Annotated in this window: 67 protein-coding genes; 22 read left to right on the top strand and 45 right to left on the bottom strand. The window is 52.8% G+C overall.

The features are described 5' to 3' along the window. Nucleotides 1-105 precede the first annotated feature (105 nt). Nucleotides 106-1,314 carry an ATP-binding protein gene (locus tag FTO68_RS03525; RefSeq protein ID WP_255331993.1) on the bottom strand — a complete coding sequence of 403 codons (1,209 nt, stop codon included), beginning with the start codon at nucleotides 1,312-1,314 and terminating at the stop codon, nucleotides 106-108. A 133-nt stretch (nucleotides 1,315-1,447) separates the two neighbouring features. Here FTO68_RS03525 and FTO68_RS03520 point away from each other — a divergent pair, with 133 nt between their 5' ends. Then, nucleotides 1,448-2,041, top strand: a complete 594-nt coding sequence (locus FTO68_RS03520) for a DUF2115 domain-containing protein (protein WP_255331992.1) — start codon at nucleotides 1,448-1,450, stop codon at nucleotides 2,039-2,041. Here the strand turns inward: FTO68_RS03520 and FTO68_RS03515 are convergent. Genes FTO68_RS03515 through trmY form a run of 7 tightly spaced genes read right to left on the bottom strand, consistent with a single transcriptional unit; the run spans nucleotide 2,036 to nucleotide 6,435 of the window. Further along, nucleotides 2,036-2,605, bottom strand: a complete 570-nt coding sequence (locus FTO68_RS03515; protein ID WP_255331991.1) for a HemK2/MTQ2 family protein methyltransferase — start codon at nucleotides 2,603-2,605, stop codon at nucleotides 2,036-2,038. The two genes, FTO68_RS03520 and FTO68_RS03515, sit on opposite strands and share 6 nt — an antisense overlap. Before the next feature lie 13 nt (nucleotides 2,606-2,618). After that, nucleotides 2,619-3,392 carry a 16S rRNA (adenine(1518)-N(6)/adenine(1519)-N(6))-dimethyltransferase RsmA gene (gene rsmA / locus FTO68_RS03510; RefSeq protein ID WP_255331990.1) on the bottom strand — a complete coding sequence of 258 codons (774 nt, stop codon included), beginning with the start codon at nucleotides 3,390-3,392 and terminating at the stop codon, nucleotides 2,619-2,621. After that, a complete protein-coding gene (locus FTO68_RS03505) occupies nucleotides 3,389-3,949 on the bottom strand; it encodes a DUF655 domain-containing protein (RefSeq protein WP_255331989.1) in 561 nt (186 codons plus the stop codon). Before FTO68_RS03505 ends, rsmA begins: the two co-directional genes overlap by 4 nt. Before the next feature lie 11 nt (nucleotides 3,950-3,960). Beyond that, nucleotides 3,961-4,311 (bottom strand): RNA polymerase Rpb4 family protein, encoded by a 351-nt coding sequence (locus tag FTO68_RS03500; RefSeq protein WP_255331988.1) that lies wholly within the window; start codon nucleotides 4,309-4,311, stop codon nucleotides 3,961-3,963. 23 nt (nucleotides 4,312-4,334) lie between these two features. Continuing rightward, nucleotides 4,335-4,628 carry a 50S ribosomal protein L21e gene (locus tag FTO68_RS03495; protein ID WP_255331987.1) on the bottom strand — a complete coding sequence of 98 codons (294 nt, stop codon included), beginning with the start codon at nucleotides 4,626-4,628 and terminating at the stop codon, nucleotides 4,335-4,337. Nucleotides 4,629-4,630: 2 nt separating this feature from the next. After that, nucleotides 4,631-5,875 carry a tRNA pseudouridine(54/55) synthase Pus10 gene (locus FTO68_RS03490; protein WP_255331986.1) on the bottom strand — a complete coding sequence of 415 codons (1,245 nt, stop codon included), beginning with the start codon at nucleotides 5,873-5,875 and terminating at the stop codon, nucleotides 4,631-4,633. Next, nucleotides 5,872-6,435 carry a tRNA (pseudouridine(54)-N(1))-methyltransferase TrmY gene (gene trmY / locus FTO68_RS03485; RefSeq protein WP_255331985.1) on the bottom strand — a complete coding sequence of 188 codons (564 nt, stop codon included), beginning with the start codon at nucleotides 6,433-6,435 and terminating at the stop codon, nucleotides 5,872-5,874. The genes FTO68_RS03490 and trmY overlap by 4 nt, the downstream gene beginning before the upstream one ends. Before the next feature lie 140 nt (nucleotides 6,436-6,575). Between trmY and FTO68_RS03480 the strand changes: the two genes are divergently transcribed. Next, nucleotides 6,576-6,887 carry a type II toxin-antitoxin system PemK/MazF family toxin gene (locus FTO68_RS03480; RefSeq protein ID WP_255331984.1) on the top strand — a complete coding sequence of 104 codons (312 nt, stop codon included), beginning with the start codon at nucleotides 6,576-6,578 and terminating at the stop codon, nucleotides 6,885-6,887. A gap of 21 nt (nucleotides 6,888-6,908) precedes the next feature. On the opposite strand, the gene FTO68_RS03475 is transcribed toward FTO68_RS03480, so the two are convergent. The 15 genes from FTO68_RS03475 to FTO68_RS03405 all read right to left on the bottom strand — a co-directional run bounded on the left by FTO68_RS03475 (nucleotide 6,909) and on the right by FTO68_RS03405 (nucleotide 15,965). After that, nucleotides 6,909-8,237: a signal recognition particle protein Srp54 gene (locus FTO68_RS03475; RefSeq protein ID WP_255331983.1), complete on the bottom strand. Its 1,329-nt coding sequence runs from the start codon at nucleotides 8,235-8,237 to the stop codon at nucleotides 6,909-6,911. Continuing rightward, complete coding sequence (gene ftsY, locus FTO68_RS03470) at nucleotides 8,237-9,337, bottom strand: signal recognition particle-docking protein FtsY (protein ID WP_255331982.1); 1,101 nt, start codon at nucleotides 9,335-9,337, stop codon at nucleotides 8,237-8,239. The genes FTO68_RS03475 and ftsY overlap by 1 nt, the downstream gene beginning before the upstream one ends. A gap of 9 nt (nucleotides 9,338-9,346) precedes the next feature. Next, entirely contained in the window at nucleotides 9,347-9,802 is a 456-nt protein-coding gene (gene pfdA / locus FTO68_RS03465) for a prefoldin subunit alpha (RefSeq protein WP_255331981.1), read from the bottom strand. Further along, a complete protein-coding gene (gene rpl18a / locus FTO68_RS03460; protein WP_255331980.1) occupies nucleotides 9,792-9,983 on the bottom strand; it encodes a 50S ribosomal protein L18Ae in 192 nt (63 codons plus the stop codon). The genes pfdA and rpl18a overlap by 11 nt, the downstream gene beginning before the upstream one ends. Nucleotides 9,984-9,988: 5 nt before the next feature. Then, the gene (locus tag FTO68_RS03455) at nucleotides 9,989-10,651 is read right to left on the bottom strand and encodes a translation initiation factor IF-6 (protein ID WP_255331979.1); all 663 of its coding nucleotides are present in this window, start codon (nucleotides 10,649-10,651) and stop codon (nucleotides 9,989-9,991) included. A gap of 1 nt (nucleotide 10,652) precedes the next feature. Beyond that, a complete protein-coding gene (locus FTO68_RS03450; protein ID WP_255331978.1) occupies nucleotides 10,653-10,916 on the bottom strand; it encodes a 50S ribosomal protein L31e in 264 nt (87 codons plus the stop codon). A gap of 3 nt (nucleotides 10,917-10,919) precedes the next feature. Next, entirely contained in the window at nucleotides 10,920-11,072 is a 153-nt protein-coding gene (locus tag FTO68_RS03445; RefSeq protein WP_255331977.1) for a 50S ribosomal protein L39e, read from the bottom strand. Continuing rightward, nucleotides 11,069-11,683 carry a DUF7411 family protein gene (locus FTO68_RS03440; protein ID WP_368659867.1) on the bottom strand — a complete coding sequence of 205 codons (615 nt, stop codon included), beginning with the start codon at nucleotides 11,681-11,683 and terminating at the stop codon, nucleotides 11,069-11,071. Before FTO68_RS03440 ends, FTO68_RS03445 begins: the two co-directional genes overlap by 4 nt. Further along, nucleotides 11,680-12,015, bottom strand: coding sequence for a DNA-binding protein (locus FTO68_RS03435; RefSeq protein WP_255331976.1), 336 nt, complete (start codon nucleotides 12,013-12,015; stop codon nucleotides 11,680-11,682). Before FTO68_RS03435 ends, FTO68_RS03440 begins: the two co-directional genes overlap by 4 nt. 12 nt (nucleotides 12,016-12,027) lie before the next feature. Continuing rightward, entirely contained in the window at nucleotides 12,028-12,477 is a 450-nt protein-coding gene (locus tag FTO68_RS03430) for a 30S ribosomal protein S19e (protein WP_255331975.1), read from the bottom strand. A 98-nt stretch (nucleotides 12,478-12,575) separates the two neighbouring features. Then, nucleotides 12,576-12,818 carry a YhbY family RNA-binding protein gene (locus FTO68_RS03425; RefSeq protein WP_255331974.1) on the bottom strand — a complete coding sequence of 81 codons (243 nt, stop codon included), beginning with the start codon at nucleotides 12,816-12,818 and terminating at the stop codon, nucleotides 12,576-12,578. Next, nucleotides 12,808-13,128, bottom strand: a complete 321-nt coding sequence (locus tag FTO68_RS03420) for a ribonuclease P protein component 4 (protein ID WP_255331973.1) — start codon at nucleotides 13,126-13,128, stop codon at nucleotides 12,808-12,810. The genes FTO68_RS03425 and FTO68_RS03420 overlap by 11 nt, the downstream gene beginning before the upstream one ends. A 1-nt stretch (nucleotide 13,129) precedes the next feature. Continuing rightward, nucleotides 13,130-13,768: a phosphoribosylglycinamide formyltransferase gene (gene purN, locus FTO68_RS03415; RefSeq protein WP_255331972.1), complete on the bottom strand. Its 639-nt coding sequence runs from the start codon at nucleotides 13,766-13,768 to the stop codon at nucleotides 13,130-13,132. Nucleotides 13,769-13,803: 35 nt separating this feature from the next. Beyond that, nucleotides 13,804-15,069: a hemolysin family protein gene (locus FTO68_RS03410; protein ID WP_255331971.1), complete on the bottom strand. Its 1,266-nt coding sequence runs from the start codon at nucleotides 15,067-15,069 to the stop codon at nucleotides 13,804-13,806. 62 nt (nucleotides 15,070-15,131) lie between these two features. Beyond that, nucleotides 15,132-15,965: a sugar phosphate isomerase/epimerase family protein gene (locus FTO68_RS03405; RefSeq protein WP_255331970.1), complete on the bottom strand. Its 834-nt coding sequence runs from the start codon at nucleotides 15,963-15,965 to the stop codon at nucleotides 15,132-15,134. Nucleotides 15,966-16,026: 61 nt separating this feature from the next. Here FTO68_RS03405 and xseA point away from each other — a divergent pair, with 61 nt between their 5' ends. Both xseA and xseB read left to right on the top strand, forming a co-directional pair. Further along, on the top strand, nucleotides 16,027-17,271 hold the full coding sequence (gene xseA / locus FTO68_RS03400; protein WP_255331969.1) for an exodeoxyribonuclease VII large subunit: 1,245 nt from the start codon (nucleotides 16,027-16,029) through the stop codon (nucleotides 17,269-17,271). Further along, nucleotides 17,255-17,437, top strand: coding sequence for an exodeoxyribonuclease VII small subunit (xseB, locus tag FTO68_RS03395; protein WP_255331967.1), 183 nt, complete (start codon nucleotides 17,255-17,257; stop codon nucleotides 17,435-17,437). The genes xseA and xseB overlap by 17 nt, the downstream gene beginning before the upstream one ends. Before the next feature lie 5 nt (nucleotides 17,438-17,442). Here xseB and FTO68_RS03390 read toward each other — a convergent pair whose 3' ends face one another. Then, on the bottom strand, nucleotides 17,443-17,871 hold the full coding sequence (locus tag FTO68_RS03390) for a DUF371 domain-containing protein (protein WP_255331965.1): 429 nt from the start codon (nucleotides 17,869-17,871) through the stop codon (nucleotides 17,443-17,445). Nucleotides 17,872-17,904: 33 nt separating this feature from the next. On the opposite strand from FTO68_RS03390, the gene FTO68_RS03385 reads away from it, so the two are divergent. After that, the gene (locus FTO68_RS03385) at nucleotides 17,905-18,477 is read left to right on the top strand and encodes an HVO_0476 family zinc finger protein (RefSeq protein ID WP_255331964.1); all 573 of its coding nucleotides are present in this window, start codon (nucleotides 17,905-17,907) and stop codon (nucleotides 18,475-18,477) included. Here FTO68_RS03385 and FTO68_RS03380 read toward each other — a convergent pair. Next, complete coding sequence (locus FTO68_RS03380) at nucleotides 18,472-18,732, bottom strand: thioredoxin family protein (RefSeq protein WP_255331963.1); 261 nt, start codon at nucleotides 18,730-18,732, stop codon at nucleotides 18,472-18,474. The two genes, FTO68_RS03385 and FTO68_RS03380, sit on opposite strands and share 6 nt — an antisense overlap. Before the next feature lie 41 nt (nucleotides 18,733-18,773). Further along, complete coding sequence (locus FTO68_RS03375) at nucleotides 18,774-19,472, bottom strand: hypothetical protein (RefSeq protein ID WP_255331962.1); 699 nt, start codon at nucleotides 19,470-19,472, stop codon at nucleotides 18,774-18,776. A gap of 290 nt (nucleotides 19,473-19,762) precedes the next feature. Here FTO68_RS03375 and FTO68_RS03370 point away from each other — a divergent pair, with 290 nt between their 5' ends. The 3 genes from FTO68_RS03370 to FTO68_RS03360 all read left to right on the top strand — a co-directional run bounded on the left by FTO68_RS03370 (nucleotide 19,763) and on the right by FTO68_RS03360 (nucleotide 22,835). Next, nucleotides 19,763-20,983, top strand: a complete 1,221-nt coding sequence (locus FTO68_RS03370; RefSeq protein WP_255331961.1) for a quaternary amine ABC transporter ATP-binding protein — start codon at nucleotides 19,763-19,765, stop codon at nucleotides 20,981-20,983. Between the two features lie 7 nt (nucleotides 20,984-20,990). Beyond that, entirely contained in the window at nucleotides 20,991-21,836 is an 846-nt protein-coding gene (locus FTO68_RS03365; protein WP_255332045.1) for an ABC transporter permease, read from the top strand. A gap of 129 nt (nucleotides 21,837-21,965) precedes the next feature. Further along, entirely contained in the window at nucleotides 21,966-22,835 is an 870-nt protein-coding gene (locus tag FTO68_RS03360; RefSeq protein ID WP_255331960.1) for a glycine betaine ABC transporter substrate-binding protein, read from the top strand. A 66-nt stretch (nucleotides 22,836-22,901) separates the two neighbouring features. On the opposite strand, the gene FTO68_RS03355 is transcribed toward FTO68_RS03360, so the two are convergent. From FTO68_RS03355 to FTO68_RS03325, 7 genes are all read right to left on the bottom strand, one after another. After that, nucleotides 22,902-24,020 (bottom strand): nitrogenase component 1, encoded by a 1,119-nt coding sequence (locus tag FTO68_RS03355; RefSeq protein WP_255331959.1) that lies wholly within the window; start codon nucleotides 24,018-24,020, stop codon nucleotides 22,902-22,904. Then, entirely contained in the window at nucleotides 24,013-25,056 is a 1,044-nt protein-coding gene (locus tag FTO68_RS03350; protein WP_255331958.1) for a nitrogenase component 1, read from the bottom strand. The genes FTO68_RS03355 and FTO68_RS03350 overlap by 8 nt, the downstream gene beginning before the upstream one ends. Next, nucleotides 25,022-25,837 (bottom strand): Ni-sirohydrochlorin a,c-diamide reductive cyclase ATP-dependent reductase subunit, encoded by an 816-nt coding sequence (cfbC, locus tag FTO68_RS03345; protein WP_255331957.1) that lies wholly within the window; start codon nucleotides 25,835-25,837, stop codon nucleotides 25,022-25,024. The genes FTO68_RS03350 and cfbC overlap by 35 nt, the downstream gene beginning before the upstream one ends. 66 nt (nucleotides 25,838-25,903) lie before the next feature. Next, complete coding sequence (locus FTO68_RS03340; protein WP_255331956.1) at nucleotides 25,904-27,367, bottom strand: TrkH family potassium uptake protein; 1,464 nt, start codon at nucleotides 27,365-27,367, stop codon at nucleotides 25,904-25,906. Nucleotides 27,368-27,411: 44 nt separating this feature from the next. Then, entirely contained in the window at nucleotides 27,412-28,371 is a 960-nt protein-coding gene (locus FTO68_RS03335; RefSeq protein ID WP_255331955.1) for a phosphoribulokinase, read from the bottom strand. Nucleotides 28,372-28,447: 76 nt separating this feature from the next. Further along, a complete protein-coding gene (fen, locus tag FTO68_RS03330) occupies nucleotides 28,448-29,461 on the bottom strand; it encodes a flap endonuclease-1 (protein ID WP_255331954.1) in 1,014 nt (337 codons plus the stop codon). An 8-nt stretch (nucleotides 29,462-29,469) separates the two neighbouring features. After that, nucleotides 29,470-29,784 carry a hypothetical protein gene (locus FTO68_RS03325; RefSeq protein ID WP_255331953.1) on the bottom strand — a complete coding sequence of 105 codons (315 nt, stop codon included), beginning with the start codon at nucleotides 29,782-29,784 and terminating at the stop codon, nucleotides 29,470-29,472. A 55-nt stretch (nucleotides 29,785-29,839) separates the two neighbouring features. Here FTO68_RS03325 and FTO68_RS03320 point away from each other — a divergent pair, with 55 nt between their 5' ends. Next, nucleotides 29,840-30,742, top strand: coding sequence for a presenilin family intramembrane aspartyl protease PSH (locus tag FTO68_RS03320; protein WP_255331952.1), 903 nt, complete (start codon nucleotides 29,840-29,842; stop codon nucleotides 30,740-30,742). Here the strand turns inward: FTO68_RS03320 and FTO68_RS03315 are convergent. Beyond that, complete coding sequence (locus tag FTO68_RS03315) at nucleotides 30,678-31,703, bottom strand: NOG1 family protein (RefSeq protein WP_255331951.1); 1,026 nt, start codon at nucleotides 31,701-31,703, stop codon at nucleotides 30,678-30,680. The genes FTO68_RS03320 and FTO68_RS03315 overlap by 65 nt on opposite strands. 1 nt (nucleotide 31,704) lies before the next feature. On the opposite strand from FTO68_RS03315, the gene FTO68_RS03310 reads away from it, so the two are divergent. Together FTO68_RS03310 and FTO68_RS03305 are read left to right on the top strand one after the other, a co-directional pair. Beyond that, entirely contained in the window at nucleotides 31,705-32,583 is an 879-nt protein-coding gene (locus tag FTO68_RS03310; protein ID WP_255331950.1) for a CBS domain-containing protein, read from the top strand. 57 nt (nucleotides 32,584-32,640) lie between these two features. Then, the gene (locus tag FTO68_RS03305) at nucleotides 32,641-32,889 is read left to right on the top strand and encodes a PRC-barrel domain-containing protein (RefSeq protein ID WP_255331949.1); all 249 of its coding nucleotides are present in this window, start codon (nucleotides 32,641-32,643) and stop codon (nucleotides 32,887-32,889) included. Nucleotides 32,890-32,894: 5 nt separating this feature from the next. Here FTO68_RS03305 and FTO68_RS03300 read toward each other — a convergent pair whose 3' ends face one another. Genes FTO68_RS03300 through FTO68_RS03280 form a run of 5 tightly spaced genes read right to left on the bottom strand, consistent with a single transcriptional unit; the run spans nucleotide 32,895 to nucleotide 38,362 of the window. Next, nucleotides 32,895-33,587 (bottom strand): phosphoglycolate phosphatase, encoded by a 693-nt coding sequence (locus tag FTO68_RS03300; protein ID WP_255331948.1) that lies wholly within the window; start codon nucleotides 33,585-33,587, stop codon nucleotides 32,895-32,897. Then, complete coding sequence (gene radA, locus FTO68_RS03295) at nucleotides 33,581-34,555, bottom strand: DNA repair and recombination protein RadA (RefSeq protein ID WP_255331947.1); 975 nt, start codon at nucleotides 34,553-34,555, stop codon at nucleotides 33,581-33,583. The genes FTO68_RS03300 and radA overlap by 7 nt, the downstream gene beginning before the upstream one ends. A 54-nt stretch (nucleotides 34,556-34,609) precedes the next feature. After that, entirely contained in the window at nucleotides 34,610-35,953 is a 1,344-nt protein-coding gene (locus tag FTO68_RS03290) for an OB-fold nucleic acid binding domain-containing protein (RefSeq protein WP_255331946.1), read from the bottom strand. After that, on the bottom strand, nucleotides 35,916-37,211 hold the full coding sequence (lysA, locus tag FTO68_RS03285) for a diaminopimelate decarboxylase (protein WP_255332044.1): 1,296 nt from the start codon (nucleotides 37,209-37,211) through the stop codon (nucleotides 35,916-35,918). The genes FTO68_RS03290 and lysA overlap by 38 nt, the downstream gene beginning before the upstream one ends. Before the next feature lie 5 nt (nucleotides 37,212-37,216). Then, nucleotides 37,217-38,362 (bottom strand): LL-diaminopimelate aminotransferase, encoded by a 1,146-nt coding sequence (locus FTO68_RS03280; RefSeq protein WP_255331945.1) that lies wholly within the window; start codon nucleotides 38,360-38,362, stop codon nucleotides 37,217-37,219. A gap of 113 nt (nucleotides 38,363-38,475) precedes the next feature. Between FTO68_RS03280 and nifS the strand changes: the two genes are divergently transcribed. From nifS to FTO68_RS03250, 6 genes are read left to right on the top strand one after another with little or no spacing between them, the layout of a single operon-like run. After that, a complete protein-coding gene (gene nifS, locus FTO68_RS03275) occupies nucleotides 38,476-39,654 on the top strand; it encodes a cysteine desulfurase NifS (RefSeq protein ID WP_255331944.1) in 1,179 nt (392 codons plus the stop codon). Between the two features lie 6 nt (nucleotides 39,655-39,660). Then, nucleotides 39,661-40,086 carry a Fe-S cluster assembly scaffold protein NifU gene (gene nifU, locus FTO68_RS03270; RefSeq protein ID WP_255331943.1) on the top strand — a complete coding sequence of 142 codons (426 nt, stop codon included), beginning with the start codon at nucleotides 39,661-39,663 and terminating at the stop codon, nucleotides 40,084-40,086. Nucleotides 40,087-40,125: 39 nt separating this feature from the next. Further along, entirely contained in the window at nucleotides 40,126-40,455 is a 330-nt protein-coding gene (cutA, locus tag FTO68_RS03265; protein ID WP_255331942.1) for a divalent-cation tolerance protein CutA, read from the top strand. Next, nucleotides 40,452-41,195, top strand: coding sequence for a formate dehydrogenase accessory sulfurtransferase FdhD (fdhD, locus tag FTO68_RS03260; protein WP_255331941.1), 744 nt, complete (start codon nucleotides 40,452-40,454; stop codon nucleotides 41,193-41,195). The genes cutA and fdhD overlap by 4 nt, the downstream gene beginning before the upstream one ends. Then, complete coding sequence (locus FTO68_RS03255; protein ID WP_255331940.1) at nucleotides 41,196-42,830, top strand: 2-oxoacid:acceptor oxidoreductase subunit alpha; 1,635 nt, start codon at nucleotides 41,196-41,198, stop codon at nucleotides 42,828-42,830. Then, a complete protein-coding gene (locus tag FTO68_RS03250) occupies nucleotides 42,827-43,666 on the top strand; it encodes a thiamine pyrophosphate-dependent enzyme (RefSeq protein ID WP_255331939.1) in 840 nt (279 codons plus the stop codon). Before FTO68_RS03255 ends, FTO68_RS03250 begins: the two co-directional genes overlap by 4 nt. A gap of 61 nt (nucleotides 43,667-43,727) precedes the next feature. On the opposite strand, the gene FTO68_RS03245 is transcribed toward FTO68_RS03250, so the two are convergent. The 3 genes from FTO68_RS03245 to FTO68_RS03235 form a co-directional block, all read right to left on the bottom strand. Further along, complete coding sequence (locus FTO68_RS03245; RefSeq protein WP_255332043.1) at nucleotides 43,728-43,949, bottom strand: type II toxin-antitoxin system HicB family antitoxin; 222 nt, start codon at nucleotides 43,947-43,949, stop codon at nucleotides 43,728-43,730. A 1,276-nt stretch (nucleotides 43,950-45,225) separates the two neighbouring features. Further along, the gene (locus tag FTO68_RS03240) at nucleotides 45,226-46,251 is read right to left on the bottom strand and encodes a DUF3089 domain-containing protein (RefSeq protein WP_255331938.1); all 1,026 of its coding nucleotides are present in this window, start codon (nucleotides 46,249-46,251) and stop codon (nucleotides 45,226-45,228) included. A 5-nt stretch (nucleotides 46,252-46,256) separates the two neighbouring features. Next, nucleotides 46,257-47,294 carry a DUF3089 domain-containing protein gene (locus tag FTO68_RS03235; RefSeq protein WP_255331937.1) on the bottom strand — a complete coding sequence of 346 codons (1,038 nt, stop codon included), beginning with the start codon at nucleotides 47,292-47,294 and terminating at the stop codon, nucleotides 46,257-46,259. A 130-nt stretch (nucleotides 47,295-47,424) separates the two neighbouring features. Between FTO68_RS03235 and FTO68_RS03230 the strand changes: the two genes are divergently transcribed. Continuing rightward, entirely contained in the window at nucleotides 47,425-48,636 is a 1,212-nt protein-coding gene (locus tag FTO68_RS03230; RefSeq protein WP_255331936.1) for a HEAT repeat domain-containing protein, read from the top strand. Between the two features lie 172 nt (nucleotides 48,637-48,808). Then, a complete protein-coding gene (locus FTO68_RS03225; protein WP_255331935.1) occupies nucleotides 48,809-49,414 on the top strand; it encodes a manganese efflux pump MntP in 606 nt (201 codons plus the stop codon). 78 nt (nucleotides 49,415-49,492) lie between these two features. Here the strand turns inward: FTO68_RS03225 and FTO68_RS03220 are convergent, their stop codons facing one another. Next, a complete protein-coding gene (locus FTO68_RS03220; protein ID WP_255331934.1) occupies nucleotides 49,493-49,723 on the bottom strand; it encodes a hypothetical protein in 231 nt (76 codons plus the stop codon). A 6-nt stretch (nucleotides 49,724-49,729) separates the two neighbouring features. Then, nucleotides 49,730-50,344, bottom strand: a complete 615-nt coding sequence (locus FTO68_RS03215) for a DOMON domain-containing protein (RefSeq protein WP_255331933.1) — start codon at nucleotides 50,342-50,344, stop codon at nucleotides 49,730-49,732. 60 nt (nucleotides 50,345-50,404) lie between these two features. On the opposite strand from FTO68_RS03215, the gene FTO68_RS03210 reads away from it, so the two are divergent. Beyond that, nucleotides 50,405-50,899 (top strand): TspO/MBR family protein, encoded by a 495-nt coding sequence (locus FTO68_RS03210; RefSeq protein ID WP_255331932.1) that lies wholly within the window; start codon nucleotides 50,405-50,407, stop codon nucleotides 50,897-50,899. A 217-nt stretch (nucleotides 50,900-51,116) separates the two neighbouring features. On the opposite strand, the gene FTO68_RS03205 is transcribed toward FTO68_RS03210, so the two are convergent. Continuing rightward, a complete protein-coding gene (locus tag FTO68_RS03205; RefSeq protein WP_255331931.1) occupies nucleotides 51,117-51,443 on the bottom strand; it encodes a hypothetical protein in 327 nt (108 codons plus the stop codon). Between the two features lie 201 nt (nucleotides 51,444-51,644). Between FTO68_RS03205 and FTO68_RS03200 the strand changes: the two genes are divergently transcribed. Both FTO68_RS03200 and FTO68_RS03195 read left to right on the top strand, forming a co-directional pair. Further along, nucleotides 51,645-52,880, top strand: a complete 1,236-nt coding sequence (locus FTO68_RS03200) for an AAA family ATPase (RefSeq protein ID WP_255331930.1) — start codon at nucleotides 51,645-51,647, stop codon at nucleotides 52,878-52,880. Between the two features lie 56 nt (nucleotides 52,881-52,936). After that, nucleotides 52,937-53,455 (top strand): hypothetical protein, encoded by a 519-nt coding sequence (locus tag FTO68_RS03195; RefSeq protein ID WP_255331929.1) that lies wholly within the window; start codon nucleotides 52,937-52,939, stop codon nucleotides 53,453-53,455. Nucleotides 53,456-53,849: the final 394 nt, after the last annotated feature.

Genomic DNA, 53,849 nt, shown 5'->3' with positions numbered 1-53,849 from the left:
GGAGGAAGGAATTTGCCCACTGAAGAGGGGACTTTTATATGAAGTGCTGGGGAGAGGGGAATCTTCTTTCTGAACAGTTTCTGAAGATTCCCTTCACACAGCCATCTACTCAAGGAATCTGAAGAGAGGATGCAGATCGGAATAGCTGATCAGACGCCCATATGATCGCTGCTGCGCCTGATCCCCCCCATAGACCACAAATGATTGTTCAGGCGTATTTCCCGAGAGAGTATTCCAGTAGGCAATCTCCTTGAAATAATCGGCGCTTGCTGTTCTTCCGGATTTGATCTCGACAGGGATGGGCGTCTGCCCGGCATATTCGATGATACAGTCGATCTCATGCCCAAGCTTATCCCGCCAATAGTAAAGACTGGAATCCCTGCCCCGGTTCAGCCTGAATTTCAACAATTCCGTAATGATCAGAGTCTCAAAGAGACCGCCTTTCAACGGATGGTAGGGGATATCCTCAGCAGATTGTATCCCTGCCAGATGGGCTGCAAGTCCCGGATCAGTGAAATAGAGTTTTGGATTTTTGACAAGCCGTTTATTGAAGTTCTTATGGTGAGGGCGTACCAGGATGATGAGGAGCGATGTCTCAAGAAGGGAGAGCCATTCTTTTGCCGTGTTATGGGTGATACCGCAGTCATCTGCGAGTGATGAGTAGTTGATCACCTGCCCGGATCGATACGCACACATCTTCATGAATGACAGGAATGTCGAGAGGTTCTGCACCTGTTTCAGGAGTCGGAGATCACGTTCGATATACGTCTGGATATATGAGGAATAGAAGTCGCCGGGGTGAATTTCGCTGCTGTAGGGGCGGGGAAATAATCCATCATAGAGGAGGTTCTCATAGCGTTTGGGTACAATACCGGCATCGGAAAGCTCCTGCATCGAGAGCGGGAGCAGTTTGATGATCCCAACCCTCCCGGCAAGTGACTGCGAGATCCTCTCCATCATCAGGAAGTTCTGGGAACCGCTCAGGATGAATTGGCCCGGCTTTCTATTCCTGTCAAGGACACCCTGGAGGTAGGAGAAGAGCTCTGGCACCCGCTGCACCTCATCAAGAATTGCCCCGGTTTCTTCATAATGTGAGAGGAAGCCCCGCGGATCCTCCTCTGCAAATGAACGGGTATCGGGATCTTCAAGCAGCACATAGGGCAAATCCGGAAATACAGTTCGGACAAGCGTCGTTTTACCGGACTGGCGGGGGCCGATCACCGATACTGCTGGAAACCCACGGGCTAGTTCACGGACTTTCTCTTCTGCTGCCCGCCTGATCATGGGGGTGGCGGGCTCAATGGTGTTGGACATATTATAAATGACATTTACAATTTGTCCATATAAAATCTTCTACGAATGAAAGCAACCATCCCCATCAATACCATTGTATAATCTGCATGCAACAGTGTGAGTAATCCTCGAATAGTCAGGTGAACAGAACGATATGGCACGATCACGGCTCGACCTTAACCCGGATGAGGCAGAAGAGGAGATCAGGAGGGTTGCCTCTGCGCTCTGCAACAGAGGGACAAGAGCACGCCTCGCCCGCCTGATCACAACAGAGATCAAAAGCTACACCCCCCATGACCTGATGCAGATTGCAGCCGCCCTCAGACGCGAAATCGAGAGACTGCCACCCCTCTACCGGAAAGCATACCAGCAATCTGCCCAGGAACAGATATTCGGAACGCATCACCGGATTCTCCTGATGGAGCGTGAAGGGAGAATCGAAACGCTCCCCGGAGAGATCCCTGATCCCGCCCTCTTTACAACCTTCTGCCTGATGATGGAAGAAGCATGCCTCGCACCCGGACAATCCGGCGATGCCCATATGGCCCCGATGGGGAGGCTTCTCTACTACCTCCTCTCCTGCTTCCTCATCTTCATACTCTTCGAATCCGCTCACCCAATAGGCACCCCATTCCCCGGAGGGATGAAGGTGGAGCTGAAAGGGGGTGTCGTCTGCTGCCCGGTGAGGGAGAAGGAGGATGATGTACCGTATGCCCTCTGCCGGTTCTGCCCGGCACACCAATCATAAAGCCCGGCAGAGATCCTTCATACCGAGGAGGACAACAAGCTTCTCGCCTTCTATGGATTCTTCTGCGACGGCAAACGTAATCATCCCTGCATCAGCGAAGAGTTCCAGGACCTCGGGGATACCGGTGAGCGAAGATATCAGGAGGAGAATCTTCCCATTACTGGAGAGAAATGCAGGGGCTGCTGCCAGAAATCGGCGAATCGTCTCCCTGCCATCCTCTCCCCCGTCAAGTGCGTACTCGAGCCAGTCATCGATCCGCTCGTCCGGCGCTGTGGGCAGGTACGGGGGATTGAAGAGGATCAGGTCAAACGACCCGCGGATCCCTTCAAAGAGATTGCACCTGATCACCGGCACACCACGTCTATAGGCATATGAGGCGGCAAGGGGGTTGATATCGGTTGCAGCAACCGTTGCACCAAAATCCATGAGTGCGGCGGCGATCGCACCGCTCCCGGTTCCGATCTCAAGCACGCGGTCTGAGGGAGAGACGATCCTGAGGCTTGCGTTCAGAAGGAGAACCGTATCCTCGGCAGGGGAGTAGACCTGGGGAGGTATAATGGGCATTCGTACACCGGAATTATTCGTGGGAGAGTGCATTTGCAAGTTCTGTAAACTCTTCGAAGGTAAGATTTTCAGGTCTCTGGGAGAGGATCTCCTCATCAAGGGATGCTATGAGGGAGTCTATCTGTTCTCTTCCAAAAATACCGGCAGCACTTTTTAAACAATTCCTGATCTTCTTCCTCCTCTGGGAGAAGAGGACACGGACAAGATCGGCATACACCTTCCGATCGAGAATCCAAACAGGAGGAGCGGCGGGTGTGATCTTCACCACCATCGACCAGACCTCCGGGGGCGGGGAAAAGGCATCAGGCGGAAGTTCCAGAAGCGGCTTCACCTTCGCATAGGTTTGCACCATCACAGACAGCCGGCCTGTATCGGGATTCCCTGCCGGGGTCATCATCTTACGTGCAAACTCCCACTGGTACATCAGTATTGCCACCTCAAAACCAATCTCGAGCAGGCGGAAGGTGATCGGGGATGAAACGGAGTATGGAAGATTGGAGATCACAATATCAAAATCCGGCAGGGCACACCGGGTGGCATCGCCATGGATAAGGATCAGGTTTCCCCCTTCGATCTCATCTGAAAACCGGTTGGTAAGATGATCCACAAGCAATGGATCAATCTCTACTGCAATAACGGTTGCACCCCTTTCGAGGAGTGCCTGTGTGAGCACCCCCTTTCCAGGGCCAATCTCAAGGACACGCTTTCCTGTTATGGGAACAGCATCTGCGATCCGCTGAATGGCTGTTCTATCGGTCAGAAAATGCTGATCGTGCCGTGCCCTCATCGTGATGTGAAGAGATGGTATTTAATATCCTGATCCATCAGCTCTTCCAGGATCCGATCGACGATCATCCGCTCTGGATGTGGAAGCGCCTTTATACGGGTCCGAATATCCTCAAAGCTGTTAAACGGCTTTCTGTGCCGGGCCTCAAGGACCTCGGTGAGGATCTTCTTCCCAACACCCGGAAGAAGATGGAGCATATGCAGTTTCAGGCTGATCGGAACGGACTTATTAAAAAATTCAACAAAACGTTCCTCGTTCTGGTTGACGATCTGCTCGATTGCATAAGGCAGTTCCAGCCTGGCAGTCGCGGTGAGTTCACTGTATTTCAGCCTCCGTTTCACACGCTCAACCTTTGGCCGTTCGCCATCTCCAATATACAGCAATTCATGCATCTGGATATCAGAGATTTTAGGAATGATCTCAAGCAGTTTGAACTGATCAATGCCGATTGCCTGAACAATAGGTTCGCGTTTGATGATAGGACGGGGATCATCTGCATACCCGTGCTGAAGTACATCAATCGCTAGCGCTTGACTCTCTTTCTTCTCCGCTCTCATGCTCATATCACCTATAATTGAGCTGAAACAAGATCGAGGATCGCATCCAGCTCTTCCGGAGTCAGGGTGAACCGCTCTTTTGCATAGATAGCGCGAAGTTCATCCCGATTCCGTGGCATCAGGTTTACGATCCGATATGCGATCTCCGGCTTCATCTTCTCAAGACCGAGCAGCGCATCAAGAAGTGATCTTGAAGCATCAGGAGAGAGCTTTGAGAGGTGGTTGACATGTTCAATGCTCTTCCTCAGCTCGTAAGACAGCTCCTTCCCGGACTCAAGCCGTGCAGCCTCAATCCTGAGGAGATCCTCCCGGATCTCCGGAAGGGTGACCCTTTCTTCGCTAATAAATGCCTTTACTTTCATGCCAATCACCAGATATGCTCTATTTAATATTTCTGTGCTTTTAGATGTTGTGGTTTAGCGATGACAACCTTCACCGCGTTCCCATCAGGGACCTCAAGGACCCAGGCACGTCCCCGTGACCCGATGACCGTTGCTGTTTTTCCATGGAATCTCCGGTGGGGCATTCCTTTCTGGATGCTCGGCTCCACAACAATGTGTACCTTCTGCCCAATGTCGAAGTCCTGAATAACCGAGGTGACCGGTGGGAGACCACGTGCTCTGAGTGCTTTCTTAAACTTATATCGAGTCTTTTTCCGTGGACCGTTATGTAGTGCCATGATTACTCCTCTCCATGCTCCGGCATACCCTCCACTGATATGACATCAAGTGTCATGACCCGTGCAGGGTTGCCGAGGATCTCTGAGAAACTGGGTGTTGTTCTCCCATTATCCCCTGATATGAGTTCTTTTATGTAGAGTCCTGCCTCTCCGACCACCTGGATCAGATACCGGCCATCCTCAACTCCAAGACACCCGATATCGATGACCGTACGTTTCCGGATAAGATCTGCTCTCCGATGGGACACACGCTGCGGGGTGCGTTGATGAATCACCTCCCCATTCAGGCCTTCCAGAGCTTTTTCGACCAGATCACGGGACGTATGTCCCTCAATATCGACCAGAATCCTGTATGTTTTATGAGCCTTGTGCGATTTAAGGGTTTCCACCTCCCTCCTGTTGCTCCAGCGGGAAAGAGCAACCTCAACCCTGCCAGCAGCTGAACTATTGATGGCAGATTCGAGTGCAGGGAGATCGACCTGCCGCTTCCGGGGAGCGATCACCTCCATGATGAAGGGGCGGCCGGTACCGATCATGAGGGCATCGATATCCTCGCGCCCTGCACCATGGAGGATCATGCCTTCGGCATTAAAGAGGTCGCGGGCTGGCCTTCCGATAAGCTCCTCCACTGAATCAGGATACTGTTTTCCTGTCCCGCCACAGGCATCGCAGCCGGCACCATGGCATGCGCGGCAGTCCCAGTGTGTCTGGGGGATGCCCCGTTCAAGCTTTTTATATCTCCCATAGAAGAAGACCGGCGCAATCTGCACCTCGACTGCTTCTTCAGCTATATTTAGGATCACCGTCACTTCAGGGTTCTTCGGATCCCCGCGCTTATTGGTGATATTTCCGACCGCCTTGCCAACCTCCCTGTTCATCTCGGACTTTAAGGGTTCGGGATCAGTGAGAGAGAAGTCGCTCCAGAGCATCTCCTCAGACTCCGCCATCATCGGGGGGACGCGGGTTCCGATCACAAATGTTTCATGGTCGATATCCGCTATGGCATCAGCGACACGGCAGGCCCAGAGATCGATCTCCCTGAAGAGATCAGAACAGACAAAGCAGGTTCCCTCTTCATAGGGAGCAAAACGGAGGTTTGCATCCAGTGCATGGGCAACCCGGAGTGCATGACCCCGCTCTTCATTCGAGAGACCAAATGAGCGCTTGGCAAAGAGCCTTCCAAGACAGTGATCACAGATCGGCCCATATTCAAGGATAGAGCCGACAAGTGAGAATAATTCGCTCATGCGGACCTCCGGTCAGCTTCATTCTGGTAAATCGTGATGGTATGATCGGCATGGAGCACCTGCGGACCGACCGAGAGTCGCGGGAGATCGGCTGTCATTGCTTCTTCCTCTTCAGTGAAGTTCTGATGATCAGATAACAGAAGGTTCTCAGGCAGGGATTTGACAATTCGAATATCATCGCCCGATTCATCAAGAACCGCGAAGGGATACTCGGACAAGAGCCTCGCAAGCCCCCCGCGCCGTATAAACACACCGGGAGACGATTCAATAAACTCAGATCCACAGGTCTTTCCAAGAGCTTTTTTTATCAGGGCCCCGGCGCTCCGTTCATCAGGATTTAAGGATCGGACACTATCTCCTTTGAAGAGGATCGTCGTTTCGGGACCGCCCTTTAAGATAAGGTAACACTCCACATTCCGTCTCAGGTCATGGGAGAGGAAGAAACCTGCATTCACACAACGGCAGAGTACATCCATTCTTCCGGCACTCCCGGGCATATCATTTAAGGAAAAACCGGGATCGGTCGTGGCACGATGGCCGACAATTGCAAATCGTCTCATAACAGGCTCCATATGGCTTCCCGGAGGAGTCTCATCTCGTATACCGGGAATTCGTACATAACATATATGACAGTACATCAGCTTAATATATACGGGAAAAGCAGAATTGCCTTCATCCAGGACGAAGAGGAGAATATACAATGAGTTCCTACAGGCAGCGCGATGTTGTACTGGCACCCTTTTCCTTTCACAAGAGAGATAGTATAAAAGTCCGGCCTGCCATTGTCCTTGGAGAGGAGAGCGGAGACCTCCTCCTCGCCCCCTGTTCACGAAGGAAGGCAGATTCGCTTCCTTCCATCACTATCAGTCTTGACGATTTTGAAGAAGGAGGACTGGAGCTCTTTGAAGATAGCGTCGTTTTGGTGGCGCACCAGGCACACGTTCCGAAGAGAAAGATCATTTCAAAAAAAGGAAGGCTCACCATGGAAGCCTTTGAGAGAATTACCCGGTGAAAATGCGGATCTCAAGCAGGATTATACCAGCTTATCCCCGCCGCCAAACTGTTTCATCATCCGGTTCATCGAGAAACGGCCTCCACCCTTGAAACCTTTGAGGGCACGCTGCATCATCTTATAATATTTGATCAGTTCACGGACATCATCGACTGAAGAGCCCGAACCCATGGCAATCCGATGAATCCGCGATGTACCAAGGAGCGATGGATCATCCATCTCGTCATCGGTCATCGAATCCATCATGATACGGTAGCGTTCCATCTTGACAGAGGTGACATCATAGACCTCGTTTGGAACGTTCATACCGCCAAGCGGGAGCATGGAGAGGACCTGTTTTAAGGGACCCATCTTGTTTAGGGCCTCCAGTTGTTTGTACATGTCCTTTAAGGTGAACTTACCCTTCAGCATCGCGTTGACATCGAGATCGCCCCCCTCCATCACATCTTCGGCACGCTCGACAAGGGCTTTTAAATCCCCCATTCCGAGCATCCGGGAGATGAAGCCATTCGGCTCGAACCGCTCGAGATCGTCGATCGTCTCGCCGGACCCGATAAAGACGATACTCGAGTTCGTCTCGGCAACCGCAGAGAGGGCCCCTCCACCTTTGGCTGTGCCATCCATCTTCGTGATGACAACACCATCGATCCCGATCGCCTCATGGAAGCGCCGGGCCTGATCCCGGGCGGCCTGGCCGAGCGCAGCATCGATTACAAGCCAGCGGTGGCTTGGCTTGACGATAGCGTTAATCTGCATGATCTCTTCGATAAGATCATCTTCAAGGGCGTGCCTTCCGGCAGTATCAACGATGATCACCTCAACATCACGGAGAGCGGTAAGACCATTTTTTACGATCCTGAGAGCATCTTTTTCTTTCGGATCGCCATAGATCGGGACATTGATCCTCTGGCAAAGGGTCTGGAGCTGGGTGAAAGCGCCGGGCCGGAAGTTATCACAGCAGATAGCACCCACCTTCAGCCCCTTCCGCTGGAAGTACCTGCAGAGTTTCGCGGTCGTCGTTGTCTTACCTGATCCCTGGAGACCGGCCATCAGAATCGTCTGGGGCTTCAGGGAGACCTCAGCCTCCGGACCCATCAACGAGACGAGCTCCTGATAGACGATCCTGAGGACGTGATCCCTGACACCCATCCCTTTTGGGAGCTCCTCTTCGAGTGCACGCTTCTTAATGGACTGGGAGAGCCCCATCACCAGTTTTACATTCACATCGGCCTGGATAAGGGCACGCTGAAGATCGCGGACCAGCTCATCAACTGCGGCCCTGTCAACGACAGCTTTTCCCGCAAGCTTCTTTACTGCATCCTTGAGGGAATTGGAGAGTGAGTCGAGCATCAGGCATCTTCCCCTAAAATCTCGTTTATGATCAGATCGGGTGTAAAGAGGACGATATCCTCGTATTCCTGGCCGACACCAAGGAATACAAGCGGCTTTCCGATAGTATATGCAATAGATATTGCAGATCCGCCCTTCTTATCCATATCAACTTTCGTCAGCATGACGCCATCAGCACCGATCGTCTTCTCAAACTCAGCGGCCCTGACAACCGCATCGTTACCGGCGGTTGCCTCATCCACATAGAAGATCAGATCCGGCTTGAATATACGCCTGATCTTCTCAAGCTGACTCATCAGGTTCGCACGGTTATGGAACCTTCCAGCGGTATCAGCGAGGACAACATCCACTTTATGGGCACGGGCATATTCAACGGCATCAAAGAGGACAGCAGATGGATCTGCCCCCTCCTGGTGATGGATCAGCCGGATGCCAAGACGGTCAGCATGCACGCGGATCTGCTCGATCGCACCGGCACGATAGGTATCGCCTGCGCCGATAACAATCGAAAAACCCTTTTTCTTTAGAAAATCTGAAACTTTGGCGATCGAGGTCGTTTTGCCGGTGCCATTGACACCGGTAAAGAGGATCTTCACGGGCTTTTCATGAGAGCGGATGAATCCAGGAAGATCAAGCCCCTCGCCAAGTACCTCACGGAGCGCATTTTTCAGGGCAAGAGTTACGATCTCATCAGGGCTCTCGCGGATCTTCCTGTGATTCCCGACAAGAGAGGTTCGCATATGTGCAATGATCGCATCGGTTACCGGAAGTGCAACATCGGATTCCAGGAGGATCATTTCCAGTTCAAAGAGCGGATCTTCAAGATCCTTCTCTGTCAGGATGAACTCGCGCTCTATGACGAGAGTCTTTACCTTTGTGAAAAAGCCGCTTTTTGGCTTCTTCTCAGAAGCAGCTTCCAAAACCCCTTCATGAGGATGGATCTCATCCTTTGTAGATTCCGGTGCAGGCTCCTGTGCAGTAAGATCAGCAACAGGGGTTGCAGGAGAGGGGGAGACCGGAGACTCTTCGAGTGTCTCCTCGATAGAAGCACCAAATCGTGACCGGACATCCCGTAATTTATTTTTCAGGCCTTCAAACATGCTCCAGGATCAGCTCCGGCCAGTGGGTTGTCCCTGACCAGCCCTATACAGCTGTTCAAGGCGTCCGCTCACCTCTGCCGCCTGAGCCTGGAGTTTCTGAACCGTCTCTGCAAGACGTTTCCCCTGGGCTTCCATCTCGGTGATCCGCTCTCCCATAAAAGATACGGCTTCATCATTCGTCTTTTTCACCGAGACATCAGCTCCGATTGAGACAATGACCGAATCGGCATCGATCACCTTTGCGAGGATAGCCGCACCCCCACCCACCGGGAGGAGTGAGACAGCATCGGTTGTGCCTTTCAACCCTTTAAGGGTCTCAACGGAGGTAATCATCTCCATCCGTGCCTGCTCAATCATCTGGAACTGCCGGGAGAAGAGTTCAATCTGCTGATTAAACTCGTTCAGGTACATCTGGAGTGCCTGAAACTCCTCTTCAGGTGTCGGAGTATTCTCATTACTCGCCATTGACACTCTTTATGCTCTCAATTTTGATTAATCTTCGCTCGATGCGATGTTTGCTTCCCATCAGGGTATAGATCCGCTCTCTCGCCTGTGCTTCGTTTGGTGCAGAAATCACCTTGGTGTATGGTTTCCATTCATCACCAATCTTCATTGCACCACGTATCTCAAATTCTGGTAACTCCATTCAGCTCACCGTAGTAATCCAAAAACATCTTCCATCCTTCCAATTTCAAAACCGGTCGTCTCGCTGCCTGCAATAAATCCTTTCGAGTTTGCAAGAACACCAGTTCCAACCAGTATTGAACCCATATTAACTGAGCCGCACCCTACCGGTAGAGAAACAAGGGACTCAATCCGTTCAATCTCCTGCGGGGTAGCCCTTGGAGAGAGGAGAACGCCCTTATTCGTTGCAACCGCAGCCATACCAATGGTTGGTATCCCTGCAATCTGCATCCGCTCAACCGGCACCTTGAGGAACTCGCCGATCCGGTCGATAAGTCTGGCAGGCATCTCCGGGTGAACAAGCGCGAATGAATCGTTTGCCAGGATACAATTGCCTGCAGCATTCATCGTCTCGTTCAGGAGCAGCACTTCCCCGTACTCCTCGAGCTTACTCTGCTCCTCACTCCCGATCAACCCTGAAACCACCATACCCCGGCTGTTGCCGGTGATGAGCGATCCGATGATGGATGAACCCTGTATGAACATCCGGACGATCTCAACATCCAGAAGTTCTGCTACGCTATCGGCAAATGAATCTGGAGCCGTTTCTGGAACGATCGCAATCTCCTCAAATGCCCGTGCAAAGACCCCTATATTCGGATCGCCATTAAGTGACAGGGTATATTTCATCTCACTCCCCGGCTAGTTCTGCCTGAACCTGGCCATCTGAGAATCGTATGGCCCGGACGCGGATCTTAGCCGGAGGCTTCTGGCTTCCACATTCCCAGACCTTCTCATTGATGCTCCGGTCAAGCTTGACATCGTCGCTCTTCATATGCTTCTGCAGGTATACGCGGATATCCTTCACTGCAACCTTCGCACGCTTCCACTTTGGGGCGCGTTTTGTATCCCGAAGCGGGATGATGTAGATCTGTTCCTTCTCTGCCTCTACCATTGCTCACACCTTCAGGGAACTACGTCTCCAGCTGCGCCGCTTTGGATGCGATACAACTGCACGCTTCGTCTTGATCATGACCCATTGCGGAACCCTCCGGTTCTGCTGGGTGGCTTTCGCCATTCGTATCTTTCGACCTTTTGTCAGTTTGCTCATTGGTATTCACCAACCTGATCCTGTATTCGTCTCCCGGTTACGAGAGACTGCTGATGATTCTCAGGAAAGATTCCGCTCCAGTCGATGCCACGAAAGGTCATCTCCTCACGGATCTCACGTTCATAATCACCATTTTCTATCATCGAAGTCTCACCATACACAACGGTGAGCATCCGATCCACAAGGCGTGCAATCTCACGCCTTCCAAATCCAAGAAGGGGGCGTATATATGATACTCCCATCCTGTCTTCATAGCTCTGCACCTCAGACGGGTTCAGCATAGGCACCCGGTCAAGAAACCGGGTACCATCGGCGACCACCTCATATTCCTGTGCAAGTGCACAGAGGGACCGTCGGTGAATCTCATTGATTGCCTCATTTGGATACCCGCACCGAACGAGCATTCCAATGGCCTCATCAATGAAACCTGACGCAAAGACCTGCTTCTTCCAGGGCATGCCCAGGGCCTCTGCCGCCGCCGCGACTTTCGGAACCTCCCGATCAGGGTTAAAGACAAACGTGTTCAGCTCGACAGAATAATCCCGCGAGAGCAGGATGGCGGCAAGAGAACTATCTTTACCACCACTGTAGAGCATACCAACCTTCATCATACCCTTCGGATATTAAAGTCCTTTTTTTGCGGAACCAGCTGTTTGAGGAGCTGTTTGAGCTGTGCATCGGTGATCTTGGTAGTACTTGAGAGTCGACCCTGCTGGGCGAGCATCACAAGCTGCTGCTCAACGGCTCGTGCAAAGTCAGGTTTCGTGAGTTTGATCGTGTTTAAACGCTCACGCGCTTCCGGCTCCAGAACCTGCATCAGCACCATCTGAATCTGCTGATCGATCTGCTGCTGGCGCTGGGCCTCCTGCTGTTCTGCCTGCTGCTGTTGCTGCATCTGGGCAAGACGGCGCTGACGGAGTTCTGATAACTCATCGTCTCCCATGTACTCATCACCTCAGTACTTCTCAATTCCCGGAGCTGCTTCAGCAACCTCTGGTTTGAGGCCGTGTGCAACATTATCCAGGAATGAACGTCCGGCTGGCGAGACCTGCCTGCCACCGGCTGCCTTCTCCAGGAAGCCTGCTGCTTCGAGCTGCTGGAAGATTTTCCGGGCAATCGAGCCGCTCCCCTTCCTGAAACGGGACGGGCGTGATCCCCTGTTCTGGGCTCCGCCATATACTGATCTCATTCTTTCAACTCCGAGAGGGCCGTCAACATAGACACGGCGCAGCACTGCTGCTGCCCGGATATGCCACCAGTCGGTGTTCTCAGGTGGCATCTGCTTATGGACTCCCGTCTTGACAAACTCTGCCCATGATGGCGCCTGGATCTCTGGTTTACCCTTGAGCTCCTCTGCAACCTTCCTGATCAGTAGTTCGGCCGGGATATCATATACTGTAGTCATTTACTATTCCTCACTGCTGTGGTTCACTAACAGTCTTTACGTATAGGGCGGTTCAGGTGATATAAATTTCTGGATGACCGGGCCACGGGTATAAGGGGCTACCCGCGTTTTCTGGCAATTACCATGGTCCGGCCACGGGTTGCTATCACCACGCCACCAGTACCATTCACAACAGCCTCGGCATCCATCGGGGCATTCTTCAGCCATTTGATCTTAATAACACCTTTCACCTCGAGCTGTGAACGGATTTCACCTGCAACTTCGGGTGTCACACCAAGTTTTCCCACCCAGATTGTCGGTTTTAATATCTGAATAGCTGATCTGTCGTACTTATCGGGCATGTTGTTTCACCACCGGGTAACGCATTGTATGGCCGCAATCAAGGCAGGTGACGATCACCTTTCCATGCTGTATCCGTACACGGGAGTTTGATCCAGGTACAAGGAAGATAGTACAATTGGAACAGAACTGGCGCCGGTATCTCTTTGGTATGCGTATCCTCTGTTTCATTGCGATCCTCCTGGCAAGGAGGATACAGCTCCGTGACCGTTTGCGATCCTCACCTGCCCAGAGGCGGGCGTAATGGAAGAGAATATCGATCCGCTCACGGGCGATCTTCTTTCCATTTCCAGAGCGGAATTTTTCTCCCATCTCAGAGGCTCCCTGGCACCTGCTCCCCGGAATCATCAGGAAGCCTGATCACGGTTCGCCCGAGGATCCTGAGGCGATCCGAGCAGAAAAGGGCAACTGCTTCGGGAAGGGCGATATGCTCCTCGGCAAGGATCCGTTCTGCGAGGATCCCGGGATCATCATCTTCAAGAACCGGAACACACCTCTGGAGGATCACCGGGCCGCTATCTGTCCCTTCATCAACGAAATGAACAGTGCATCCGGAGACCTTAACCCCGTATGCAAGTGCCTGGCCCTGCGCATCAAGACCCGGAAAAGACGGAAGAAGCGAGGGATGGATATTGATAATCCTTCCCACATATTCCCTGATAATCCCGGATCCCAGGATCTTCATGTACCCGGCGAGGACGACCAGATCCGGAGCAAGCGACCTGAGAGTGCCGATCAGTTCCTCTTCATATGCGCTTTTTGTTGAGAAGACGGAGTAATCTATGGTGAAGACCGGGATCCCATGCTCCCCGGCACGGACAGCGGCGAGCGTTCCCGGCCGATCGACGATCAGCCCTACACACCGCCCATTGATCATACCCCGCGATACTGCGGAGGCGACAGCCAGGAAGTTGGAGCCACGTCCTGATGCAAGCACGACGATGCGTTTCATGGGAATATATGGGAAGGCTCTACCGATAATACTGATCAGTTCTCCGGAACCGGTTCGAGTGTGAGTTTGATCTTCAGGATCTGCCTTCCCCTCATCTGGGTAACGGTCAGCCGCCCGTTGATCTCCGGCAGGGTGATCGATTCGCCGATGTGGGGGATGCGGCCAAGATGGGTGAAGACAAGGCCGCCGACCGTCTCATAATTATCAGGCTGCAAGGGGAGAGGGACGGGAAGGGTGTTGTTGATATCCTCAACCCATGCCTGCGCATCAATGATATAGACACCGTTGCCCATATCCTGGATTTCATCCTCTTCGATATCAAACTCATCCAGGATGTCGCCCACAAGCTCTTCGAGGATATCCTCAATTGACACCACCCCTGAAAAAACCCCATATTCATCGAGGATGATCGCAAGATGCGACTGCTTAAACTGGAGCTCTTTTAAGAGATCATCGATCTTCTTGGATTCAGGTACAAAGTAGACATCATGAATCATATCTGGGATCAGAACATCGGGAACACCGCTGTGGATTGCCCGGAAGACATCCTTTACGTTCAGGATGCCGATGATATTTTCCACATCCCTGTGATAGACCGGTAGCCGGGAGAAGCCGGTCTCGTGAAAGATATCCAGCGCCTCGTCCAGGCTTGTCGAGTCCTCGATCATCACAACATCCGGTCGCGGGGTCATCACCTCGCGTGCAATCGTATCACCGAAACGGAAGACTGAATGGAGCATTACACGTTCATTCTCCTCGATTACACCGCTCTCCTCCCCGACATCGATCCATTCCTTGATCTCCTCCTCAGTGACGCCGTGCTGGAGTAAAAGATCCTCATCTGTCATGCTTACCCGCCTGATCCGGTCATAGATCCAGAGAATCGGGAAGAGGATCTGCTCAAGAAACAGGATCGGGCGGGCGACAAAAAGGGCAAATGTATCGACGCGCTTTGAGGCATACGTCTTAGGTCCGATCTCACCGATGACGAGCATCAGGATCACAACAATTCCGGTTGCTATCCCGACACCCGCATCCCCAAAGTAGTCGATTGCAATTGCAGTTGCAATCGCCGCTGCCGAGACATTCACCACATTGTTTCCGATTAAAATCGTAATCAGGAGGTGATCGGTATTCTCTTTGAGCTGTGCCAGAGCCATGGCACTCTTTGTACCTTCAGCAAAAAGTGTTCTTACTTTCGCCCGCGTGATTGCTATCAGAGCCACTTCTGAACCCGAGAAAAATCCAGAGAGAAAGAGGCAGATAAAAAAGAGGGCGAAGTTGAGTGCATCAGCCGCCATTTTGCACTCACTCCATTCCGATGCTTCGAGATGAATTATCGTTCATAGGCGCTTCGTATCTATCAATCAATTGAAGTCTGTAATGATAAATGTACTCCTTTGTGCCATGCTTTCTGGAATTGTTCCACCTCCCCGGCGAGGAGCGAACACTTCTCCTGGTAGCCGTGCCTCTCCGGAAGAGCCAGATCCTCAATCTCAAAGATGACCGGACCATCATACTCAATAGATGCAAGAATCCTGATTAATCCATCCAGTTGTTCGGTCCCGGCAAGGGGTGCATGCATACGTGAAGGCGAGCCATAACTTGCGTGGATATTTTTTATCCTATCGCAATTCAGCCTGACAAACTCTTCAGCCATCTCTCCCCCCCCGATGCAGGCATGCGCATAATCGAAGGTAAAGGAGAGATGCGGATACTCATCAAGCGTATCTCTCACCGCTTCCGGTGTTGAAAGGAGGCTGTTTACACGGGGCTCCATGTTTTCAATTGCAACAGCAACCGAGAGACCACGGGATGCTGCCTCAACGGCTTCCATATAGATCCAAAATCTGTGCATATCTGCCCTGCTCGGAGGGCGTTTTGCGGTTCTTCTGCCGGGATGGATGGTGATCACTTCTGCTTTGATCTCATCTGCCGTCAGCATGGCAGAACAGACTGCGTCAACAGATACCGCCGCCACTTCAGGGTTGATCGATACCGGGTTGAGATCGAGTGTCGGGGCATGGACTGTGACTGGAGAGAGGGAGGGATATGCATGAAGTATCTGCCCAAGTTCCTCGACATTCCTCCCGGTTGTCCAGAAAGAAGGTGTTTCAAGCCAGAATTCAACCGTATCAGCACCTGCCGACACTATGCCTGAAAAGATCGAATCCAGACTATATTCATGAAAGAACATGCTTGATACACCGGTGCGAAGCATACGCAGATTCTTCTCATCCTGCCACAAATAGATTGCTATGCCTGGTGGAGAACAGGTCACCCTGATTTCAGAAGAGCCGGAGATCCTCTCTGTTGCCAGCCTCTCTGAAATCATCAGGGAGAGGTTTGATACCCCCACGCTTCACGGGATTTCTGTCAGGGGAGAGGTGACAAATTACCGGCTGCATTCATCCGGCCATATGTACTTCTCACTCTCCGGAAAGAGCGGCGATGGGGGTGTTGCAATCGACTGCGTTATCTGGAGGCGATCAGCACTCCGGATCTCGCCACCACCTGAGAACGGGATGGATGTGATTGTACATGGGTATGTCGACTTTTATCCCCCCTATGGCAAAACGCAATTTATTGCAGACAGCCTTATATATGCCGGGGCAGGAGGAAAGTACCTTCTGCTTGAGCAATGGAAACGCGAGCTTTCAGCAGAAGGTTGTTTTGAAGCTAAAAACAAGAAGCCGATCCCCACATTCCCCCTGCGTATCGGTGTCGTTACGTCCCCTACCGGGGCAGTGCTTCAGGATATCAGGAATGTCCTCTCACGCAGATTCCCCCTCGATCTGATCCTATCGCCGACCCAGGTGCAGGGCGGGAATGCACACCATGATATAGCGTGCGCCATCCGGCGGATTGACGGGCATGTGGATGTGATCATCGTTGCCCGTGGCGGAGGGAGTTTTGAAGATCTCTTTGCATTCAACCATCCCGATGTGATCCGTGCGATCGCATCATGCAGGACACCAGTCGTATCTGCAATCGGCCATGAAGTCGATGTTACGCTCGCCGATCTCGCAAGCGACATCCGGGCGCCGACACCATCTGCTGCCGCAGAACTTGTAGTCTGTGATCGTGTCACACTCCTGAGGGAGCATGCAGATCAGAAGGCAGCCATGCAGAACCTTCTTCTTGACCGGCTGGAACGGCTCTCGACGGAACTTGAAGAGATCCGGCTCAGAATACTGAGCAGAAGGATTGAACGGCGCGTCAGCGATATGAAACAGGCATCCGCCGAACTGCATGAACGGCTCCAGAGGGCAATAGCCGGAAGGCTCACAACCGAGAGGAGCAAACTTGCCCGGTATGCAGCAGAGATCCGATCAGCAGATCTCAGGGCACCGCTTCGGAAGGGGTATGCCCTCCTCTTTGCAGACGGAGAGATGATCAGATCGGTTGATGCGCTTCTGAAGGATGATTCAGTCACAATCTATCTCCAGGATGGCGAGATGGATGCAACAATTACAGAGGTACGCTATGACAGAGACATATGAAGAGATGGTTACCCGGCTCCGTGAGATTGCACGGAAACTGGAGGATCCAGACACCCCGCTTGAGGAGAGTGTCAGGCTCTATAAGGATGGAATCGAACTGATTAAAACGTGCGAAGAGTTCCTCACAAAAGCAGAACTCCGCATCCTTGAGATCACTGAGGAGTGACCCCGCTAATCCGGCCGGCTCGCAATTAACAGGACTCTCAATTCAGCCCCCTCTGAGAGCACCCGTATTAGATCCCGCGGCAATGTCCGGGCAACATAATCTGAACCGATCCCGATTGTTCGTCCGCAGACAAAATCAGATCTACGCCAGACGAGATCAGTCGGGTGATCCAGCGTCATCCCTGATGAGCCGTGGGAGAGGATCTCGCATATGATCCCTTCTGCCTCAAGCCGGGTGATCAGGGTTGCCGAATCATCTGCGAGTAGGCTTCGAAAATCATCTCCCAGATCAGCTGCTCCTTTGTCTGCCGAAACACCGATAATACAATCCCCCTGCAGGGAGAGGTCATCCTCGCAGGTGACCTCGAACGTGGTTCTGTGCAACCCCCTGATGTTTGGATGCCCACAGCAGATGATCTCTTCTTCGATCTCCATTGTTTATGATGTCAGCACACATTCTAATAGAGTATGTCTATTTCAGTCAAATGTCCGGTCTGCGGGGAAGAGACCGATCACGAGATTCTTCGTGACAGTGAGCCGGCAACGGTGCAATGCTCCGAATGCAGCCATATTCATCGTTCAATAATAAAATTTCCAAAGGTTCTTGCGATACGGGCAGTCGTCAGCAATGAGGGAGAATCATCACAGGGAACAATAGAACTTACCGATGACGAAGTTGTGGAGATCGGGAACACCTTTGTCGCAGATGTAGGTGACGACATCTTCGGCGTCGAGGTCACCGGGATTGAGGTTGGACCCGCGCGCAGGAGAAGAGCCGATACACGTGAAATCACCTGCCTCTGGACCAGGGTAATAGATTCTGTGATCGTCCGTGCATCGCTGCATAAAGGAGCGGTCACCTACCCCCTTTACGAACAGGTCGATGGAGAGACCGTCTACACGATAGGCGAGATTACATCTGTCGGAGGACGCCAGTTCCGGGTGACCCGGATAAAACTCAGGGACGGTGCTCTTGTCAGAAAACCCGGTTCCTACGCCGAGGCGCGGTTTATCAAGCGGATCTACGGGGAGCGATCATAGGTACTTCTTCAGGAGATCGCAGAACTCCTCCTGGTGAAGCACACCCTCCACCTTCTCCACCATCGAACCATCGACAAGGATAACAGTCGTCGGCGTGACTTTCAGTCCATACGTTTTGATATATTCCGGGTGCTCTTTTGCATCAATCGATTCGATAGATACCGACATGTTTGCACTCACTTCGGCATTGATCGGCTCCTGCTCAAGACAACCCATGCACCCTTCCTGATAAAACGAGAGAATACTCACTGCCATGATGGAGCATCTAGGGATTTGAGATAAAAAAGGTATTGGATCTAAGAGACTGCTGTGACTGAGTTGATCGTAACAACAGCATAGGAATAGCCATACCTGACGATCACAGAGTCTTCAGTCTTCTCTTTAATGAATGCAAAACGGATCCTGATATCAGGCTCAACATCGTCCAGAGTGATCTGTGGATTATCAGCAAACCCAAGAGCAATCATCTCTCCAACGGTGAGATTGTCAAATTCATATCCCATCTCACCAATCTGTTCAGCAGTCAGATTCCGTTCAAGTGGTGCATCTGCACTTTCAAACGTAAAGGGGACGGTGATTCTATCCCGCTCCCGATATCCGATCGGAGCGGCGGTGATCTCCTGAAATTCTGTTCTGAAAAGAGCATATGGAGCAATGCTGTTATAGCGATCAGGAATTGCTATTACATCTTCATTTGGACTGTATCCTGCCGAGACCTCAATCGGGCCAGACAGGTAGACGAATTGATCTGCCTGTGATGCCACGATCTCCTGTGTAGTCAGGATAGGAATATCCATTTCATTGTATACAGTATAGTCAATAACAACCAGATCTCCGGGCTGGATAGCTCTCATCCCGCCAATCCATGCGGTTCCAAGGAGTGATGCTGCCATCATGACAGCAAAGAGGACAGCAATTGCGATTGCCCCTACTTTTGTCCAGTTGATGGGATCAGCCTGTTTCTTCTCCCGTGATGTCTTTCTCTGCGGTGCCATTATGGATTACATATTATTATCAGGAGGGTAAAGCGTTTGTCGATCACTCTTCGTCACAGAGGACGGAATGCACGCTCATCAGACCATCAGTTTTGATTCAAATAATTATTGACGTAAAAATTTTATACCACACAATTCCCCCATACTATTAATAGGGCTTTTAGCAAGTATACTACAGCAGGAGGGGGTTCCCTTCTACCAAACAGGTAATGGTGTCACCATACAGCAGGTGTAATCTGCTCAGAAACAGATGCCATCAACTAAGAATATCCAGCCATTGGAGGTGTTTGATGGAGAATGAGTATGAGCCAGAGGTTCAGATAGACGTAAACAAACTCTCAAAAATATTCGGAAGCAGGCCGGAGAAAGCACTCCAGATGCTCAGGGACGGACAATCAAAGAATGAAATTCTCGAGAAAACAGGTCAGACTGTTGGGCTGAATGATATCTCTTTCCAGGTATTCAAAGGAGAGATATTTGTCCTGATGGGGCTCTCGGGATGTGGAAAATCAACACTTCTCCGGTGTTTAAACCGGCTAATCGACCCGACAGCGGGGAGTATCGTCATCAATGGGAATGACATTGTGACGATGAATGATGATGAGATAAGGGAATTCCGGAGAAAACAGGCAGGAATGATCTTCCAGAACTTCGCACTCCTCCCGCACAGAACTGTCCTCGATAATGTAGCATTCGGTCTTGAGATTCAGGGGATCGAACTCGAAGAACGGCATAGAAAAGCAGCAGAGGCGCTGAACCTGGTCGGGCTTGCAGGATATGAGCAGAGCATGCCGGATCAGCTCTCAGGCGGGATGAAACAGCGGGTAGGGCTTGCTCGCGCACTCGCAAGTGATGCTGAGATCCTGCTGATGGACGAAGCATTCAGTGCACTCGATCCATTGATTCGGCGTGACATGCAGGATGAACTGATCGATCTTCAGGAGAGGCTGAATAAGACGATCATCTTCGTCACCCATGATCTCGACGAAGCGCTGAAGCTCGGAACCAGGATCGCGCTGATGAAAGATGGGAAGATCATCCAGATCGGAACATCTGAAGAGATCCTGATGAACCCAAGCAACGACTATGTCGAGCGGTTCGTTGCCGATGTCGATATGACCAGGGTGCTGACCGCACAGGACGTGATGAAAAAGGCCGATCCGGTCATCTCATGTAAAAGCGGGCCGCGTCTTGCTGCACGCCTGATGAAGGAATATGGTATCTCAAGCCTCTTTGTGGTGACACAGCACCGCCTGCTGAAGGGTATCGTCCAGATCGATGATGTGGTGGAGGCGGTAAAAAACGATCACAAGACCCTTGAAAATATCGTCATCAATGATCTCCCGCAGATCCACCTGAATACCCCGCTTGGAGAGATCATCCCGATCATTGCTGATAGTAAGTTTCCTCTTCCGGTTGTCGATGAAGATACCAGGCTGAAAGGAATTATTGTGAGGGGATCGGTTCTTTCAGCACTCGCACGGAAGGAGAGTGAGCCAATTGTCGCTTGATTATCCTATTGATCTCCCAAAAATCCCTATCGGCCAGTTAGTATCCGATATCGTTGACTGGATCGAGGCAAACCTCGGCTGGTTGCTCGATGGGATCACAGAAGTGCTTCGGTTCCTTCTCAATGGTTTTCAGGATATCCTGACACTCCTCCCGCCACTGGCAATGATCCCGATTTTGGGCATTATCATCTATCTGATTACACGGAAAGATCTTCGCCTGGCTCTCCTGAGCATTGCCGGACTGCTCCTGATCTGGAACCTCCAGCTCTGGAGCCATGCGATGATGACGCTTGCCCTCGTCATATCCTCAACGATCATTGCTCTTTTGATCGGAATACCGCTTGGCATCCTGGCAGCCAATAACGATACCATTAACGCAGGAATTAGGGTTCTCCTTGACTTCATGCAGACAATGCCATCATTTGTATACCTGATCCCGGCGGTCATATTCTTCAGCCTTGGAAATGTGCCCGGCATGATTGCAACGGTTGTCTTTGCAATGCCGCCTGCAATCCGGCTGACGAACCTTGGCATCAGGCAGATCCCAGTTGAACTTATTGAGGTGTCAGATGCCTTCGGCGCAACGCCACAACAGAAACTTATCAAGGTTCAGCTGCCAGTAGCGATGCCAACAATCATGGCTGGCGTCAACCAGTGCATCATGCTCGCCCTTTCCATGGTCGTCATCGCATCAATGATCGGGGCAGGCGGACTTGGGTACCAGGTGCTCGTGGGTATCCAGCGGGTGAATATCGCCATGGGCTTTGAGGCTGGGCTTGCGATAGTGATCATCGCAATCATCCTTGATCGGATCACGCAGGGCCTGATTAAGACCGGGAAGACACGGGAGTAAGTACTTTCAAAAAACACATAATATATAAATATAATCAAAAACTTTTTTCACTAATTAACCACAAAAGTTCAACTGGTCTCCTTAGACTATCAAATAAAAATCAAAACAATTAAAATGGATGGTGAATGAATGATTTCAAAACAGATGTTTATCACGCTTTTTGCAGGGTTTATGCTCTGCACCGCACTCCTCACAGCAGGGTGTGTCGGTGAGACAACAGAACCACAGAAAGAGATCTCTATTGGCTACGTGACATGGGACTGTGCCATTGCCAGCACCCATGTGATGCAGGAAGTTTTCAGGGAAGCAGGCTATAAGGTGAATATCGTTGCTGTGGATGCCGGACCTCTCTATGCAGGGCTTGCAAATGGCGATATCGACTTCACCACTACGGCATGGCTCCCCTACACCCATAAAAACTACTGGGAGCAGTATGGAGACCAGCTCGATTATGTGCAGGATAATATTCCTGGCAATGCACGTATTGGCCTTGTTGTTCCGACATACGTAACCATCAACTCAATTGAGGAGATGAACGCAGTTGCAGACCAGTTTGATGGGAAGATCATCGGAATCGATCCCGGTGCCGGCATTATGCAGGCAACTGAAGATGCAATCGTTGAATACGGCCTCGATTACGAACTCATTGCATCCAGCGGTGCCGGGATGGCAGCAGAGCTTAGGTCCGCATATAATAATGAGAAATGGATTGTTGTCACCGGATGGGCTCCGCACTGGAAATTCGGCAGGTTTGACCTGAAGTTCCTTGACGATCCAAAAGGCGTCTATGGCGATGCGGAAGATATCGTCACTGTTGCTCGTAGCGGGCTTAAAACAGATGATCCGAAGGCATACGCAATTCTCCAGAGATTCCAGTGGACCACTGCCGATATCGCAGAAGTCATGACCAGTATCGAAGAGGGTGTCCCTGATGAAGAGGCAGCCCGTGCATGGATTTCGGCCAATCCTGATACAGTCAACTACTGGATCAACGGGTAGTTACTAAAAAGATCAGGGGCTTCAATTCCCCACAACACTTTTTTTCATCAAAATAATGAAAGCAGATCATCTGCCTTTCTTCCTCTGATCCATCATTGCATTCAGGATCAGCTCAACCGCATGGAGGGTGCCTTCAATTCCTGCAAGCGGTCGGCTGCCGAGTGTAACACGCCCACGGTTTGGAGGGGCAATACCGGCAAATGCTGCATCAGGGAGGATACGTGCTTCATATGAGGACCCAAGCAGCAGATCATATGAGTCTGAGTTGAGGGCTGATCTGATCTGATCGTAATCGGTGACAGCTGGTGTATCTGTTGTATTCCTCGGAAGGATGAGTGGTCGCTCTGCTCCGAGATAGCGCACCAGGAGTTCGGCAAAGAACGCAGCATATCCTGACTGTGCACAGATGGCTGCGACAGGTGGATCATTTCTCCGGAGGTACTTCTCACAGGCGGCAACTACCATCTCTTCAGTCTTATCGCACTCCTTTAGAACCGGAGACGGATCGGCACCAGGGATCGAATCGGCTGCATACATCAGGGTTTGCTTCAGGGAGGAAAGGCCAAGGAGTGACCCGCCTGATTTCCCGAGTGGAGCTGCATAATCGGGATTTGCCGAAACCGTCACCGTTGCTGCATGCGAGAGCGATTCCAGCTGATCATAAGAGAGCACTGCTCCAACCGGGATTTTGGCCATCGCGAGAATTCGTTCTGATTCATGCATATTCCCACGCCAGAAGGGATCAAGGAGGCAGATGCCACCGACATTCACCCCATCAATAGTGATCTCTGCCTCCTTGAGAAGGGAGTCAGCTGCGATCCGGTACCCTGCTTCGGCATCTCCGAGAAAACCCGGGGAATCAATGATGAGAACCGGAAGTCCATCCAGTTCCGAGGCAAGATCCTCCCCCATCAGTGCAGGGACACAGGAATTGACAACCGCCACCCGGTCAGCACCCCTCTCCATAATCTCCGAGACGACCGATCTGAGCCGGGTGCCGGCCCCGAAGATCACCTCCTCCTGCAGGATGAATGATCCGTGGAGCGGTGCCTTGATGAGCGATTTTGGATAGTAATAACAGCCGCTTGATCCGTGGATTACAACAGAGAGGCCACTGAAGCCCGCCAGAAAGGAGGCGGCTCCTGTAAGGGCACATGGCCAGACGGGGTTTATACATTCAGGCATGGGAAAGGCACCTCCTCCACGCATTCAGCATTCGCCTGGTTCCGGAAATTCCTATGGGCGGATCATAGGGCAATGGGAGAGGATAGCCCTCTGATCTGATCTTCATTCCAAGCGAATTGATGGCTGATTCTGCTGCCATGATTGTGGCGGGATCCGCACCCGCTCTATTCAGCCGGATGGATTCACACCGGAGATCATCAAAGCTGCAATAGAGATCGGCAATCAGCCCCTCTTCATCATGGATTGCAGACCGGGGATCGATTCCGGTATACTCCCCAAGCTTCTGAAGGAAACCAGAGGTACCTTTTGTTCCAACGGGAAAACCGGGGATGACATGGGTGTTGAAACGGCTACTCAGGATCGATCCGACCGGCAGAAGGGATGGCTCCCTCATGATTGCCACCGGTGCAGAGCCGATCTTTTGGCAATCTGAGACAGGAGCCCTCCTGACAAACCTGATGCCGGGAGCCAGATCGAGGAGGGAGAGGAGCCGGCAGATCTCGCTGAAATTCTCTTCTGCCTCGTATTCAAGATTTTTCTCCCCGACAATCAGCACACTATCATCGTGCGTGCTGCTATCTGAATCTGCAAGGGTAAGAAGGGATGTAAGAGCGTTTCTGATCCCCTCTGAAAACCCGCCACCGAGAAAACCTGCACCCGGAATATGAATAACCGGCATACTTCTCTTCTGTCTGCAAAGAGCGGCACAATCATCGCCGATTGTATCAGCGATACAGGTGGATACAACACAGATGAGAGAGGGCGATCGTGCCTCTGCGGCATCCAGCGTATGGAGAAGCGCATCTTCACCACCAAAGATAACCTCCTCCTCAAGGATATTGCTGGAGAGGAGGCATGGGATATGCACCTCATCTATCTCAGCAAGTGAGGCATGCAGAAGCGAGGCATTGTGATGGGTGCATCCGGAGGGGCCATGGATCACCGTAACTGCATCCTCCATGAAACCGGTGACCGAGAGGACGCCGGTTAAGGTGCACCCTTCATTCCTTAAGGTATCTATAGGCGAGCGACTCAAGATCATCAATGGAGAGTGGTGTCGGAATTGAAAACTCCGTGTTCAGAAGAATGGTATCTGCACAGGACCGGTAAACCTCTGCCTGTGATGAAGCGGGAGCATAATCGATGACGGTCTTCTTATTCAGTTCAGCCTGCGTGACAGTCTTCGATCGTGGAATAAATGCGACCATCTGTGATCCTATTGCATCTGCAAACTCAGATACGAGCTCCTCTTCACATTCGATATTCTTTCCATTGCCGATCACACCGGCAAGCCTGACCTGACTCCGCTTATTTGCGCTGAGACGGGAGATTGCCTTTGCAATATTGTTTGCAGCATACAGGCTCATCAGTTCTCCTGAGGTGACAAGGTACACCTCTTTTGCATATCCTTCCCTCATCGGCATCGCAAACCCGCCACAGACGACATCGCCTAGTACATCATAGACGATCAGATCCCCTCGCAGCGCACCGAGCTTCTCAAGGAGCTGGAAGGTTGCGATGATGCCCCGTCCCGCACATCCGATCCCGGGTTCAGGCCCCCCCGCTTCGACACACCTGACACCGGAGTATCCGGTGTAGATGACATCCGAGACTATGAGATCATGCTTCTGCTCCCTGAGCAGGTCAAGAACGGTCGGGATCACCCGTCCATGCATCAGCATCCTGGTGCTGTCATGTTTTGGATCGCAGCCTATCTGGAGTACATCCAGCCCCTTATCCGCCCATGCCGCAGACAGGTTTGCCGATGTCGTTGATTTTCCGATACCACCCTTTCCATAGAGGGCAATCTGTCTCATCACTCTGATATTGGAGTTTGTGAACTATAGAAGTTGTGATAACTTCACCATGATTGAAAAAAAAGATCAGGCACGATCAAACCCTTTCACAAGACCCACCACAAGCACAATGACCGGGATTACCTCAAGCCTTCCAAGCCACATCAGAAGAATAAATAAGATCTTTCCTCCATCTGAAATATCTGAGGAAATATGCCCTGTCGAGATGCCATTGTTGCAGATTGCAGTAATCACGTCAAAGATCACATGGCTTGAATCATACCCGGGCCCTTCAAACTGGAGGATCAGGATGGTGCTTGCGAAGATGATGACGAGGTAGAGGACGATGACGAGCATATTCTTTGAGACTTCGTACTCTGCGATCATCTTCGGGATACTCCGCCCTTCATGACGGAACGGGATGACTGCACGACCCGATATGAAGATACGCCGAAACCACCAGACAAGCCCTTCGTAACAGATGATGGCACGACCCAGCTTGATACCTCCGGCAGTGCTCCCTGTTGATCCGCCGACAACCATCAGGGCTGCAAGGAAGAGGATCGTCGCATGCGGCCAGAGAGAGGGATCGGTATTCTGGAAACCAGTGCTTGTTGCCGCCGATACAGTCATGAAGAGAGCCTGGCGGAGGGAGTCGGAGATCAGGAATGTCCCGATCCTCGTGAGATCATAGGTGACAATCAGTATCCCGGCGGCGATGATCGAGATGAGCAGGAATGGCTGGAGATCCCGTAAGAAAGCAACGACCCGTTTTGCATAGATCATGAAGTAGAGCTTGAAGGGAAGTGCTCCCACAATCATGATAGGGATGAGGGCAAGCTCCATGAAAGGATTGTTATAGTGGGCGATTCCGCCATCGTACATGGTAAAGCCGCCGGTTGCTATCGCAACAAGTGTAAGGTTCACCGCATCCCATACCTCCACGCCGGAGAGCATCACAAGCCCGATGCCAGCGAGTGTCAGGATGCCATAAATCTTCCACATCTGGATTGCCGTATCGACTACACTCGGCATAAGAGCCTCAGAACGCGCCTCCGAACGGTACAGCTCCTTCTGGACAAGCCCTGATCTGTTCACCATCGCAACTGTAAAAGCAACGATACCCATACCTCCAAGCCACTGCATGAAGGATCGCCAGAAGAGGATCGTTTTTGGGAAGTCATCAAGCCCGCAAGCCATAGTCAGGCCGGTGGTTGTCCATCCTGACATAGCTTCAAAGACACAGTCGACATATGGCATTCCACAGACAATATAGAATGGAATTGCACCGATCAGAGAAGAGATGAGCCAGATCATCGCAACAGCGCTGAGGGCAACCGAGAGCCGTGCCTGTTTATTTGAATGAGGGATCGTCCGCAAAAAACTTCCCAATATGAAGAAGACAAGGGGGACAAGGGCCATAGGTAAGAAGACATGCCATTCCGAATAGATGATTGCAACAATCAACGGAATAGATGAGGCAAAGGCTAAAAACTGGAGAATAGCCCCGATGTCACGGGCAATGATCGTGAAATGCTCAGTCCGATCCATACTTCATCAGAGATTACCTTTGCACTATTAAAAAGATACACTGCTCAAACGGGAGATTCTGTGAGAGAACACTGTCGGCAGATAATCTGCCATGCAATCAATAATGCGATCACATCTGTTGGAGAGACCAGTTTTCCCGGGAAGAAAGGCAATGCACATATCTCAGTCTGTGCCTCGATACTATCCTCAAGGGAACGTGCAAACCCATAGGGGAGATATCCATCCAGTCTCATTGAGACAAGGCTCCTGCCATCCAGTTCAGTACTACAGCCGGAGATGCTATAAGGACCATCGACGAGCGGGAGAATCCGTGAGAGATCAAGGGTAAATGGTACATTTGTGAGGAGGCAGGAAGATGGATCAGCCTGAAGGAGGGAGACTGAATAGACGGGGGGATCACGGCCCGGCGCTGCCAGGCTTTCTTCAATCCTGATGACATAATCTGCATATTGCCTCTGGAAAGCCACATACTTTTCATAATCGGGTTCTCTGGTGCGAATCTCAGCTAAAACAGCCTCACGGGTATGGCCACGCTCCCCCACATCACGCCGGATCTTCCATGCATACTTGACATCGGGGTGGGGATCGACAAAGAGTGCGAGATCGATCATCTCCCGTAGCTCTTCTGTGAAGAGGGGATGAAGCCCTTCGAGGATAATAATGTTTTTTGGCCGGAAGGGGATATCCGGATCAAAAGTGCCATTTGTATGATTGTACACCGGTTTCTGGATTTCCTCTCCACGTTTTAAGGCGGCGATATCCGACTCAAGACGGTCAAAGCGGTTTGCATCGGGATGTAGGGGGGTAATGGACAATGCGGCCCTCTCATCCCGATCGTACCGGTGATAATCATCGAGGGTTATCGTCGATACACGGGACGGTCCAAGAACGATGCTGACGATCCGTGTAAACGTCGTCTTCCCCGATCCGCTGTCCCCGGCCACCCCGATGATGAAGGGATTAACCTGATCATGGAGCGCCTCATGGAATACACTGGAACGCATAGTTGATAATCAACCCTGTGGACTTATACTTTGGGGAGGAGGGAAAGGCGATTCCCTCTGGATCTTATCTATACTACTAATTCCAGGCATCAAGCCGCATCTGCCCGGACTGACCTTTCTGTGGCCCTGCTATACGTTCAAGCACCGGGTGAATCCGCTCGGTTGAGAACCCATACTCATCACAGAGGATCCCGATGATCTGATCGGGATCAGGCGGCTTCCATTCCGGCTGGTATGCTTCGGCTACCGGCGGGAAGAGGAAAAACTCCATGATCGGTTCTGGATCGGTATCAGGTGCTTTTTCTGCCATCACATCAGAAAACCGGCCCTCGCGGACGATCTTCAATGCCTTCTTCGGCCCGATTCCATGGATCCCTTCATTAAAGTCTGTCCCGATGAGAATACCTATCTGGATGAGCTGCTCACGGGTAATTCCAAGCGTTTCAAGGAATTCTGAGAGATAAATCCGCTCAGGAGATATCGTAACCTGCCTTCCCCCAATCCGTCGCTTTCCTGAAACGGTCAGGTTCCTGACGAGGACAGTAGCGCCAAAGAGAAGTGAGTCATAATCCTGGGATACTGAATATGTGGCAATTCCATTATTGACAAAGCTGGCAGACTGCGCTTCACCTTCCGAGGGGGCTTCCATCCAGGGTATGCCAAGTGCATCGAGAAGCCTTTTGCCACTTCCAAGTATAGCGGAATCAACCCGTGTGGACTGCATTGCCGCGCGGTAAGCTGCATCGGTATCCCCTCGTTCCAGAGCTTTTACCCATTCAACTTCACCAGCCTCACGAATCCCGCGTCTTCCGGCGATGGTTTTCGCCTTAAACTCAGGCGGGGGACCATCAAAGATATAAAAGGGCATAATCCCGTTCTCAAGAAAATGAGCTGTCCGGAAGAGAAGGCCTGAGAGGTGCGATGTCACCCGTCCCCGCGTATCCTGCAGGGGTGTTCCATCTGCCTGCCTTATGATCGAAAGGAACTGGTACAGGGCATTATTTGCATCGATCGCTGCGACCCCGGGAATATCACCGAAGCTGACCGGGTGGCGGCACCCTTCCAGCAGGGGACGTATGGAAACTCCCAATATATCCCCTACCTGTACATTCGCCGTGTCAGGCTGTCAACAATCTCGCCGAGCTGATCTACGGTCCTGTCATATTTGCGGTTCATGCTGGCTGATATCTCTTCAAGGTTGACACGCATCGTCCTCTCACGGGCAATGATGTTCTCCTCAAGGCTCCGTATCTTCATCCCCAGTGAAAGGAAGAGACCGCCCAGCGAGAGCATCATCAGGGTTGCTCCAATGACGATCGTGAGATCCTGCCAGAGCCTGAGGACAAGGACAAGTGTGGATACCACCAGCACAACGATCAGGATCAGATCCCAGACATAATCACGAAGATCCATGTTTTACCATAAGAAGAACCATAATGATTAAGCTACCTATCCGGAGCAGGATACAATGGAACGACGAAACCTCCCCGCCATCATTGGCATGCCGATCATCCTCCTTGCTGTTATCATCGGAGGGGTACTCCTCGCAGCACCGGTTGAAGATGCCGGGCTGACCGCATTCGAAGATCCGGACTCATTGACAAATCCGATCATATTTCTCGCAATCCTCCTGACATTCACCGCAGTCCTCCTTCTGCTCATCAGGTTTGCAAAACAGCAGATCATCAGCCTCATCATCGGGGGAGCAATCCTGCTCACCTACTTCTATGTCTTCCTGGCACTCTCCAACCAGTTTATCGGATCGGCGACTTTTGCAGCCACAGCAGCATTTGCAGCAGCAATAATTGCCATCGCCCTTTTATACCGGTACCCGAGATGGTACGTGATAGATGCTCTTGGAATCATCCTAGCATCAGGTGTTGCTGCCATCTTCGGCGCGTCGCTAGCCGTTATGCCGGTGATTATACTTCTGATCCTGCTCGCGGCCTATGATGCGATCTCGGTATACCGGACAAAACATATGATCACGCTCGCCGAAGGAGTGATGGATCAGAAGATGCCGATCCTCTTTATAATCCCAAAAGAGCGGGGATATGCCGGAACATACGAGAAGATCACGCCATCTGCTGAAAGTGGGGATATCAAAAAAGAACGTGGAACGTTCCTGATGGGGATGGGGGATGCAATCATGCCAGCGATACTGGTTGTCTCAGCGTACACCTTCATCCAGTCCCCGGTGCCAGCTATAGGGGCTGCAATCGGGTCATTCATCGGCCTTGGCGTCCTCCTGATGATGGTCTTCTCAGGGAAGCCTCAGGCAGGACTTCCCCCATTGAATGGGGGAGTTATTCTGGGTTTTCTGGCAGGGTGTCTGCTGGTCTCGGAGTGGTCGTGGGTGTTCGTTCTCTGAGTGTGGCTGCAAGCACCTCCAAAACACCTTCCCCGGTAACAGTCGACATATTCAACACACCCGGATATGGTGCCAGATCAGATTTGTTTGCGCATACAATAACCGGAACATGGGCAAAACCCTTAATTTCCTCAAGCAGTAGCTCCTGGGTGGTGAGATCGTACCCGCAATGTTCACTTGGGTCAATGATGAAGAGGATTGTATCGGCGACATAGATGAGTGCATTGAGTGCCTGCCGCTCGATCTTGTTCCGCTCCCTGTTATTTCCGGCATCAAGGATTCCAGGCGTATCGATGAACTGGACGCGTTCCCGCCACGAGAGTTCATGATGGCCGACGATGACGCCTTTTGTGGTGAACGGGTATGAGGCAACCTGCGGGGTTGCCGTTGAGACGAGCCTGATGAACGAACTTTTTCCGACATTCGGGTACCCTGCAACAACGATGGTGAATTCATCAGAGGATACCACCGGAAGTTTCCTCAGGACGTTCCGGGCATCATTTAAAAACCTGAGATCCTTATCGATCTGGTGGACGATGGAAGCGATCCGTGCAACTGCCTGTTTACGTATGGCAAGGTTCTCGGGAGAGCGCCGCATCGATCGTGCGAGATCTTTTCCTATATCACGCGTATGTTTTGCGGCCCACCCAACCCCGCCAAAAGCTTTTCTCATCTCTTCAATCCCATAAAGAATATCAACGAGATCCCGATAGAATGGAGGAAGGGTATCGAATTCAGGGAAGGACTGGATAATTGAGACCAGCTTGTCATGGACGGCCTGGGTGACCGCCATGACGAATTCCTCATTGGCACGGTCTTTATTTTTCTTATCCCGCATCTTCTTGGCTGCACGGCGGAAACTCCGATCAAGTATCTCATCTGCGGTTGGCACTGTAGGTATTGTATCAAACATCAGTTCTGTTTCCCCAAGGTATTTATCCGGATATGTGTGATTAATCATTATGGATCTCTCACTCATCCAGAAAGATATTCTTATAACATTAATCTCACTCTATCATCAACATTCTCATCCCATCAAAGGAGATGATATTGCAGAGATTATCAAGAGAAATCCCGGCACCGTCAGAAACCAGATGCAGGCGCTAAAGGCGCTTGGTCTTGTGGACGGAATTCCCGGGCCAAAGGGAGGCTATCATCCGACTGCACATGCATACAAAGAACTGAATATCAAACCAACCGATGATGCAGCCGAGGTGACGATATCAAGGAATGGGCAACCGATTCCGGGTGTGCGGGTGACCGAGGTCGACTTCACCACCCTCTGCCACCCTGATCTCTGTCATTCACTCATAAAAATTGTCGGGAGCGTCCGTAATTTCACTATCGGAGAGGAGATCACAATCGGTCCGACACCCGTGAACAAGCTGATGATTCGCGGGGAGGTTTTTGGCCGTGACGAGATCCAGGGTGCGCTTCTCATCTCGATCTCAGAGATGACATCGCTCCCGAAGAAGTATATCCGCCATTATATGAGTTCACCCTTAATCAGCATCCAGCCTGATGCAACAATACAACAGGCGATAGGAATATGCTCTAAAAACAAAATTAAAGGTATACCTGTCATTTTACAGGAACAGCTCCTCGGGATCGTCACCCTGACCGATATCGCACGAGCAATTGATGCGAATATTCCTCTTGATACACCGGTGAATAGTATAATGACCCACGATGTCATCGAGGTCAGTGAACATACGCGTCTCTATGAGGTGATTCGGCGGTTTAAGGAGCGTGAAATTGGCAGAGTTATCGTTGTCTCAGGTGGAAAGCCTGTCGGCATCCTCACACAATCGGATATTATTGAGGTTTTTCCCACCCTATAATGCGCCATTTCAGGAAAATAGGAATAGTTTATATAGTTATCAGCCAACCATCTTTCTATGACAAAGGCGTTTGCTCGTACGCTCCGGCGGAAGAAGATCATGAGTAGTGACGGCAAGGTGATCGGGCAGTTAAAGAATATAATTATTGATGTCGGAAGCGGCCAGGTGATCAACCTGATCGTCAAACCGGACACCGGATTTGACACCTCAAACTACAAGCTCGATGATGAATGCATGCTCATTCCATTCGAGGCCGTCAAGGATATCAAAGACTATATTGTCGTTGATCGGTATATGCTCAGGTGAGCATCTTAAAAAAAACGCTCAAGGGCAGATAGCAGACCCTCGGAGAAGCCATCACCATACATCTGATCTGTCACCAGATCAGCTATTTTTTTCAGGTTTTCACTGCCATTTGCCATCGTTATTCCAAAACCTGCAACCTCAAGCATCTCGAGATCGTTATCGGAATCCCCGGCAGCCAGGAAATCCCCGGGTGAGAGCGAGAGCATTGGGGCAAGTGCCCTGAGCGCTGTGCCTTTTGAGATCCCGGGAGTCTGGAGGTGGATGGCAAATCCGGTATCGATTACCCTGACGGGGAGATCCGATACCACTGACCTGACCTCCTCTACCGGAACGGTTCGTGCAAAAGCAACATCCGCATGCCGCAGTTCCATGCTATATGGGAGGAGGGCTATCTCCTGTGCCTCAAAATGTGACACAAGGCGATCATATGCCAGCAGGCATGATGAGCGATCACCTGTGATATGGGGAGCTTCATTATAGCCGACCTGAAAAACCCCGCCATTCTCCCCGATTATGGCTCCATCTGTTCCGATCATCCTTGCCAGTGCATCGAGAAAACAGAGGGTGTTTCCTGATGCAAGCACCACAGGTATCCCCCGGTCGATGAAGAGGCGGATCGTCTCGATTGCACCAGTGCTGATCCTCCGGCGATCATCGGTTAAAGTTCCATCGATATCGCAGACGACTGCCTTCAGCACGGCTTGATACCCGCCTTCTCGACCATAAATGTCGCTTCCCCTTCTGGGAGGTTCGGGCTGTCCACAAGGCGTGCTATCCGTTTGCCTGCCTTGCTCTTCCTGAGGTACAGCCTGAATGTTGCGGAGTGCCCGACAATATTGCCGCCGATAGGCTTGGTCGGATCCCCGAAGAAGACACCAGGATTGGACATTACCTGGTTCGTCACAAGTGCGACGGCATTGTGCTCATCGACGAGCTTGAAGAGCTCATGCATATGCCGGTTCAGTTTCTGCTGCCGTGTTGCAAGGGTGCCGCGCCCTGCGTATTCAGCACGGAAATGTCCGGTGAGCGAGTCGATGATGAAGAGGCGGATCGGCATGCCACTCTCCTTCTGCTCGTTTGCAAGATCACGTGCCGTATCGATGAGAAGCATCTGGTGATCCGAGGTATGCGCCCGCGCCACATGGATATGCGAGAGGAACTCTTCGGTTGTCCCCACTTCACAGTCAACATCAAGCCCCTCCACCATCTGGGCGATACGCTCCGGCCGGAAGGTATTCTCGGTATCGATAAAGATGCAGGAGCCTCCAAGGCCCCCGCACTCTTCCGGGAGCTGGCAGTTGACTGCCAGCTGGTGGACGATCTGGCTCTTTCCGGATCCAAACTCACCATAGAGTTCGGTTATTGCCTGGGTCTCAACACCGCCACCGAGGAGATCGTCAAATTCGGGTACAAAGGTCCTGAGTTTCCGCACCTCCTTTCTCCTGAGGAGGACATCGGTGCCGGTCTTGAATCCGCCGATATCAGCGATCTCACGCGCACCTTTGATCATCTTCTTCGCAGTCGCCTCGCCGATCTCGGCGGCCTCGGCGAGATCGACAGGGGAAGCGGTTGCAATACTTTCTACTGTACAGTATCCGGCCTCACGGAGGCGATCAGCGGTTGCCGGGCCGACACCCGGGACATCTTCAAGATCAATTTCTGACATATCTTCTCACATCCTTCATTTGAGATATACTCTGATATTCAGGCGGAGAGGTTATCAATGCCTGACCCCGGAGGGTGAAAGTGAAGGATCGATGAGAGCCGCTGCCCGTGCGAGAAGCGACTCCGGATCAGTTGCAAGGGGTGTTGCCTGATCAACAATGAAACGTCTCCCGGATACCCTGCCAAAGACGCGGTAGCGGGTGGCGATCTGAAGATCCGGTGGTTCGATGATGAAGATGGTCTTTCCATCAAAGAGAGACATCCCTTCAGGAGAGAGGAATATGACACCTTCGATCTCTGTCTCTTCTGTCTCACCCGGAACCACGCGGATGGCACTCCCAAATCCAACAGAGAGTTCGACATCCCCATACCTGTTCAGGCGGGCACCAGCATTATAGACCTCGATTGTTTCACCGGAGAGGAATGGATCGCATGCCCGATCGCCCCAGATAACAATCCTGAGCGGCCCTTCGATGAAGAGATTTCTCACCCAGGAGAGCTCACCCCGCCGCGTGGTAAACTGCCGGGGAGGATGCAGGGTAATGATCTCACCCCTGACCGAATAGACACCCTTGTCATGGACCTCATTGGATGGTGTAAAAGAAAAACCGATCTCCTCATCCAGGGGAATAACCCGTGTCTCCTCCTGTGCGATATATTCAACACCCTCGTCAGACGAACGCCGTTTGGCACCTGTTATCCTGACTGATATGCCTTCTGGGATCCCATCAAGCAGAGAAGGATCCCATGTGATGAACCGGGCGCACCCGGTCGGATCCCCGATGATCGCTTCCTGGATGGTTGCCTCACTCCCATCCCTCCTCGAGAAGGTGCGGGGAGAAGAGAGCGCAAGGATACGGGCATCTATGTCAGCATTTGAGGAGAATGAACGTGATCTCTCTTCGGAGATCGATATCTCAACAGAAGTCTCCCTGATTGCAAGTGCATGCACTTCGATCCGCTGCCCCTTCTTTGGCCTCCCGATCACCTCGATGGCGACCCCTATCTCAAGTTCCTGTACACCTGCTGCCATCTCATCCCAGAGAACAAGAGAGATAGAGCCGGTGCTGTCTGCCAGCTCAATACGGGAAACATATCCGGTTGATCCATCATCACGGGTGAAATCCTTTGGATCGGTGATCTGTACCACCTTTCCAAAGAATGAGACCAGGGAAGGGGAGGAGGTTATCGCCTGGATCTTCAGGTGGCTTCTGCCGAGTTCATCGACGAGGAGAAGAGCAGCAGCCGTCTCATCGATTGCACCTCCGTGAGAAGCAATCTTCTCATCGATCCTCCGGTCGAACTCCTCCCTGCTCAGTATGTCATCGACAAGTGCGTAATGAAACCTCACAGCTGCACGCTCATTCCTGCTGCCATGACGGGATGGCCATCGTGGCACAGAGATCGTCGAGTGTCTCTCCTCTCCTGATCAGTTCGGCACGATCCCCTTTCACCATCACCTCAGGCGAGCGGGGTCTCCCATTGTACTGGGAGGACATGGCATACCCGTATGCCCCGCAGTCGAGGACAGCAACCAGATCGCCTGCCTCCGGTGTTGGCAGAAGGCGGTCAGCTGCCAGAATATCACCGGTCTCACAGATTGGCCCTGCGATCGTCACTTCTTCCACTCCGGTCTGATCTGCCTTGTTTGCCATGATCACTTCATGCCATGAATCGTACATGGCGGGCCTGATCAGGAGGTTGAAACCTGCATCGACATTTGCAAATGTCTTGTATGCCCGTTTCACCGAGTTCACTTTTGTGAGAAGCACTGTTGATTCTGCTAAGAGCCAGCGGCCGGGTTCAACCCAGAACTCAGGAGAGATGCCATTCTCCCGTATCCCCTCAAGGAAGACGGGCATCACGGCCTGTGCATACTCTTCCGGTGTCGGAGCGACATCGGTTTCCCGGTGGTATGGTACACCTAGCCCTCCGCCGATATCGAGGAATTCGAGGTTGACACCGATATCGGTCACCTCGCCTGCCACCTTGGCCATGACGGCGGCGGCACGGGCAAATGGCTCGACATCAAGGATCTGGGATCCGATATGGCAGTGAAGTCCGACGGGAACGACGTAGGGGGCATCAAGTGCTGCCTGGTATGCAGAGAGGATCTCTGCTGCCGGGATCCCGAACTTTGTGGTGGCAAGGCCTGTTGCAATCTTTGGATGGGTCGGGACCTCGAGTGCGGGGTTTACCCGGAATGCGATCTGGACTGTCTTCTTCTGTTCAGTCGCGATTCTGGAGAGCTGGTTTAATTCATCGATCGAGTCGACCGAGACCCGGACTCCCGTTTCGACTGCAAGCCTGAGATCGTCTGTTGTCTTTGAGCTGCCATTGAAGAGGAGCCGCTCAGGTTTCATTCCGGCACGGAGTGCGAGCATCAGTTCGCCTGAGGAGAAGACATCGGCACCGGCACCGGCCCGCCCGAGAGCCCGGAGGACAGCAAGGTTTCCGTTTGCCTTTGCTGCAAAGAGGAGCCGGACGTTTGGATAACAACTCGATAACGCCGATTCGTACCGCTCAAAGTTATCCAGGATCTGGTCCTCGTTTGTCACATAGAGCGGGGTTCCAAACCGATCTGCAAGATCAACGAGATCGTGGGCGCCGCTCATCAGGTGGCCGTTCTGAATGGATAGGTGGGAGGGGAGCTGCATAGGCATCAGTGCATCGCCTCCATCCGTGCAACAGCTTCTGTGATCCGCTCAACAGACCGGGTGATCGCAAACCTCACATATCCTTCGCCGTTTGCGCCAAACCCGATGCCAGGAGTGGCGACAATACCCGCTTCATCAAGGAGACGGGCTGCGAACTTCATTGAGTCATCGACTTTCAGCCAGACATAGAAGGTGGCTTTTGGAGCGGAGATATCATATCCCAGACTTCGGAGGCCTTTGACGAGTACGTCACGGCGTTCCTGGTAGATTTTGCATGCATCGGCGACACAGTCCTGCGGGCCGGTGAGCGCTGTCACACCGGCAAGCTGGACCGCATCAAATGCGCCCGAATCGATATTCGTCTTGACGCGGCCAAGGCCAGCAATGATCTCCCTGTTCCCGACCGCCATCCCGAGCCGCCAGCCGGTCATGTTATAGGTCTTTGAGAGTGAGTGCATCTCGATCCCGACCTCCGATGCTCCATCTGCCTGGAGGAATGAGGGAGCGACATAGCCGTCGAAGGTGATCTCCGAGTATGCGTTGTCATGGACAGCCACGATAGAATGCTCGCGTGCAAATTCAACAACCTCGTCAAAGAACTTCATCGGAGCAACTGCCGCAGTCGGGTTGTTTGGGTACCCGAAGAAGAGGAGTTTCGTCTTCTTCAGGATATCTTTTGGAATGGCGTTGAGATCCGGGAGGAAATTGTTCTCTTCGGTGAGGGGGAGGGGGTGGCAGATCCCTTCTGCAAAGAGGGTGGATGTCTTGTATACAGGGTACCCGGGATCGGTCGCGAGGACGATATCGCCGGGGTTGACGAATGCCTCCGGCACATGGGCGATTCCTTCTTTTGATCCAATCAGCGTGATAATCTCGGATTTTGGATCTGCGGTGACGCCGAACCGGTTTTTATACCAGGTGGAAACCGCTTCACGGTATGTGGAGAGGCCCAGGTATGAGGGGTAGTGATGGGTTGCCGGATCACGTGCTGCAGTGCAGAGTGTCTCGACAATATGCGGAGGTGTCGGAAGATCCGGGTCGCCGACGCCGAGATCGATGACATCGACACCTGAGCGGATCTTTGCTTCTTTCATTTCGTCGATACGGGCAAAGAGATAGGGGGGTAGATTGTCAAGTCTGTCTGCGTACATTGTGAGTACTGTTCAATCTTACGGTACTTAAGAATCACTGAGAATCAGGGTACTGATTCCTGACAAATGGTTATACCATTCTATGACGATACCTTCTGACGAGGAGAGTGGAGATGAAGAAACGCCTCATTTACCTGGATAATGCTGCAACGACGAAGACGCATCCCGATGTCGTATCTGCGATGCTCCCGTACTTTTCTGAATGTTTTGGGAACCCTTCTTCGCTCTATGATCTCGCGGCAGCCTCGCGCACCGCAGTTGAGGATGCACGGGGAAAGGTTGCGGCGGCGATCGGTGCAAAAGCGGATGAGATCTACTTCACCTCAGGTGGAACCGAATCTGACAACTGGGCAATTCGCGGGGTTGCCACAGCCCATGCAAAGAAAGGGCGGCATATTATCACATCCGCAATCGAGCACCACGCGGTTCTGCATACCTGCGAGGCACTTGAAAAGGAAGGATACGAGGTGACCTATCTCCCGGTGGATGAATCTGGCAGGGTGAGGGTTGCGGATGTTCTGGCTGCGATCAGGGACGATACGATCCTGATCTCGATCATGCTCGCCAATAACGAGATCGGCACTATCCAGCCGATTGCTGAGATCGGTGAGATTGCGAGAACAAAGAAGATCGCCTTCCATACCGATGCGGTGCAGGCGGTCGGGCATATCCCGGTTGATGTGAATTCATTGAATGTCGATCTCCTTTCTCTCTCAGCTCACAAGTTTCGCGGTCCAAAAGGCATCGGTGCGCTCTATATCAGGAAGGGCACCCGTATTGCTCCGTTCATGCATGGCGGCGCCCAGGAGAAGCGGCGGCGGGCAGGGACCGAGAATGTCCCTGCAATCGTCGGGCTCGGGGCGGCAATTGAGCGTGCGGTTGCCCTGATGCCTGAGAAGACGGATCGTATCCTGAAGCTGAGGGAGAAGCTCATTGCCGGGCTTGGTGCAATCCCGGCGAGCAGGCTGAATGGTCATCCAAACGAGCGGCTCCCAAACAACGTCAATTACATCTTCGAATATATCGAAGGGGAATCGATACTCCTCCTCCTGAATGCACACGGGATTGCAGCCTCAACAGGGAGCGCCTGCACATCCGCATCCCTTGATCCCTCGCATGTCCTTCTTGCCTGCGGCATCCCCCATGAGATCGCACATGGATCACTCAGGCTGACGCTCGGGGAGGAGACGGCAGAAGAAGAGATCGACTATGTACTGGAGACTGTGCCGAAGGTGGTACAGCGGCTCCGGGATATGTCGCCATTGACACCTAAAGAACTCAGGAGCAGGTGAATTCAGATGTACTCAGAGAAAGTAATGGACCATTTTATGAATCCGCGGAACCAGCGGGAGATCCCGGATGCCGACGGGATCGGCGAGGTCGGCAACCAGAAGTGCGGGGATATCATGCGGATTTTTCTGAAGATTCATGAGAATAAAATCGAAGATGCAGCATTCCAGACCTTCGGGTGCGGGGCGGCGGTTGCCTCCTCCTCGATGGCAACTGAGATGATCATCGGAAAAACACTCGAAGAAGCATGGGAGGTCTCAAACAAGGCGGTTGCAGAAGCCCTCGAGGGGCTCCCTCCCCAGAAGCTCCACTGTTCAGTGCTTGCAGAGGAAGCGATCCATGCGGCGATCAATAATTACCGGGAGAGGCAGGGGCTTCCCCCGTGGGGCGACGTGGCATGTGCAGGATGTGGCGATTGCCACGCCTGTGAATGATCTTCCAAATCTTTTTTACATCCCCCCGCCTCTGTTGGTATGATTGGGATGAATCATACTGATATTGTACTCATATTCTGTACAGCGCCATCAGGCGAAGCAGAGGAGATTGCGAAGAGATTGATTGAAGAGCGGCTTGCTGCCTGCGTGAATATCACCCCGGTCCGATCGGTGTACAGATGGGATGGCGAAGTGGTATGTGATGATGAGCAGCTGCTGATCGTAAAGACAACGGCCGAAGCGAGCAGGGATTGTATCCAGCGGATCGAGGCGATCCACTCGTATGATGTTCCTGAGATCCTGAGTATACCTGTACCGGAGGGGAACCAGCCATACCTTGACTGGGTTCAAACGGAGGTGGGCGGATGAACCTGATTCACCATACCGGGATCATGTACAAAAATGGGTCAATCTCGGAGATCGATGATGCTATTGTCTGTGAGGATACCTTTACCCTCCTTCTGAATGAGTGTCCGCTCCTGACAATGGTCGCCTCCGACGATCACCTTCGTGAACTGGGTGCAGGTTTTGTGATCTCTTCAGGGATAGCTGACCGGATAGAATCCGTCACCGTCATCGATGAGAATATCTATGTCGAGGCTCCGGTAACGGGGGAGTATCGTGCAGCGCTTGAGTCGTCGGGTGGCTATGCGAATGTGGCAGAACCGCCGGAAGTCTTCTCGACATCCGGAATCACTCCTGAGAAGGTCCTTGAAGTGAGAGAGTCGATCGATTCCGATGCCTGGCTGAAGACCGGTGCCCTGCATGCCTCTGTCCTCTTTTACAAAGGAGAGCTTGCAGTCCGGTGCGAGGATATCGGGCGGCACAACTCGGTCGACAAGGTCGTCGGCCATGCGGTCCTGAATAATCTCCCGTTATCTGACTGCGTGATCGGCTGTACAGGGAGGCAGCCGTCAGGGATGGTGCAGAAGGCAGCCAATGCAGGCATCCCGATCATCATATCCCGTGCCGCCTCCACCGACCAGGGGATAGCAATGGCAGAGAAGACCGGCATCACGCTGATCTGTTTTACGCGGGAGGGGCGGTTCACCGTCTATACGCATCCTGAGCGTATCACCGGGCTTGGGCAATACGGGAAGGTGAAATGAATGAACGATTATTCGATCTGTATCGGCGGGCAGGCAGGCGAGGGGATCAACAAGGCAGGGCTCTTAATCGGCCGGGTGCTTGGCCTCCTCGGGTACCATCTCTACATGTACTATGACTATCCCTCCCTCATCAGGGGAGGGCATAACTTTGCGATTCTCCGTGCAGCAGAAGATACTATCGGGGCGATCCAGGGAAAGCCGGAGATAGTCTGCGCTCTTGACCAGGAGACGGTGAACCGGCATGGTAATGGATCACTTTTGATCTATGACTCCGATGATTGCAAGGGCGAGGGGATCGGGATTCCTGCAACCACCATCATCAGGGAAGAAGGAGGGGCGCCTATTGCCCGGAACACGGTGTTGATCGGCGCATTCTGCCGGGCTGCCGGGATACCGCCTGAGATCCTGAAGGAGGCGATCCAGAAGGAGTTTGGGGGCAGGGCTGATGAGAATCAGAGGCTTGCCCTCCGGGGATACCATGCGGCTGAAGAGCGGATGCAGATTCCAATCCGGACACATGATCCGCTTCCGATGCTGGCCGGGAACGATGCGATTGCGCTTGGGCTGATCCGGGGCGGCCTCGATGCCTATGTCTCCTACCCGATGACGCCTTCGTCATCGATCCTGCATACGATGGCTGATCTCGCTCAGAATACGCCTGTGCTCGTGATCCATCCCGAGAACGAGATCGCGGTGATCACGATGGCGCTCGGCCTCTCCTATGCCGGAAAACGGGTTGCGGTCGGGACATCGGGGGGCGGGTTCTGCCTGATGACAGAAGGCGTCTCGCTCGCCGGTATGGCCGAGCAGCCGGTGGTGATCGTGATGGCGATGCGGCCGGGCCCCTCCACCGGGATGCCGACCTACTCCTCGCAGGGGGATCTCGGCTTTGTCCTGCATGCGGGCCATGGAGAGTTTCCGAGGATTGTGATCGCTCCGGGCACCACCGAAGAGGCATATGAATGGTCTGCCCGTGCAGTGCACCTCGCCTGGCAGTTCCAGGTGCCGGTGTTTGTTCTCTCTGACAAAAACCTCGGCGAGCACCCGAAATCTACTTCGATTGATCCTGCTTTTGCCGTGCCGATTGCCTCAATCCGCTCTCCACGCGGAACATATGCCCGTTACTGCAATATGCCGGACGGGATCTCTTTCTTCTATCCGCCACCGCTTTCCGGCAACGTGGTGAAGGTGAACTCCTATACCCATGATGATGTGGGTATCACGACCGAAGATCCTGATCTCGCTGCTGCCAGTGCGGTGAAGCAGATCAGAAAAGGTGCGACGATCGAAAATGAGATGGCATATTACGGCTGCCTCAGGGTGGATGGCAGAGAGGATGCACCAGTTGCCCTCATCTGCTTTGGATCAACAGGAGAAGCCTGCCGGGAGATTGGGGAGCGGCTTTCGCTGAAGGTGATCCGACCGATCGTCCTCGCACCCTTCCCGCTCGCACAGTTTTCCGATGCCCTGGCGGGTGTCGAGCGGATGATCGTGGTCGAAGAGAATGCCACCGGCCAGCTTGATTCCCTGCTCAGGGGGTATGGGATCGTATCCGATCGGCGGATCGCAAATGTCAGCGGCCGGCCATTTTTCCTTGATGAACTGGAGCTGAAAGTGAGGGGGGTGATGCAATGAAGGGAGCAGAGTTTATCAGCCATGCACAGAACACCTGGTGCCCCGGATGCGGGAATTTCGTGATCCAGCATACAATAAAGGACGTCCTTTCCGGGCTGGGAAAGCTGCCTGAAGAGGTGGTTATCGTCTCCGGGATCGGCTGCCATGCAAAGATTGCAGACTATATGCAGACAAACAGCTTCTATGCGATCCATGGCCGGGGCATCCCGGTGGCAACCGGCATCCATCTCGGAAACCCACAGCTGACGGTGATCTGCTCTGCCGGGGATGGCGATGCCTATGCAGAGGGGCTCGATCACCTGATCTTTGCGGCAAAGCGGAACGTGGATATCACGGTGATCATCCACGACAACCGGGTCTATGGCCTGACAACAGGCCAGTACACCCCGACATCGCCGCCTGGGTTTGCCGGTAAATCGACACCGGAAGGGACACATGAGGATCCGATCAACCCGCCTGACCTGATGCTCGCCTCGGGTGCAACCTTCATCGCCCGCTCCTATTCCCGGGATAAGAAGGGAATGGCTGAGGTGCTGAAGCGTGCCATCCTGCATAAGGGGTTCTCCTTTGTGGAGGTGCTCCAGGTCTGTGCCAGTTTCTATGATGCCCATGCCTGCTATGACGAGCATGTCTATACGCCGGAGGGGCATGACCCGGCAAACCGGGATTCTGCAGAGCGGCTGATCCGTGAGTGGAACTATGCCGGTGAAGGGGCAATCCCGCTCGGGGTGCTGTACGAGAGGGATGCCCCCACATTCGGGGAGCGGGTTCTTGCAGGAAAGGAGGGGGAGATCGACCGGACGGGGATTATTGAGAGGGCGATTGGGAAGAGGTGAGGGTCAATCTGAGGAGGGGGGAATAGTAGACTTTGGTGCAACAGTATCGAGGGGGCCCAGATTAAGCATTGGATATTCCAGGAATATCAAGATCGATTCGAATGTGTGATGGGAGGGCATTTATAAAAATCTTCTCAGATGCCGTCCTTAAACGTGACCGGAGACACCCAACAATGGCTTCATTTATATTATCAATAGCTTCTTCGAGTGTTTCACCCTCGCTCATACATCCTGGAAGGTCGATGCACTCAACAACATACCGGCCTTCATCATCGCGTTCAATAAGAATTGAGACTCTTCTCCAATTTTCTGAAAGGGGGTCTGATATCTTGTATCTATTTTTCTAGAGAGACACAATCAGGCTGGACTGACCCCTCATCCCTCCGGGGGGGCACCGCCAACCCCCTTCGGTTCTCAGGGTGGGCGGCCTTCGGCCACCGAACGGGGCTTGTCGCCCCGCAAGTGAGGATTTGAGCGCTTCGCGCCCACTTCTTGTATTGGTCTCTCTCCCATCTCAACTTCAGTTTATTCACTTTTATCCAAAATTTTGATCGCTCAGGTCTTCCTGATTCATCGGAACGGGGGATTGAACCCGGTATAGATCCCAACGCCACTCACCCGGATCATGACGGATCATGAGGAGCAATTGAAGCAGGTGCGGCGCGGGTATCGGGGGCGGGGTAGCGAGGGAGCAGGATGACAGAGGCGATAAAACCTTGCTCATCAGAGCAACCTGAAAGGCGATTCTTCAGAATCGGGGTTTATCTGCTCTGGCACCCCACAAAGCATTTCCGCCCCTCCCTGCGTCGTATCTGCGGCCGCCCGATTTACGTTTCCTGCGAAGCATGTGCGGACGGGAACGGGGCGGTGGGGATGGGGTGGAAGAATCACCACAACATCCTCCGGGGGGGCACTGCCATCCCCCATCGGAGTTCGGTGAAGGCGGCCTAGCGGCCACCAAGCAGGGCTGTTCGCCCCGCCAGTGAGGATATCCGGCGCTTTCAGCGCTGATGGTGTTGTACCGGATCTCAGTCTATCTATGTAGAGAATCAATGGTTGCCGTGCCCTGCCGCGCCCATACGAAGAACGGAAACACAGCCCACCTGCAATTGCGTCCGTACTATCTCTTACGCCGCACTTCTATAGGCTTACCCATCACCCGGTGCGGCTGCCGGTGCCCCCGCGATTGCCCGGACCCCCATGCTATCCTTATACCCCCTTCAGGTGAAGGGGGCAGGGGGTTTGCCTGAAGGAGGAGTGTCACAGGACAGCAGATGCATACTGAAACGTACCTGCCTGTAAGCGCTTGTTGTGGGGGGGGTAATCTGCTGGGATTAGTGGTTGAATGTGAACTGACCCCTCGTCCCTCCGGGCGGGACACCACCAACCCCCTTCGGTTCTCAGAGTGGGCGGCCTTCGGCCACCAAACGGGGGTTCTCGCCCTGTAAATGAGAGTAGTGAGCGCTTTCAGGACCCACTCCGAATACTTGATCTCTCCTCATCTGAACCTGTGGTTTTCAGGTGTTGTCTCCTGTGTGAATAGAGATCTGTGGCCTCCCCTATTTCCCGAAATACGAACGAATTCGATCTTCGACATTTTTGCGCAGGTTCCCATAGAAGATCGCATAGTCGTACATGTGGTATACGCCCTCTGGAAACGTGACGCTTGTTGCCGGAAGTTCTTCGGGATGCGTGATATCTGTTATCACCAGCGCATTGTTCACGACCTGTGCTGCCGCGAAGTGGGGGTACCTGACCGGGTGCTCCGGATCTTCGTGCCTGAAGAAGACAGCTTCACAATTGGCAGATGCAGGTGTAAACCCGGTATCGGTCTTCCAGGTCAGCGGGTTGACGACAAACGATCCCGTGCGGATGGTGGGGCCATCCTTCTCCTTTCCTTCTTCGTCTGATATCGTGTTGTAGGTGATGAAGCAGCCTGTCTCTGTGGCGTTTGTGCCGATCTTCATCAGAGGATTTGCATCCAGATCAGATTGCGTGATGGAGTACCCGATGACGTATGCCACTACGAGTCGTTCCATCGACTCGGGATCACCGGCAAGGAGTTCGCCTGCCTTTACAAGTTCGACAACCCTGACCGATCCCTGGCTATGGGCGGCAAGGATGATCGGCCGCTCTCCCCTGTTGATATATTCAAGGAAGTACCGGAACGCGGCGACAAGATCATGCTGCCCGAGTTCGAAGATCGGCCGGGCATCGGTGAGCATCAGCGGATTGATCCTGACATTGTTCTGCCGGTAGTAAGGAGCATAGATATTTGCCTGCCCGTCGAAGATGCTCGCCTGCTCAACCAGGGTCCAGGCAGCCTTCTCCCGCAGGACGGGGTCACGGATATTCATAAGGTACGTTGATTCATCTGAAAGAATGGTCGGATAGACCCAGAAGAGATCCACGGGGTGATGCTCTCTGTTGAAGTGTGCGGGGGAGGTGATCCAGCTCTGTGGATCCGCATACTCAGGAGCTTCCGGAACATCACTATCGGGATTGAATGGGGGCAGCTGAACGGGGATGCCGAGCGCTCTTCCCCGGAGGCCTTCCAGATCCGTTGTATCAGTTCGGGATCTCATGAATGCTAACCAGCCATCTGGTTCAGATATGCATCGATCCGGTCACCGACATTCTTCTCAAGGTTCCTGTACCAGAATGCATAATCGTAGCGGTGATACACGCCCTCGGGGTATGACCCGATATCCAGTTCCTCCCCCTCCGGTATCGTCGTCATGAGGGCACCTGTCTCCACATTGATCTCTGCATCAGAGTAGTTCTCTACTTCACGCAGGAATTCGCCGGTCGAATCATTGTAGAACCGGGCACCCATGTTCTCCGAGGCAGGAGCATAGGTATCATCGGTCTTCCAGTTGAGCGGGTTGATGCAGTGTGCTCCTTCCATCAGCATGGGACCCCCAACCGATGTTGCCGACTGCGTGTTGTAGGTTATCACGACCCCGGTATCATTCGCACCCTGTGCCGCCGTAAGCCCGGCTGCCTGTAGATCTGTATCTGTCACCGTATAACCGATGAGATAGGCGGCAACCAGACGGTTGCGAAGATCTTCGTCATCCCCAAACCGGTTTTTGATCAGCTCGATCAATGCCATCGTCCCCTGGCTGTGGCCAGCGATGATGAAGGGGCGGCCCTCGTTGAGATTGGTGATGTAGTATTCAAAGGCATCCTGCACATCAACTGCGCCACGCTTGAACTCCTCGGTATCGGTTGCAAGCATATCAGGTGCCATAGTAACCTGTGTTGACATCTGCCGGTAGAACGGAGCGAATACATTGGCGTGTGAAGTGTAGACGCTCGCCTGTGCATCGAAGATACCCTGGGCAAGCGCCCGTTCTTCATCACTGGTAATATCCATAAACCCCTCCTGACTGCTGCTGACTGTCGGGTAGACATAGAAGACATCCACCTCTTTTTGGACAGAGGGAAGGGTCAGCCAGTAGTACGAATCGGTGTAATCGGGGTCCAGACTGTGCCCCGCACTATCTGTTGCAGATGAATCATCGTCAACAGGGGGCGCTTCTCCTCCAAGACAGCCGCATACAAGAATGAAACAGGTTCCAAGTACTACGAGTGAGGAGATCAGAGAGTGATTGATCTTACGCATTGAAAAAATCTCCATGATGATGTATAGAGTTAATCGTAAGACAAAAATGTTTTTTAAGCGTTTCGGAATAACCCTGTGAAAAGAGAGGCGAAAACTGAGACTGATCGCAATACCCACATATAGAAGAACATTGAATAAGTACCATTACGAGGCATCCATGGGTTTCATCGATATATTACGTCCCAATATTGAGAAACTGCGAGAGCGGAAGGATATCCCCGGACTCATCAGGGCATTGGAATCACCTGATGAGGAGATACGGGATGGTGCAGCAGCGGCTCTCCTGGATTGTATGCCCGATGCCCTTTCTCCGCTCGTCTCTGTTGCCGTCGGGGGAGGTGAAAAGCGGCGGGCTGCTGCGAATGCCGTCCTCGCCTCCATCGGTGAGCCTGCGGTATTGCCTCTGATCGGGTATCTTGAGGGTGATGATCCGGAAGTATCCGGGTTTGCAGCCGTTGCCCTCGCCTCGGTCGGGGAGCCGGCCGTCTCATCCCTGGTCAGCCTGTTTGGGACAATAGATGAAGAGAAGAGTGAGCGTGTGGTGGAGACGCTTGCTGCGATCGGGCCTGCTGCCATCCCCGGACTCAAGGGTGGACTCTTCTCGCTGCCGTACCGATCCCGCCGCTTTGTTGCCCTGACACTTGACCGGCTGAATGCCGGGGCAGCCGATGAGACAGAGGATGCCGCCCGCAGGATTGCCCTTGGACAGTGGAAGGAGCTTGACTCCGTCAGAAATGCTGCGGTTCTGCTCCTGATCGATCTGCTTGATGAAGAGTACTATGTACCACGGGTGAATGCAGTCAGGGCCCTCGGCCATCTGGGAGATGAACGGGCAGTTCCGCACCTCAAAGACGCACTCTCAGATACAAATCCCAATGTCAGGGCAGCAGCCGCCGAGGCGCTTGGCCATTTCGGGGATGAAGAGCTCCTCCCCGTGCTCCTCTCTGCCTGTGAGGATGAGGATCGTTTTGTCAGGGAATCAGCTGCGAAGGCGCTTGACCGGATCGGCTGGCATCCCTCTGATGATGACGAGCGCGTGATGTACTTTATCGCCACCCGCCAGTGGAAGAAGGCAGCCGAAATCGGTGAGGCTGCCGTCCTCCCCCTGATCGGGATGCTCAGGGATACTGACAATGGAGTGGTGAAAGGATTAACTGACGCACTCCGGAGCCTTGAGCGGTATTCGGTCGGCCCACTTGAAGAGGCTTTGAATGATCCCGATATCAGGGTGAGGAATGCAGCTGGCGAGATCCTGGTCTCGCTTGGGCAGACCGATCTCGTGTACCGCCCCCTGATCCCAAAGAGTGATGGGGGGTTGCCGGAAGAGAAGAGAGGGCCGTAATTTTTTGGCTCTTCGCTGAGACGTTTTCCCCACCACCCCTCCCCCGTCCTCACATGCTTCGCAGGGAGGTTGTACTGGGCGGCGCAGGTGCTGCGCGGGAGGTGGCAGAGATGCTTCAGACTACCACTATAAAATAGCGGGGAGGCAATCTTTTTGAGGATGAACCGAATGGATGTTCCAATGGAACTGGATCCGGCCGGACGGTGAGGCGGTACCGGTGAATGATATAACGCTCCTGATAATCGCAATCGCCGTTGCAATTGATGCATCCGCGATTTCGATTGCCGCTGGTGCCACGATGAAGAGTCATGTTCTCTATTATGGAGTACGGGCGGCACTCTTCTTCGGCTTTTTCCAGGGAGGGATGGTACTTGCCGGGTATCTCGCAGGGGAGGCAGGAAGCGGGCTGATCGCCTCGTTTGATCACTGGGTCGCCTTTATCCTGCTTGTTCTGATCGGGGGGAAGATGTGCTATGAATCATTTCAGGAAGAGGCAGATGAGAGGAAAACCGGGATTACAGGTCTCTTTACCCTGACCCTCCTTGCCATTGCCACATCTATCGATGCCCTTGCAGTCGGGGCCACATTTGCGGTGCTGGATGTGGAGATTATACCTGCCGCTCTTCTTATCGGGGCGGTTACCTTCGCCGGATCGATCGCCGGAATCTGGACAGGCCGGAGATTCGGGTGCTGCCTGGGGAACCGGATCGAGCTCATCGGCGGCGTGATCCTGATTATAATCGGGATCAGGATCCTCGTAGACGGGCTCTTCCTGTAAGAGGTGGCGGGGCACCCCTTTTCATTGAGAAGGGAGGGGATATTCCGCTCCATTCTCCTGTTTTCTCTGTGGATCCACTTAGAACCCGAAATAGACGGAGATCCCCATGATCCCGTGGAGAAGGGCGAGGAGAATGGAGAATCTCGCCATCCGGAAATGCCAGGTGAACGGCACGTTCTCAAGTTTCCCTCTCCGTTTCATAACCGCAATCGATGCGGTGATGCAGAGAGAGATGAAGAGTATGATCCCAAGTACGACGACCAGGGGGAGCCCGAGGACCGGCGTGTATGCGATCGCTGCGATTGTCATGTATTTCTACCTCCTGAGGATGAGTGTTGTCGAGCCGCGTTCACGGTGCGGTACCGTCATCGAATTGCTCTCCGAGAGTGCCCAGATGATGGCGATCGGATCTCCCGCCCGGATCTCATAGTCATACTCGTCACCAGATGCAAAGAGCCGCTCAAACTCGATGATGGTGACGTCATCTGCCTGCCTGCCCCCGTACCTGAGGATATCATCGGTTCCGCCGATGGCAGTGTCCATCCGGATCGGGCAACGGGGGTTCTCGCTGAAGAGATCATTCACCACTCCATTCTCCCCGTCGACATACCCCGCGATATAGTCAACGCCCGACATCATCCGGGGGGTTCCAAGCCCGATGCCGATCCAGCCTGCGGCTCGTCCGGCGAGTCCGATCCGGATCATATCGTCGGTTGTGGTCCAGTGAAGCTCCATCTTATCGGAGAGGGCCTGCCTGTACCGGTATTCGCCGGGTTTGATGATCCCGTCAGGATTCCAGTCCACGGTGACGGGGGATTCATCTGCCGGGGCAGGTGGAGCGGGTGTTGCGGGGGGATCTGCTGCACACCCGGAAGCCATCACCAGGAGTGCAAGAAGAATCATCATGAAGAGAATAATCGACGCCTTCATAGCCAGATGCTGGTCACCGGATATGAAAAGCTTTTCTTTGTAGAGGGCAAGTCATCTCATATGGAATCTCCTGTGAAAACACTCCGGGATGCCACCATCCTCATCGGGGCAGTCCTTCTGCCGCTTATGACCGGTGCGATCGGGAGCATCGCAACAGCAGCGAATGTCTCGGGATGGTACCAGACGATCGCAAGGCCATGGTTCACCCCACCGAGCTGGGTCTTTGGGCCGGCATGGACGATACTCTATATCCTGATGGGTATCTCCCTCTTCCTGATCATAAAATCCGGATGGGAGCGGCGGGAGGTGAAGATAGCAACCGGCATCTTCTTTGTGCAGCTCTTCTTTAATGGAATCTGGTCGTTCCTCTTCTTCGGGATACCGTCACCCTTCCTCGGGCTGATCTGCATCATTATCCTCTGGTGCCTGATCCTCTGGATGATCGTCTATTTCTACCGGATATCAAAGGTGGCTGCATACCTGAATATCCCCTATATCTGCTGGATAACCTTTGCAACCGCCCTGACGGCATCGATCTACCTGCTGAATCCCTAGATTCTCCGGGAAAACCCTATGTTTTTATTTTTTATTGTGGATCTTCTACAAATTTCTGATTGCCAAATTCCCTGATTCCTTAGCTATGGTCGGCTGGATAGTATGGTGTGCTCCTCACTACAGATACCTTTTCACAGAAGCAACAGTGGATAAGAAACTTTGGCTGGGATAGGAGAGAGAACAGTAACAGGAAGTGGGCGCGAAGCGCTCAGTATCCTCACGTGCGGGGTGAACAGCCCCGCCTGGTGACCGCAAGGTCGCCTTCACCGGCATCCGGAGGAAGGTGGCAGTGCTCCCCCGGAGGATGTTCGGTGACAGATCCTTTCCCGGTTCCATCGACAGAACGAACGGCATTTTTAATTCCCCCCACCCCACCACCCGTCCCCGTCCGCATGTGCTTCGCAGAAACGTTGAACCGGGTACCAGCATATGCAACGCGGGAGTGGCGGGAAAGCTTCGGGGGCTTCCAGAGCAGATAAACCCCGATTCTGAAGAATCGCCTTTCAGGTTGCTCTTTCGAGCAAGGGTGTATCACCTCTGTCATCCTGCTCCCTCGCCACCCCGCCCCCGATACCCGCGCCGCATATGCTTCAAACTTCCATGATCCGAATGGGGAAACGTGATCGCTCCGGTTTTTTTCGTAGATTCTTTGCAGGGAGGTTTTCCCGGATTTCCGGATAATTCTAAAGGAAAGCTATATCGAAGATTGGATCAGATCATCAGTTGCGAGGGGGGAAACAGCGGTATGCGGATTAAACAGGTATCATGCAGGAATTTCAAGAGTTTCTCGGATCTCACCGTGGATCTGGATGAATATAATATCCTGATCGGAACAAATGCGGCAGGAAAGACGAACTTCATCAGGATATTCCGGTTCTTCCGCGATATCGCACGGCACGGGCTTGGAAACGCGATATCTCTCCAGGGAGGGGCAGAGTATATCAGGAATATCAGGATCTCCTCCGATGTCCCGACTGAGATTGGGATCATCTTCGAGAATGAGCTTGGCGTCTTCAGCGGCGTCCGGGACACAAGAGGCGGCAGCCACACGCTCTCCTTCCACCAGATCGAGTACCGCTTCTCATTGCAGATAGAGGAGGGGGGATACCGGATTCTTGAAGATTTCCTCAGGATCAGCTGTTCCTGCACCCCCGATCTGGGTGAGGGGGAGAGCGGGCAGGGAGAGCTCCGGATCACCCATACCGAGGACGGAGTCTTCTATGAGCTCTCCACGCCTGAGGGGATCGCAATTGAGATCACAGAGATCATCCCCCCGTACCTCCAGAAGAATGTGCCAAGGAGCGGGACCCTGCTCATCGAGAACCCGCTCCTTGTGCCGATGCCCGGCTTCCAGCGGTTCTTTGCCGAGATCGCCATCTATGATTTTGATCCCCGAACCCCCCGAAAAGCAATCCCCCTCTCGGGCAGGAGCGATCTCGAGGAGGATGGGTCAAACCTTGCGATCGTCCTGAAGGGTATCCTCGCTGATCCAGAGAAGAAGCGGCGGCTGTCGAACCTGATGACCGAATTACTTCCATTTGTGCAGGATATCGATGTCCGGAAGTTCATGGATTCATCCATCTACTTCACGGTGACTGAGCGGTACGGGGACGAACACCCCCTCCCCTCCTCCGTGATCTCTGATGGGACGGTGAATGTGATCAATTTGATCTGTGCACTCTACTTTGATGAGAAGCCCTTCATCGTCATCGAGGAGCCTGAGAAGAACGTGCATCCCTACCTGATCGCCCGTGTCGTCTCGATGTTTGGGGATGCCGCCCGGAACAAGCAGATCCTGATCACAACCCACAATCCCGGCGTCGTCAGGCATGCAGATATCGAGGATATCCTTCTCATTTCACGGGATTCGGCGGGATATTCGATCATCACGAAGCCCGCCCGGCGGGAGGAGGTCAGGACGTTCCTGAAGAACGAGGTCGGAATAGAGGAATTGTATATCCAGAACCTGCTCGGGCTCTGATGATCTGCTCTGCTTTGATGAATGAGACCAATGATCCCAAACACTGAACCAGACCTATGAACCGGCTCTTTGTCTTCTGTGAAGGCCCTGATGATATCAGGTTCTTCGAAGGGGTCCTGAAAAGCGAACTCCGGGAGGGATATGCCAGTGTCGAGCTGATCGCCTATGCCGGGATGAAGCATATCCGGGTGGACGGCTTCATCCGGGGGATCGGGGCGATGGGCGACGACTACCTGATGGTCGCCGATATCGACAGCGACAGGACCGTGAAGGCGAAGAAGAACCGCCTGAAACGCTGGTACCGGGAGTTGGATACCGATAAGGTGATCATCGTCATAAAGGAGATCGAGGGCTGGTATCTCGCCGGCCTAAACGACCATGCATCCCGCTCGCTCGGCCTCCGGCCCCTGCCCGGCACCGACCGGATCACAAAAGAGCGGTTCAACCGGATGATCCCGGATCATTACGTATCCCGGATCGATCTCATGATCGAGATCATCAAACGGTACTCAATCAAGGTTGCCCGGGAGAAGAACCGGTCGTTTCGGTTCTTTTACTGGAAGTGCCTGGAGTAGGGGGATGAGTAGGGGAGGAGGATCAGAGAGGAAGAGGGATGGCGGATGGCGGGGTGAGGCATGCCAGGTCTCGAGGCATGCCTGGAGATCCGGAATCGTCACTTCAATTACCTATTGAAACATAGTGACCATCACTATGCAGAGAGCTACCTCCATTTGCATCAGAAATTACCTTAAGCCCAAACTTTTCCACACATAGGGCATAATCTCTTCACATAGCACTCTTTTCATCAAACCAAGGCCACACGATCAAAAGATCTATATGGCATTATTCCCTAATATTATTACATGGAAGACTGGGCGGAAGAGTGGCTTGCTAAACAGCGCGAGATGGGAAAGAAGTGCCTTGAGATCAAGTACATCCAGGGGAAACCCTACGTCTATTATTCAACCA

Origin of the sequence: Methanocalculus taiwanensis (assembly GCF_024372745.1) — an archaeon.
Lineage (GTDB): Archaea > Halobacteriota > Methanomicrobia > Methanomicrobiales > Methanocorpusculaceae > Methanocalculus > Methanocalculus taiwanensis.
Note: the sequence above shows the minus strand (reverse complement) of the source record. Positions and strands in the feature narration are given on the sequence as shown.

Excerpts from the sequence above, each read along its gene's own strand:
- FTO68_RS03315 (WP_255331951.1), bottom strand. The coding sequence starts at position 31,703 with ATGATTAATCACACATATCCGGATAAATACCTTGGGGAAACAGAACTG.
- xseB (WP_255331967.1), top strand. The coding sequence starts at position 17,255 with ATGACAGAGACATATGAAGAGATGGTTACCCGGCTCCGTGAGATTGCA.
- FTO68_RS03410 (WP_255331971.1), bottom strand. The coding sequence starts at position 15,069 with ATGGCGGCTGATGCACTCAACTTCGCCCTCTTTTTTATCTGCCTCTTT.
- FTO68_RS03200 (WP_255331930.1), top strand. The coding sequence starts at position 51,645 with ATGCGGATTAAACAGGTATCATGCAGGAATTTCAAGAGTTTCTCGGAT.
- FTO68_RS03505 (WP_255331989.1), bottom strand. The coding sequence starts at position 3,949 with ATGAGAGCGGAGAAGAAAGAGAGTCAAGCGCTAGCGATTGATGTACTT.
- FTO68_RS03375 (WP_255331962.1), bottom strand. The coding sequence starts at position 19,472 with ATGGCACCGCAGAGAAAGACATCACGGGAGAAGAAACAGGCTGATCCC.
- FTO68_RS03500 (WP_255331988.1), bottom strand. The coding sequence starts at position 4,311 with ATGAAAGTAAAGGCATTTATTAGCGAAGAAAGGGTCACCCTTCCGGAG.
- FTO68_RS03475 (WP_255331983.1), bottom strand. The coding sequence starts at position 8,237 with ATGCTCGACTCACTCTCCAATTCCCTCAAGGATGCAGTAAAGAAGCTT.
- lysA (WP_255332044.1), bottom strand. The coding sequence starts at position 37,211 with ATGCAGCTCCCCTCCCACCTATCCATTCAGAACGGCCACCTGATGAGC.
- FTO68_RS03385 (WP_255331964.1), top strand. The coding sequence starts at position 17,905 with ATGTCTATTTCAGTCAAATGTCCGGTCTGCGGGGAAGAGACCGATCAC.
- FTO68_RS03435 (WP_255331976.1), bottom strand. The coding sequence starts at position 12,015 with ATGGGAGACGATGAGTTATCAGAACTCCGTCAGCGCCGTCTTGCCCAG.
- FTO68_RS03235 (WP_255331937.1), bottom strand. The coding sequence starts at position 47,294 with ATGCGTAAGATCAATCACTCTCTGATCTCCTCACTCGTAGTACTTGGA.
- xseA (WP_255331969.1), top strand. The coding sequence starts at position 16,027 with ATGCCTGGTGGAGAACAGGTCACCCTGATTTCAGAAGAGCCGGAGATC.
- FTO68_RS03355 (WP_255331959.1), bottom strand. The coding sequence starts at position 24,020 with ATGCCTGAATGTATAAACCCCGTCTGGCCATGTGCCCTTACAGGAGCC.
- FTO68_RS03280 (WP_255331945.1), bottom strand. The coding sequence starts at position 38,362 with ATGTACGCAGACAGACTTGACAATCTACCCCCCTATCTCTTTGCCCGT.
- FTO68_RS03205 (WP_255331931.1), bottom strand. The coding sequence starts at position 51,443 with ATGACAGAGGTGATACACCCTTGCTCGAAAGAGCAACCTGAAAGGCGA.
- FTO68_RS03430 (WP_255331975.1), bottom strand. The coding sequence starts at position 12,477 with ATGACTACAGTATATGATATCCCGGCCGAACTACTGATCAGGAAGGTT.
- trmY (WP_255331985.1), bottom strand. The coding sequence starts at position 6,435 with ATGAGACGATTTGCAATTGTCGGCCATCGTGCCACGACCGATCCCGGT.
- FTO68_RS03425 (WP_255331974.1), bottom strand. The coding sequence starts at position 12,818 with ATGCCCGATAAGTACGACAGATCAGCTATTCAGATATTAAAACCGACA.
- nifU (WP_255331943.1), top strand. The coding sequence starts at position 39,661 with ATGTACTCAGAGAAAGTAATGGACCATTTTATGAATCCGCGGAACCAG.
- FTO68_RS03445 (WP_255331977.1), bottom strand. The coding sequence starts at position 11,072 with ATGAGCAAACTGACAAAAGGTCGAAAGATACGAATGGCGAAAGCCACC.
- purN (WP_255331972.1), bottom strand. The coding sequence starts at position 13,768 with ATGAAACGCATCGTCGTGCTTGCATCAGGACGTGGCTCCAACTTCCTG.
- FTO68_RS03520 (WP_255331992.1), top strand. The coding sequence starts at position 1,448 with ATGGCACGATCACGGCTCGACCTTAACCCGGATGAGGCAGAAGAGGAG.
- FTO68_RS03455 (WP_255331979.1), bottom strand. The coding sequence starts at position 10,651 with ATGAAATATACCCTGTCACTTAATGGCGATCCGAATATAGGGGTCTTT.
- FTO68_RS03390 (WP_255331965.1), bottom strand. The coding sequence starts at position 17,871 with ATGGAGATCGAAGAAGAGATCATCTGCTGTGGGCATCCAAACATCAGG.
- cutA (WP_255331942.1), top strand. The coding sequence starts at position 40,126 with ATGATTGGGATGAATCATACTGATATTGTACTCATATTCTGTACAGCG.
- ftsY (WP_255331982.1), bottom strand. The coding sequence starts at position 9,337 with ATGTTTGAAGGCCTGAAAAATAAATTACGGGATGTCCGGTCACGATTT.
- radA (WP_255331947.1), bottom strand. The coding sequence starts at position 34,555 with ATGTCAGAAATTGATCTTGAAGATGTCCCGGGTGTCGGCCCGGCAACC.
- FTO68_RS03340 (WP_255331956.1), bottom strand. The coding sequence starts at position 27,367 with ATGGATCGGACTGAGCATTTCACGATCATTGCCCGTGACATCGGGGCT.
- FTO68_RS03210 (WP_255331932.1), top strand. The coding sequence starts at position 50,405 with ATGGAATCTCCTGTGAAAACACTCCGGGATGCCACCATCCTCATCGGG.
- FTO68_RS03255 (WP_255331940.1), top strand. The coding sequence starts at position 41,196 with ATGAACGATTATTCGATCTGTATCGGCGGGCAGGCAGGCGAGGGGATC.
- FTO68_RS03495 (WP_255331987.1), bottom strand. The coding sequence starts at position 4,628 with ATGGCACTACATAACGGTCCACGGAAAAAGACTCGATATAAGTTTAAG.
- FTO68_RS03305 (WP_255331949.1), top strand. The coding sequence starts at position 32,641 with ATGACAAAGGCGTTTGCTCGTACGCTCCGGCGGAAGAAGATCATGAGT.
- pfdA (WP_255331981.1), bottom strand. The coding sequence starts at position 9,802 with ATGGCGAGTAATGAGAATACTCCGACACCTGAAGAGGAGTTTCAGGCA.
- rsmA (WP_255331990.1), bottom strand. The coding sequence starts at position 3,392 with ATGAGGGCACGGCACGATCAGCATTTTCTGACCGATAGAACAGCCATT.
- fdhD (WP_255331941.1), top strand. The coding sequence starts at position 40,452 with ATGAACCTGATTCACCATACCGGGATCATGTACAAAAATGGGTCAATC.
- FTO68_RS03420 (WP_255331973.1), bottom strand. The coding sequence starts at position 13,128 with ATGGGAGAAAAATTCCGCTCTGGAAATGGAAAGAAGATCGCCCGTGAG.
- FTO68_RS03225 (WP_255331935.1), top strand. The coding sequence starts at position 48,809 with ATGTTCCAATGGAACTGGATCCGGCCGGACGGTGAGGCGGTACCGGTG.
- nifS (WP_255331944.1), top strand. The coding sequence starts at position 38,476 with ATGAAGAAACGCCTCATTTACCTGGATAATGCTGCAACGACGAAGACG.
- FTO68_RS03215 (WP_255331933.1), bottom strand. The coding sequence starts at position 50,344 with ATGAAGGCGTCGATTATTCTCTTCATGATGATTCTTCTTGCACTCCTG.
- FTO68_RS03380 (WP_255331963.1), bottom strand. The coding sequence starts at position 18,732 with ATGGCAGTGAGTATTCTCTCGTTTTATCAGGAAGGGTGCATGGGTTGT.
- FTO68_RS03440 (WP_368659867.1), bottom strand. The coding sequence starts at position 11,683 with ATGATGAAGGTTGGTATGCTCTACAGTGGTGGTAAAGATAGTTCTCTT.
- cfbC (WP_255331957.1), bottom strand. The coding sequence starts at position 25,837 with ATGAGACAGATTGCCCTCTATGGAAAGGGTGGTATCGGAAAATCAACG.
- rpl18a (WP_255331980.1), bottom strand. The coding sequence starts at position 9,983 with ATGGAGTTACCAGAATTTGAGATACGTGGTGCAATGAAGATTGGTGAT.
- FTO68_RS03405 (WP_255331970.1), bottom strand. The coding sequence starts at position 15,965 with ATGTTCTTTCATGAATATAGTCTGGATTCGATCTTTTCAGGCATAGTG.
- FTO68_RS03320 (WP_255331952.1), top strand. The coding sequence starts at position 29,840 with ATGGAACGACGAAACCTCCCCGCCATCATTGGCATGCCGATCATCCTC.
- FTO68_RS03325 (WP_255331953.1), bottom strand. The coding sequence starts at position 29,784 with ATGGATCTTCGTGATTATGTCTGGGATCTGATCCTGATCGTTGTGCTG.
- FTO68_RS03480 (WP_255331984.1), top strand. The coding sequence starts at position 6,576 with ATGAGTTCCTACAGGCAGCGCGATGTTGTACTGGCACCCTTTTCCTTT.
- FTO68_RS03310 (WP_255331950.1), top strand. The coding sequence starts at position 31,705 with ATGGATCTCTCACTCATCCAGAAAGATATTCTTATAACATTAATCTCA.
- FTO68_RS03335 (WP_255331955.1), bottom strand. The coding sequence starts at position 28,371 with ATGCGTTCCAGTGTATTCCATGAGGCGCTCCATGATCAGGTTAATCCC.
- FTO68_RS03515 (WP_255331991.1), bottom strand. The coding sequence starts at position 2,605 with ATGCCCATTATACCTCCCCAGGTCTACTCCCCTGCCGAGGATACGGTT.
- FTO68_RS03240 (WP_255331938.1), bottom strand. The coding sequence starts at position 46,251 with ATGAGATCCCGAACTGATACAACGGATCTGGAAGGCCTCCGGGGAAGA.
- FTO68_RS03195 (WP_255331929.1), top strand. The coding sequence starts at position 52,937 with ATGAACCGGCTCTTTGTCTTCTGTGAAGGCCCTGATGATATCAGGTTC.
- FTO68_RS03360 (WP_255331960.1), top strand. The coding sequence starts at position 21,966 with ATGATTTCAAAACAGATGTTTATCACGCTTTTTGCAGGGTTTATGCTC.
- FTO68_RS03220 (WP_255331934.1), bottom strand. The coding sequence starts at position 49,723 with ATGACAATCGCAGCGATCGCATACACGCCGGTCCTCGGGCTCCCCCTG.
- FTO68_RS03370 (WP_255331961.1), top strand. The coding sequence starts at position 19,763 with ATGGAGAATGAGTATGAGCCAGAGGTTCAGATAGACGTAAACAAACTC.
- FTO68_RS03450 (WP_255331978.1), bottom strand. The coding sequence starts at position 10,916 with ATGGTAGAGGCAGAGAAGGAACAGATCTACATCATCCCGCTTCGGGAT.
- FTO68_RS03525 (WP_255331993.1), bottom strand. The coding sequence starts at position 1,314 with ATGTCCAACACCATTGAGCCCGCCACCCCCATGATCAGGCGGGCAGCA.
- FTO68_RS03490 (WP_255331986.1), bottom strand. The coding sequence starts at position 5,875 with ATGAGCGAATTATTCTCACTTGTCGGCTCTATCCTTGAATATGGGCCG.
- FTO68_RS03250 (WP_255331939.1), top strand. The coding sequence starts at position 42,827 with ATGAAGGGAGCAGAGTTTATCAGCCATGCACAGAACACCTGGTGCCCC.